Origin of the sequence: Kitasatospora sp. NPDC048407 (genome assembly GCF_043200475.1) — a bacterium.
Taxonomy (GTDB): Bacteria; Actinomycetota; Actinomycetes; order Streptomycetales; family Streptomycetaceae; genus Kitasatospora.
On record NZ_JBICXW010000022.1, the window covers coordinates 54,269 to 104,516 of the forward strand.

48 protein-coding genes, 1 tRNA gene, 1 pseudogene and 1 riboswitch (1 of these 51 only partly in view) are annotated in these 50,248 nt (G+C 73.1%); of the genes and pseudogenes, 13 read left to right on the forward strand and 37 right to left on the reverse strand.

Features of this window, described 5'->3' with window-relative positions:
- The 4 genes from ACGFWJ_RS30205 to ACGFWJ_RS30220 form a co-directional block, all read right to left on the reverse strand.
- Positions 1 to 1,450 carry the 5' portion of a BTAD domain-containing putative transcriptional regulator gene (locus ACGFWJ_RS30205; protein ID WP_392955265.1) on the reverse strand. Its footprint begins 407 nt before the window's first position, so only the first 1,450 of its 1,857 coding nucleotides appear in the window; it begins with the start codon at positions 1,448 to 1,450; its stop codon lies beyond the left edge, outside the window.
- Between the two features lie 57 nt (positions 1,451 to 1,507).
- Positions 1,508 to 1,702 carry a hypothetical protein gene (locus ACGFWJ_RS30210; protein WP_387866926.1) on the reverse strand — a complete coding sequence of 65 codons (195 nt, stop codon included), beginning with the start codon at positions 1,700 to 1,702 and terminating at the stop codon, positions 1,508 to 1,510.
- A gap of 165 nt (positions 1,703 to 1,867) precedes the next feature.
- Complete coding sequence (locus ACGFWJ_RS30215; RefSeq protein WP_387640563.1) at positions 1,868 to 2,104, reverse strand: hypothetical protein; 237 nt, start codon at positions 2,102 to 2,104, stop codon at positions 1,868 to 1,870.
- Positions 2,105 to 2,366: 262 nt separating this feature from the next.
- Positions 2,367 to 4,034 (reverse strand): carbohydrate binding domain-containing protein, encoded by a 1,668-nt coding sequence (locus ACGFWJ_RS30220; RefSeq protein ID WP_392955207.1) that lies wholly within the window; start codon positions 4,032 to 4,034, stop codon positions 2,367 to 2,369.
- A 325-nt stretch (positions 4,035 to 4,359) separates the two neighbouring features.
- On the opposite strand from ACGFWJ_RS30220, the gene ACGFWJ_RS30225 reads away from it, so the two are divergent.
- Positions 4,360 to 5,262, forward strand: coding sequence for a phosphotransferase enzyme family protein (locus ACGFWJ_RS30225; protein ID WP_392955209.1), 903 nt, complete (start codon positions 4,360 to 4,362; stop codon positions 5,260 to 5,262).
- A gap of 7 nt (positions 5,263 to 5,269) precedes the next feature.
- Here the strand turns inward: ACGFWJ_RS30225 and ACGFWJ_RS30230 are convergent, their stop codons facing one another.
- The 7 genes from ACGFWJ_RS30230 to ACGFWJ_RS30260 form a co-directional block, all read right to left on the reverse strand.
- Positions 5,270 to 6,481: an LCP family protein gene (locus ACGFWJ_RS30230; RefSeq protein WP_392955211.1), complete on the reverse strand. Its 1,212-nt coding sequence runs from the start codon at positions 6,479 to 6,481 to the stop codon at positions 5,270 to 5,272.
- A 29-nt stretch (positions 6,482 to 6,510) separates the two neighbouring features.
- Positions 6,511 to 7,050: a SigE family RNA polymerase sigma factor gene (locus tag ACGFWJ_RS30235; RefSeq protein ID WP_387640569.1), complete on the reverse strand. Its 540-nt coding sequence runs from the start codon at positions 7,048 to 7,050 to the stop codon at positions 6,511 to 6,513.
- Positions 7,051 to 7,342: 292 nt separating this feature from the next.
- Entirely contained in the window at positions 7,343 to 8,509 is a 1,167-nt protein-coding gene (locus tag ACGFWJ_RS30240; RefSeq protein ID WP_392955213.1) for a S8 family serine peptidase, read from the reverse strand.
- 112 nt (positions 8,510 to 8,621) lie between these two features.
- The gene (locus tag ACGFWJ_RS30245) at positions 8,622 to 11,021 is read right to left on the reverse strand and encodes a glycoside hydrolase family 65 protein (RefSeq protein ID WP_392955215.1); all 2,400 of its coding nucleotides are present in this window, start codon (positions 11,019 to 11,021) and stop codon (positions 8,622 to 8,624) included.
- Positions 11,018 to 11,764 (reverse strand): HAD family hydrolase, encoded by a 747-nt coding sequence (locus ACGFWJ_RS30250; protein WP_387866914.1) that lies wholly within the window; start codon positions 11,762 to 11,764, stop codon positions 11,018 to 11,020. The genes ACGFWJ_RS30245 and ACGFWJ_RS30250 overlap by 4 nt, the downstream gene beginning before the upstream one ends.
- 63 nt (positions 11,765 to 11,827) lie before the next feature.
- Positions 11,828 to 12,295, reverse strand: a complete 468-nt coding sequence (locus ACGFWJ_RS30255; protein ID WP_387640579.1) for an SRPBCC domain-containing protein — start codon at positions 12,293 to 12,295, stop codon at positions 11,828 to 11,830.
- 202 nt (positions 12,296 to 12,497) lie between these two features.
- The gene (locus ACGFWJ_RS30260) at positions 12,498 to 12,962 is read right to left on the reverse strand and encodes a carboxymuconolactone decarboxylase family protein (protein WP_392955218.1); all 465 of its coding nucleotides are present in this window, start codon (positions 12,960 to 12,962) and stop codon (positions 12,498 to 12,500) included.
- A 50-nt stretch (positions 12,963 to 13,012) separates the two neighbouring features.
- Between ACGFWJ_RS30260 and ACGFWJ_RS30265 the strand changes: the two genes are divergently transcribed.
- On the forward strand, positions 13,013 to 14,437 hold the full coding sequence (locus tag ACGFWJ_RS30265; protein ID WP_387640585.1) for a PLP-dependent aminotransferase family protein: 1,425 nt from the start codon (positions 13,013 to 13,015) through the stop codon (positions 14,435 to 14,437).
- A gap of 9 nt (positions 14,438 to 14,446) precedes the next feature.
- Here the strand turns inward: ACGFWJ_RS30265 and ACGFWJ_RS30270 are convergent, their stop codons facing one another.
- The 14 genes from ACGFWJ_RS30270 to ACGFWJ_RS30335 form a co-directional block, all read right to left on the reverse strand.
- Positions 14,447 to 14,611 carry a DUF6126 family protein gene (locus ACGFWJ_RS30270; RefSeq protein ID WP_157815763.1) on the reverse strand — a complete coding sequence of 55 codons (165 nt, stop codon included), beginning with the start codon at positions 14,609 to 14,611 and terminating at the stop codon, positions 14,447 to 14,449.
- Positions 14,612 to 14,652: 41 nt separating this feature from the next.
- Positions 14,653 to 15,258 carry a helix-turn-helix domain-containing protein gene (locus ACGFWJ_RS30275; protein WP_387866912.1) on the reverse strand — a complete coding sequence of 202 codons (606 nt, stop codon included), beginning with the start codon at positions 15,256 to 15,258 and terminating at the stop codon, positions 14,653 to 14,655.
- A gap of 117 nt (positions 15,259 to 15,375) precedes the next feature.
- On the reverse strand, positions 15,376 to 17,088 hold the full coding sequence (locus ACGFWJ_RS30280) for a pyruvate dehydrogenase (protein WP_392955267.1): 1,713 nt from the start codon (positions 17,086 to 17,088) through the stop codon (positions 15,376 to 15,378).
- A 205-nt stretch (positions 17,089 to 17,293) separates the two neighbouring features.
- Positions 17,294 to 17,563 carry a hypothetical protein gene (locus ACGFWJ_RS30285; RefSeq protein WP_392955221.1) on the reverse strand — a complete coding sequence of 90 codons (270 nt, stop codon included), beginning with the start codon at positions 17,561 to 17,563 and terminating at the stop codon, positions 17,294 to 17,296.
- Positions 17,564 to 17,634: 71 nt separating this feature from the next.
- Positions 17,635 to 18,846: a cytochrome P450 gene (locus ACGFWJ_RS30290; RefSeq protein WP_392955223.1), complete on the reverse strand. Its 1,212-nt coding sequence runs from the start codon at positions 18,844 to 18,846 to the stop codon at positions 17,635 to 17,637.
- A 1,261-nt stretch (positions 18,847 to 20,107) separates the two neighbouring features.
- Positions 20,108 to 20,704, reverse strand: a complete 597-nt coding sequence (locus ACGFWJ_RS30295) for an ATP/GTP-binding protein (protein WP_387640596.1) — start codon at positions 20,702 to 20,704, stop codon at positions 20,108 to 20,110.
- Positions 20,682 to 20,999, reverse strand: a complete 318-nt coding sequence (locus ACGFWJ_RS30300; protein ID WP_392955225.1) for a DUF742 domain-containing protein — start codon at positions 20,997 to 20,999, stop codon at positions 20,682 to 20,684. Before ACGFWJ_RS30300 ends, ACGFWJ_RS30295 begins: the two co-directional genes overlap by 23 nt.
- 23 nt (positions 21,000 to 21,022) lie before the next feature.
- On the reverse strand, positions 21,023 to 21,433 hold the full coding sequence (locus tag ACGFWJ_RS30305) for a roadblock/LC7 domain-containing protein (protein ID WP_387640602.1): 411 nt from the start codon (positions 21,431 to 21,433) through the stop codon (positions 21,023 to 21,025).
- Entirely contained in the window at positions 21,417 to 22,676 is a 1,260-nt protein-coding gene (locus tag ACGFWJ_RS30310; RefSeq protein WP_392955227.1) for a sensor histidine kinase, read from the reverse strand. The genes ACGFWJ_RS30305 and ACGFWJ_RS30310 overlap by 17 nt, the downstream gene beginning before the upstream one ends.
- Before the next feature lie 188 nt (positions 22,677 to 22,864).
- A complete protein-coding gene (locus ACGFWJ_RS30315; RefSeq protein ID WP_387640606.1) occupies positions 22,865 to 23,089 on the reverse strand; it encodes a hypothetical protein in 225 nt (74 codons plus the stop codon).
- A 168-nt stretch (positions 23,090 to 23,257) separates the two neighbouring features.
- A complete protein-coding gene (locus tag ACGFWJ_RS30320; protein ID WP_392955229.1) occupies positions 23,258 to 23,440 on the reverse strand; it encodes a hypothetical protein in 183 nt (60 codons plus the stop codon).
- Between the two features lie 31 nt (positions 23,441 to 23,471).
- A complete protein-coding gene (locus tag ACGFWJ_RS30325) occupies positions 23,472 to 24,050 on the reverse strand; it encodes a TetR-like C-terminal domain-containing protein (RefSeq protein ID WP_392955231.1) in 579 nt (192 codons plus the stop codon).
- On the reverse strand, positions 24,050 to 24,880 hold the full coding sequence (locus tag ACGFWJ_RS30330) for an alpha/beta fold hydrolase (protein WP_387640614.1): 831 nt from the start codon (positions 24,878 to 24,880) through the stop codon (positions 24,050 to 24,052). Before ACGFWJ_RS30330 ends, ACGFWJ_RS30325 begins: the two co-directional genes overlap by 1 nt.
- Positions 24,881 to 25,001: 121 nt before the next feature.
- The gene (locus ACGFWJ_RS30335; protein ID WP_387640617.1) at positions 25,002 to 25,292 is read right to left on the reverse strand and encodes a YiaA/YiaB family inner membrane protein; all 291 of its coding nucleotides are present in this window, start codon (positions 25,290 to 25,292) and stop codon (positions 25,002 to 25,004) included.
- Positions 25,293 to 25,508: 216 nt separating this feature from the next.
- A riboswitch (cyclic di-AMP (ydaO/yuaA leader) is annotated at positions 25,509 to 25,673 on the forward strand.
- 10 nt (positions 25,674 to 25,683) lie between these two features.
- On the opposite strand from ACGFWJ_RS30335, the gene ACGFWJ_RS30340 reads away from it, so the two are divergent.
- On the forward strand, positions 25,684 to 26,451 hold the full coding sequence (locus ACGFWJ_RS30340) for a M23 family metallopeptidase (RefSeq protein ID WP_387640620.1): 768 nt from the start codon (positions 25,684 to 25,686) through the stop codon (positions 26,449 to 26,451).
- 9 nt (positions 26,452 to 26,460) lie between these two features.
- Here the strand turns inward: ACGFWJ_RS30340 and ACGFWJ_RS30345 are convergent, their stop codons facing one another.
- The gene (locus ACGFWJ_RS30345; protein ID WP_392955234.1) at positions 26,461 to 26,967 is read right to left on the reverse strand and encodes a DUF3995 domain-containing protein; all 507 of its coding nucleotides are present in this window, start codon (positions 26,965 to 26,967) and stop codon (positions 26,461 to 26,463) included.
- Between the two features lie 115 nt (positions 26,968 to 27,082).
- Positions 27,083 to 27,895, reverse strand: a complete 813-nt coding sequence (locus tag ACGFWJ_RS30350; protein WP_387640626.1) for a hypothetical protein — start codon at positions 27,893 to 27,895, stop codon at positions 27,083 to 27,085.
- Between the two features lie 50 nt (positions 27,896 to 27,945).
- Between ACGFWJ_RS30350 and ACGFWJ_RS30355 the strand changes: the two genes are divergently transcribed.
- The 3 genes from ACGFWJ_RS30355 to ACGFWJ_RS30365 all read left to right on the forward strand — a co-directional run bounded on the left by ACGFWJ_RS30355 (position 27,946) and on the right by ACGFWJ_RS30365 (position 30,195).
- The gene (locus ACGFWJ_RS30355) at positions 27,946 to 28,524 is read left to right on the forward strand and encodes a GNAT family N-acetyltransferase (RefSeq protein ID WP_387866899.1); all 579 of its coding nucleotides are present in this window, start codon (positions 27,946 to 27,948) and stop codon (positions 28,522 to 28,524) included.
- 118 nt (positions 28,525 to 28,642) lie between these two features.
- On the forward strand, positions 28,643 to 29,335 hold the full coding sequence (locus ACGFWJ_RS30360) for a sensor domain-containing protein (RefSeq protein ID WP_392955236.1): 693 nt from the start codon (positions 28,643 to 28,645) through the stop codon (positions 29,333 to 29,335).
- Between the two features lie 134 nt (positions 29,336 to 29,469).
- Positions 29,470 to 30,195, forward strand: coding sequence for a class I SAM-dependent methyltransferase (locus ACGFWJ_RS30365; RefSeq protein WP_392955238.1), 726 nt, complete (start codon positions 29,470 to 29,472; stop codon positions 30,193 to 30,195).
- Positions 30,196 to 30,202: 7 nt separating this feature from the next.
- Here the strand turns inward: ACGFWJ_RS30365 and ACGFWJ_RS30370 are convergent, their stop codons facing one another.
- Positions 30,203 to 30,589 (reverse strand): MerR family transcriptional regulator, encoded by a 387-nt coding sequence (locus ACGFWJ_RS30370; protein ID WP_392955240.1) that lies wholly within the window; start codon positions 30,587 to 30,589, stop codon positions 30,203 to 30,205.
- Between the two features lie 66 nt (positions 30,590 to 30,655).
- Between ACGFWJ_RS30370 and ACGFWJ_RS30375 the strand changes: the two genes are divergently transcribed.
- Positions 30,656 to 31,855, forward strand: coding sequence for an MFS transporter (locus ACGFWJ_RS30375; RefSeq protein WP_392955242.1), 1,200 nt, complete (start codon positions 30,656 to 30,658; stop codon positions 31,853 to 31,855).
- A 469-nt stretch (positions 31,856 to 32,324) separates the two neighbouring features.
- Here the strand turns inward: ACGFWJ_RS30375 and ACGFWJ_RS30380 are convergent.
- From ACGFWJ_RS30380 to ACGFWJ_RS30410, 7 genes are all read right to left on the reverse strand, one after another.
- Positions 32,325 to 32,398 (reverse strand) — tRNA-Met (locus ACGFWJ_RS30380).
- A gap of 69 nt (positions 32,399 to 32,467) precedes the next feature.
- The gene (locus tag ACGFWJ_RS30385) at positions 32,468 to 33,697 is read right to left on the reverse strand and encodes a PrsW family intramembrane metalloprotease (RefSeq protein ID WP_392955244.1); all 1,230 of its coding nucleotides are present in this window, start codon (positions 33,695 to 33,697) and stop codon (positions 32,468 to 32,470) included.
- A gap of 154 nt (positions 33,698 to 33,851) precedes the next feature.
- Positions 33,852 to 34,112, reverse strand: coding sequence for a Txe/YoeB family addiction module toxin (locus tag ACGFWJ_RS30390; RefSeq protein ID WP_387640645.1), 261 nt, complete (start codon positions 34,110 to 34,112; stop codon positions 33,852 to 33,854).
- Positions 34,109 to 34,366: a type II toxin-antitoxin system Phd/YefM family antitoxin gene (locus ACGFWJ_RS30395; RefSeq protein WP_387640647.1), complete on the reverse strand. Its 258-nt coding sequence runs from the start codon at positions 34,364 to 34,366 to the stop codon at positions 34,109 to 34,111. The genes ACGFWJ_RS30390 and ACGFWJ_RS30395 overlap by 4 nt, the downstream gene beginning before the upstream one ends.
- Before the next feature lie 96 nt (positions 34,367 to 34,462).
- A complete protein-coding gene (trmB, locus tag ACGFWJ_RS30400) occupies positions 34,463 to 35,293 on the reverse strand; it encodes a tRNA (guanosine(46)-N7)-methyltransferase TrmB (protein WP_387640650.1) in 831 nt (276 codons plus the stop codon).
- A gap of 257 nt (positions 35,294 to 35,550) precedes the next feature.
- Positions 35,551 to 36,747, reverse strand: coding sequence for an L-2-hydroxyglutarate oxidase (gene lhgO / locus ACGFWJ_RS30405; RefSeq protein ID WP_392955248.1), 1,197 nt, complete (start codon positions 36,745 to 36,747; stop codon positions 35,551 to 35,553).
- An 11-nt stretch (positions 36,748 to 36,758) separates the two neighbouring features.
- Positions 36,759 to 38,174 (reverse strand): MFS transporter, encoded by a 1,416-nt coding sequence (locus ACGFWJ_RS30410; RefSeq protein ID WP_387640655.1) that lies wholly within the window; start codon positions 38,172 to 38,174, stop codon positions 36,759 to 36,761.
- Between the two features lie 655 nt (positions 38,175 to 38,829).
- Here ACGFWJ_RS30410 and ACGFWJ_RS30415 point away from each other — a divergent pair.
- From ACGFWJ_RS30415 to ACGFWJ_RS30425, 3 genes are all read left to right on the forward strand, one after another.
- The gene (locus tag ACGFWJ_RS30415) at positions 38,830 to 40,911 is read left to right on the forward strand and encodes an asparagine synthase-related protein (protein ID WP_392955250.1); all 2,082 of its coding nucleotides are present in this window, start codon (positions 38,830 to 38,832) and stop codon (positions 40,909 to 40,911) included.
- Between the two features lie 46 nt (positions 40,912 to 40,957).
- Positions 40,958 to 41,446 (forward strand): universal stress protein, encoded by a 489-nt coding sequence (locus tag ACGFWJ_RS30420; RefSeq protein WP_387640661.1) that lies wholly within the window; start codon positions 40,958 to 40,960, stop codon positions 41,444 to 41,446.
- Positions 41,447 to 41,536: 90 nt separating this feature from the next.
- Complete coding sequence (locus ACGFWJ_RS30425) at positions 41,537 to 42,232, forward strand: DsbA family oxidoreductase (RefSeq protein WP_387640664.1); 696 nt, start codon at positions 41,537 to 41,539, stop codon at positions 42,230 to 42,232.
- Between the two features lie 31 nt (positions 42,233 to 42,263).
- Here ACGFWJ_RS30425 and ACGFWJ_RS30430 read toward each other — a convergent pair whose 3' ends face one another.
- Both ACGFWJ_RS30430 and ACGFWJ_RS30435 read right to left on the reverse strand, forming a co-directional pair.
- Complete coding sequence (locus ACGFWJ_RS30430) at positions 42,264 to 44,237, reverse strand: sigma-70 family RNA polymerase sigma factor (RefSeq protein ID WP_392955253.1); 1,974 nt, start codon at positions 44,235 to 44,237, stop codon at positions 42,264 to 42,266.
- Between the two features lie 306 nt (positions 44,238 to 44,543).
- Entirely contained in the window at positions 44,544 to 45,350 is an 807-nt protein-coding gene (locus ACGFWJ_RS30435; RefSeq protein ID WP_392955255.1) for a TetR/AcrR family transcriptional regulator, read from the reverse strand.
- Between the two features lie 1,001 nt (positions 45,351 to 46,351).
- Between ACGFWJ_RS30435 and ACGFWJ_RS30440 the strand changes: the two genes are divergently transcribed.
- From ACGFWJ_RS30440 to ACGFWJ_RS30450, 3 genes and pseudogenes are all read left to right on the forward strand, one after another.
- Entirely contained in the window at positions 46,352 to 46,567 is a 216-nt protein-coding gene (locus tag ACGFWJ_RS30440; RefSeq protein ID WP_392955257.1) for a hypothetical protein, read from the forward strand.
- A 360-nt stretch (positions 46,568 to 46,927) separates the two neighbouring features.
- Positions 46,928 to 48,217, forward strand: a complete 1,290-nt coding sequence (locus ACGFWJ_RS30445; protein ID WP_392955259.1) for an NAD(P)/FAD-dependent oxidoreductase — start codon at positions 46,928 to 46,930, stop codon at positions 48,215 to 48,217.
- Between the two features lie 252 nt (positions 48,218 to 48,469).
- Positions 48,470 to 49,687, forward strand: a pseudogene (locus tag ACGFWJ_RS30450) (PP2C family protein-serine/threonine phosphatase); the annotation flags it as partial.
- Positions 49,688 to 50,248: the final 561 nt, after the last annotated feature.

Consider the following 50,248-nt stretch of genomic DNA (forward strand, 5'->3'; position numbering starts at 1 on the left):
GGCGGGTCGCGGCGATCCGCACCGCCAGCGGCAGGTAGCCGCACAGTGCCGCTGCCTCCGCCGCCCGGACCGGCTCCCGCGCCACTCGGCGCTCCCCGGCGATCCGGGCGATCAGCTCCACCGCGTCACCCGGCGGCAGCACGTCCAGCGGCAGCGCCACCGAGCCGTCCAGCGCGCTCAGTTTGCGCCGGCTGGTCACCAGCACCAGGGTCTCGCCGGCGCCGGGCAGCAGCGGGCGCACCTGGGCGGTCGCCGCCGCGTCGTCCAGCACCAGCAGGCAGCGCCGGCCGGCCAGCCGGGAGCGCCACAGCGCGGAGCGCTCCTCCAGCGAGGCCGGGATCCGCTCGGGCCGCACGCCGTCGGCGCGCAGCAGCGAGGCCAGCGCCTGGGCGGGCGGTACCGGCGGCTTGGACTCGTCGAAGCCGTCCAGCGCGGCGAAGAACTGGCCGTCGGGGAAGTCGCTGGTCACCCGGTGCGCCAGGCGCACCGCGAGGGTGGTCTTGCCGACACCGCCCATGCCGTCGATGGACAGCATCAGCGGAGCTCCGGCCGTCCGCTGGGACACCGCCTCCTGGAGCAGGACGAGTTCGCCGGTCCGGCCGGTGAAGTCGGAGAGGTCGTGCGGCAGGCAGTTCGGCCGCTGGCCGGGCGCCGGGTCGCTGCCGGCCGCCGGCCGCGCCGTGACCGGTTCGCCGACCTGGCCGGGGGTGTCGTGCACGCCGGGCGCGTCCGCGAGGATCTCCGCCTGCAGCGCGCGCAGTTGGGGGCTCGGCTCCAGGCCGAGTTCGTCCGCCAGGAAGCGGCGGCCCTCGTCGTACACGGCGAGCGCGTGCGCCTGCCGGCCGCTGCGGCACAGTGCCGTCATCAGGCTCCGCCGCAGCGAGTCGCGCAGCGGGTACTCGGCCAGCAGCGCCGTCAACTCGCCGACCAGCGAGGAGGTTTCGCCGACCTTCAGGCGCAGCGCCATCAGGTCTTCGAGCGCGGTCAGCCGCTGCTCGTTCAGCTTCACGGCGGCGCTGGTCACCGCGGGGCAGTGGATGCCGGCGAAGGCGTCGCCGCGCCACAGGTCCACCGCGGACTGCAGCAGCCGGATCGCCTCCAGGACCTGCCCGTCGCGTTCGGCGGCCCGGGCCTCGCGGACCTTGCGGGTGAAGCGGTGCGCGTCCACCGCGTCCTCGGGCACGGCCAGCCGGTACCCGACGTCGACCGTCACCAGCCGGTGCTCGCCGGCGGCCAGCACCCGTCTCAGGTCGCGGATCGCGTTGTGCACCTGCGGTCTGGCCGACGGCGGCGGGTCCTCCCACAGCTCGTCCACCAGGAAGTCCATCGGCACCACCCGGCCGGCGTTCAGGAGCAACAGCGCCAGGAGTCTCTGCTGCCGCATGCCCCGGACGTCCACCAGGACGCCGCCCTGACGCGTCTCCAGCGCGCCCAGGACCAGGTATTCCATCGTCTTCACCCCCGTGAGTGTCGGTCGGATGTGTGCTCGTCGGTGTCGTGCGGGGGCTCAGCCGCCCCAGGTGACGTCGCCGTTCGGGGAGGCGCCCGGGCCCGGGGTGGCCGTCGCGGTCTGCGCGACCTGACCGGCGCCGGTGCCGTCGGCGAGATTTCCGGAGTGTTCCACCGTTGTCGCGGAAAAGGCCAGGGCGGCAATTGCGGCGAGCGAGAAAGCGAGGAACTTGGAGACGCGGGCGACCGGCACTGGAATTCTCCTCGTAAGTGGTGGGATTTCTTCGGGATTGTTTTCCCGGGTTTTCTGCCGGCGTCCGCGCTCTGCCGACACCGCTACTGTGCTCCGCCCCCGCCCCGGTGGGAACGGGTCGCGCCTGGACGGAACATGCACTGTCCTAAGCCGTCCACGCGGAGGCTAGTCGAAGTCCCACCAGGGCCCGGGAGCCAGTGCGGTGCCCACCGAGAGGACGGCGAAGCCGACCAGCGCGGACTCCTTCCGCACCGCCCGCCGCACCAGCCCGGCCGCCCGGTCCTCCGCCTCCAGCAGGGTGGATGCCAGGCTGAACACACCCACGGTGACCTCGTCGGATCCGGTCAGATGGACGCTCACGTGCTCCAGCGCGTCCGGGACTTCCGCGTGAGAACGAATCAATTCCGCCAGGTCGGGAGGAGCGCCTCGACCGACCGGCGAGCGTAGTCGCGCGTGGACCAGATACATACTCTTATCTTCGACCCCCTCACTAGGGGCCCGGTCGATTCCGGCCTGGTCGATTTAGGTCATGACATAAACCGACCAGGCCAGGCATCGGGCCATTTCGGGCCGAAGGGCGACAGCGCCCCGGGAGCGGCCGGCGCTCCCGGGGTCGCGTCAAGTCGTTGTCCACAGGTCTGTGGACAAGCTTGCGAGTGGAACGTCAGCGGCCCTGGAGCGCCTTGACGTTGTCGCCGAAGCTCCAGCCCTTCGAGCCGTCCCAGTTGATCGACCAGTCCATCAGACCCTTCAGCTGGCCGTTGAAGGCGCCCCAGGACTGGCTGACCAGGCTCGGCGCCATGTACCCGCCGCCCGCGCCCGGCTGGGCCGGCAGGCCCGGGACCTGCTTGTCGTACGGGACCTTGATGGTGGTGCCCTGGATGGTGATGCCGTTGTTCAGGCAGGTGGTCTGCGCGGTGAAGCCCTGGACGGTCCCGGCCGAGTAGGAGTCGCCGGAGCAGCCGTACATCGAGCCGTTGTAGTACTGCATGTTCAGCCACCACAGCCGGCCGTTGTCCACATACTTCTTGATGACCGGCAGGTAGGCGCCCCAGATCGAGCCGTAGGTGACGCTGCCGCCGGTGACGTACGCGGTCTCGGGGGCCATCGTCAGGCCGAAACCGGCCGGCATCTGGGCCAGCACGCCGTCGATGATGCGAATCAGGTTGGACTGCGAGGGGGACAGCGTGCCGATGCTGCCGCTGCCGGACAGGCCGGTCTCGATGTCGATGTCGATGCCGTCGAAGTTGTACTTCTTCAGGATCGGCACGACGGTCGCCACGAACCGGTCCGCGACGGCGCTGGAGCTCAGGTCGATGCCCGCGGCGGCGCCGCCGATCGACATCAGGATGGTCGCGCCGGCCGCCTTGGCCTGGCACATCTCGGCGGGCGTGGAGACCTTGACGCCGGTGTCCATGCCGTCCTGCCACAGCACGGTGCCGTCCGAGAGGATCACCGGGAACGCGGCGTTGATGACGTTGTACCCGTGCGCGGCCATCCGGCTGTCCGTGATCGGCGTCCACCCCATCCCGGGGTGCACGCCGTTGGACGCGCCGTCCCAGTTCTCCCAGTACCCCTGCAGCACCTTGCCGGCCGGCCGCGGCTTGGTCGGACAGGTCGCGTCACCCGAACTCGGGCTCGACGACGGGCTGCTGGACGCACTGCCGGACGGGCTGCTCGACGGGCTCGACGAGGGGCTGCTCGACGGGCTGGACGAAGGGCTGGAGGAAGGGCTTGACGACGGGCTTCCGCTCGGCGAGGGGCTGCTGCCGCCGGGACCGGAGAGCGTGACGTCGTCCGCGTAGTACGCGGGCTGCCCGTACCAGCCGTGCACGAAGACGGTCACCGACGTGGTGTTCGCGCTGGTGCTGAAGGAGACGCTGAGCTGCCCGTACGAGGCGTTGTTGGCCGTCCAGGTGGACGGGGAGCCGGTCAGCCCGGTGCCGGTGGCGCCGAGGTAGACGTAGCTGCCCTGCACGTACGCGCTCAGCGTGTACTGCGAGTTGGGCTGCACGCTGATGGTCTGACTGCACTGCGCGGTGTCCTGGCCGCCGGGGGTGGCCTGGAGCGCGGAGCTGCCGGAGTGGACGGGGCTGCCGACGGTGCCGGCGCCAGAGCAGGTCCAGCCGGAAAGGCCGTTCTCGAAGCCGGAGTTGACCACCAGGTTGGTGGTGTCGGCGGCGGCCGTGACGGTGCCGGCGACGGCGAGGCCGGTGCCGACCACGGCGGTCGCGCAGATTCCGGCGAGCGAGCGCTTCAGCATGCTCGGTCCGGCGTCCGGCCGGATCACCTGCGCTGCGCGTTCCACGCCCGCCCGTTGCGGGCGTGACATGCGTGAGCTCCGACGGAACATGTGGTGCTCCCTTCCCGCCGAGCGCCTGGTGGGGACCGTGCGCGTGGGGGCGTGACGCCCGGCTCTGGGTGAGGTGGGGGACATGTGGGGCTGTGCCGACCGGATCGTAAAAGTGCTGGAAGAGCCCGTCAATAGGTCTGGACCAAAGGCAAGGGTGGTCTGGACCATCGGCGAGGGGCGCTCGGTCCTGGGAGCGCCGCGGCCCCGAATTCCCTTACCGCATAAGCAGGGTGAACACTGACCCCGTGCGCCCTTCCGGTGCTCCGGAGCGCCGCGTCATGCCGGTCGCGGCCCCGGACGTCGAGTGGAACGAGCCCTGGACGTGGACTGCCGAAACCCCGCCGCCCTGCTGGCCGAGGCCTGCGCCGCCGCCGGTCGCCCGAGCGCCGGCGCGGAACTCATCCGGGCCGGCGAGAACACCCTGTGGCGACTGCCCGGCGGGGTCGTCGTCCGGATCGGCCGGCCCGGCCAAACCGCCGTCGCCGCGCGCGAGTTGACGGTGGCGCGCTGGCTGCACGCCCACCGCGTCCCGGCCGTCCGCCCGCTCGCCGACCCGCCCGAACCGCTCGTGGTCCGCGGCCGCCCCGTCACCTTCTGGCACGAACTGCCCCCGCACCGCCACTCCACCGCCCCCGAACTCGCGGCCGCGCTCCGCCGGCTCCACCAACTGCCGCCCCCCGAAGCCGGGTTGGAGGCCATCGACCCGTTCGTCCGACTCCCCGCCCGGATCGACGGCGCCACCACCCTCGACACCCCGCAGCGCGCCTGGCTGCACGCCCGGCTCGCCGACCTGCGCACCGCCTGGGCCGAACTCGACCACCCCGCCCATCGGTTGACCGTCGTCCACGGCGACGCCTGGAGCGGCAACCTCGCGGTCACCGCCACCGCCGCCCACCTACTGGACTTCGAACGCACCGCCCTCGGCCCACCCGCCTGGGACCTCACCTCCACCGCCGTCGCCCACGACTCCTTCGGCAGCCTCTCCACCCCCGGCTACGCGGCCTTCTGCACCGCGTACGGCGCGGACGTCACCGAGTGGCCCGGCTACCCGGTCCTCCGCGCCATCCGCGAACTGCGCGTCGCCCTCTACGCCTTGCAGCAGGCCGCCACCGACCCCGCCCGTCACCGCGCCCAGGCCCACTACCGACTGGCCTGCCTGCGCGGCGAACACGGGCCCCGGCCATGGCGGTGGACGGCCATCGACTGACCGGCCGTCAGTCAACGCAGGGCACCCCGTCCAGCTTCACCGGCACCTGCCCGGAGTTCCCCGAATACACCTCCCCGGTCTCCCCGGAGATGCTCGGCGAGACCGACGGCACCGGCCCGCTGCCCAGCAGGATCTGCTTGGCCGCCCCGTCCACCGTGCGCACGTGATTCCCCTCGAACGCGATCGGCAGCGTCGTGGCGGTGCCCCGCCCGGCCGCCAGCGCCGGCACCTGGCGGACGAAGTCCACCGGGCTCCACCCCTTGTCGGTCACCAACTGGTCGGAGAACGCGTCGTACAGCGCCGACAGCTTCGCCGGATCCGTCAGTACCCCGCCGGTGCGCAGCTTCGTCAGTACCCCGGCCAGGAACGCCTGGGCCCGGGTGGTCCGCTGCACGTCCGAGCCGTCGCCGATGCCGTGCCGCTGCCGGACGAACGACAACGCCTGTGCCGGGCCCAACTCCTGCTTCCCGGCCGGCAACCGGATCCCGCTCCAGGAGTCCTTCACCGCCTCGTTCAGACAGACCGGCACTCCGCCGAGGGCATGCACCACCCGGTCGAAGCCGTCCATCGAGATCTCGGCGAAGTGGTCCACCGGCATCTCCGCGACCTGCTCCACGGCCGTGATCAACGCGGCCCGCCCGGCCTCCCGGCCACGGCGCCGCAGCTCGTCCGCGGCCAGGCCCTGCCCGCGCAGCCGGTTCATCTCGGCGAGTTCCGCCTTCGGGTACAGGTCGCTGATGACGGCGTTCCCGTCGTGTCCGTCCGGCACCAACAGGTCCCGTGGTACGGACAGTTGCCGGACCTCGCCACCGTCCTTCGGGACGTGCACCAGGATCAACGTGTCGGGGCTGTCCGGGCCGGTGTCCACCGGTCCGCCCAGCGCGCCGAGGCCGGACCCCAGGCCCACCAGCAGGATCGTCACGCCCTGCTCCGGCGGCGCCGCAGGCGGCGGCGTCGCCGAATTGGCCAGCTCGATGGCGTTCGACCGCACCCCCGGCACACCGTGCGGCACCGTCAGCGCCCCCGCCCCGACCACCACGGCCGCTGCCAGCGCACCCCCCAGCAGCACCGCCCGCCGCCGCCGGGCCCGCTTGAGCCGCCGCCCCACCGCCAGCCCACCGTCCACCAGTCTCGCCGTCACCTCCGGACCGGGCCCCCCGCCCGCCTGCCCGAACGCCGCCCCCAAACGCACCTCGAACTCCCCGTTCCCGTCCGTCACTTCACCACTTCCTCGACCGAAATCCCCGCTCACCGCGCCACCAGCTCCGCCAGATCCGCGCCCAACAGCCCCCGCAACTTGACCAGCGCCCTCGAACACCGGGTGCGCACGGCAGCCGAACTGTCCTTCACCATCGCCGCGGTCTCCTCCACACTGCGGTCCTCCCAGTACCGCAGCACCACCACCGCCCGGTCCCGCGGCGGCAGTTGACCGAGCGCATCGACCAGCGCCAGCCGCAACGCCGAGTCCGGCCCGTGCTCCACCAGCTCCGGCAGCACCTGACTCGGCCGCTCACTGCTGCTGCGCCGCCGCTGGTGCGTCAGATACGCCCGCACCAGCACGGTCTGCGCGTACCCGGCCGGATTGTCGATCCGCCCCGCCCAGCTCGGCCGGTACAGCCGGTGCCACTGGGTGTACATCTGACCGAGCGTCTCCTGCACCAGATCCTCGGACAGATGCGCGTCCCCGCCGGTGAGGAAGTACGCCGAGCGGTAGAGCTGCCCGGACCGGGCCGCCGCGAACGCGACGAACTCCTCCTCCAGGGCCGCCCGCCGTCGAGCTGTGGCCACGTTTCCTCTCCCTCCACCGGATCCGCCCTATGACGGCCCGGCATGGCCAGGATGTTTCATCCGGCTCGCGAGAAGATTCCTGTCCGGTGGCGGACGGCTCCCGCGACGCCGACTGTGCGGGAGCGAAACCGGGGGCGCGGGGAACTGCGCGAAGCGGAAGGATCCGACCGCGAGATCGCGACGCAGGACAGTGACTTGCACGTGCTCGCGACCTAACGGACATGCCTTGCGCTTCGCGCAGTTCTCCCCCAGCCCTGGCGGGCCGGGAGGTACCCCCACGCGCCCCTGATTGCTAGCCCTGGAACGCCCCCACCCCGTTCGGCGTCCCCAGCCCCGTCGGCCCGTCATACCCCGGCCCCGCCGTGCACAGGTACGCCGGCCGGCACGAGGCTGTCGAACCGCTGACCACGTCGTTGAGCGCGTCCGGGTGCGCGTACGGGAAGCTCGCCGGCCGGCTCCCGACCGCCGGCGCGCCCGCCAGCGCGTACGTCGCGGCGATGATCGGCGCCGCCGCGGAGGTCCCGCCGTAGGTGTACCAGCCGCTGCCGCCGTAGGTCTGGTAGACGGCGACGCCGGTCTCGGGGTCGGCGACGGCCGCGACGTCGGCGACCGTGCGCCGGGTGCAGCCGGTGTCCGCCTGCCACTTGGGCTTGGTGAGCTTGGTCGAGCACCCGCTGCCGGTCCCTTCGGTTGAGCTCGTGGACCAGACGTCCTCCGCCCAGCCGCGCGGCGAACTGTCGTTGCGGAGCGAGGTGCCCCCGACGGCCGTGACGTGCGGCGAGGAGGCCGGGAAGATCACGCCGTAGCCGCCGTCCCCGGCGGCGACGGCGATGGCCACGCCGGGGTGGTCGAAGTACCGGGTGTCGTAGGAGGCGGCGTTGCCGTTCTCGGGTGCGCCCCAGCTGATCGAGACGACCTTGGCGCCCATCGCGACGGCGGTGTTGACGGCGGCGCCGAGGTCGGCGATGCCGGCGCTGTCGGCCTCCACGAGGAGCAGGTGGGCGCGCGGGGCGATCGCGGAGACCATGGCGAGGTCGAGCGCCGTCTCGCCGGCCCACGCGCCGTCCGCGCGCGGGATCCGGGTGCCGCCGCGCTGGTCGGTCTTGCGGAAGCAGCCGCTGTCGGTGGTGCAGGCGGGCAGCCCGTAGTGGGCGCGGTAGACGCCGAGGTCGGCCTCGGCGTTGGGGTTGTCGTAGGCGTCGATGATCGCCACGGTGGTGCCTTCGCCGCCGTCGGCGGGCAGCCCGTACGCGGCGAGCAGGTCGGCGGGGCCGTAGCCCTCCCGCTCGGTGGCGGCGCTGACGACCCGCAGGGCCTGGCAGGCGGCGGTGTCGGTGTGGGCGGGGCGGGCGCAGTTGTGCACCCAGCGGGTGCCGCGGTGCGTGGTGTCGGCGTGCGTGGGGGTGGCGGCGGTGAGGGTGGTGAGCAGGACGGCGGCGGTGAGGGCGAAGGTGCGCACGGACTTGCCTCCGGTCGGGACTGCGGACCGGTGGCGCGCGTGAAGCTCCCTGCACGACCGGTCACGGTTCGTACAGGGAGTGTTGACGCCGCGTCAACGAATTATGCGTGCATCACTCGGCCGGTAGATGGTCGACGGCGCCGACTTGGACGCCGGCCTGGCTGTGCCGGCGGGCCGGTTCGCGGCCGGGCGGCTGGGTGGGCCGCTCGGCGGGGGTGCCGATCTTCTTGGTGGGGCGGCTGACGGGCTTGCCGGCTTCGACGTGCAGCGGTTCCTCGTCGTGCAGGACGGCCAGCACGCTGCCGCGGCGGAGGGTGTAGGTGGTGGTGGCGTGGGTGATGTCGACCCGCAGCAGGTGTTCGCGGACGCTCATGGAGAAGCACAGCCGTTGCAGTCCGGCGGGCAGCCGGGGGCGGAACGACAGGTGTTCGCTGTGGTCGCGCAGGCCGCCGAAGCCGGCCACCAGGGCGATGCAGGCGCCGGCCAGCGAGGCCATGTGCAGGCCGTCGCGGGTGTTGCCACCGAGGTCGTGCAGGTCCATCAGGGCGGCTTCGGCGGTGTAGTCGTACGCCAGGTCGAGCTGGCCGACCTCGGCGGCGATGACGGCCTGGGTGCAGGCGGACAGCGAGGAGTCGCGGACGGTCAGGCGCTCGTAGTAGGCGAAGTTCCGGGCCTTCTGCTCGGGGGTGAAGAGGTCGCCGCGGGTCTGCATGGCGAGCACCAGGTCAGCCTGTTTGACGACCTGCTTCCGGTACAGGTCGAAGTACGGGTAGTGCAGCAGCAGCGGGTACTTCTCGGGCGGGGTGGCCTCGAAGTCCCACATCTGGTGGTCGGTGAAGCCGTCGGCCTGCGGGTGAACGCCGATCTGCTCGTCGTACGGGATGAACATCTTGTCGGCGGCGTCGCGCCAGGCGGCGGCCTCCTCGGTGTCCACCCCGAACGCCGACGCCTCGTGCAGGTACTTCAGCGCGGCGTCGGCGGCGTTCCACAGGTTCGCCTGCGCCATCACGTTGGTGAAGACGTTGTTGTCGGCGACCGCGCTGTACTCGTCGGGGCCGGTGACGCCCTCGATCCGGAAGTTGCCCTTGGCGTCGTGGTGGCCCAGCGAACGCCACATCCGGGCGGTCTCCACCAGCAGTTCCAGGCCGTGGGTGCGTTCGAACTCGGTGTCGCCGGTGGCCCGGATGTAGCGGACCACGGCGGCCGCGATGTCGGCGCCGATGTGGAACGCGGCGGTGCCGGCCGGCCAGTACCCGGAGCACTCCTCGCCGCGGATCGTCCGCCACGGGAACACCGCACCCGCCAGGCCCAGTTGGGCGGCTCGCTCACGGGCCATCGGCAGCGTGGTGTGCCGCCAGCGCAGCGCCTGCTTGACGGCCTCCGGCAGGCAGTAGGTGAGCACCGGCAGCACGAAGGTCTCGGTGTCCCAGAACGAGTGCCCGTCGTACCCGGGGCCGGTCAACCCCTTTGCGGGGATGGCCCGTTCCTCGCTGCGGGCACCCGCCTGCAATACGTGGAACAGCGCGAACCGGACGGCCTGCTGGAGTTCGACGTCGCCCTCGATCTCGACGTCGTTGTCGCCCCAGAACCGGCCCAGGAACTCCTTCTGCTCGTCCACCAGGCCGTCCCAGCCGGTGTACCGGGCGGCGGTCAGCGCCGCCTCCACCTGGTCGCGGACGGCGGGCAGCGAACGGGTCGCCGACCAGCCGTACGCCACGAACTTCACCAGGCGCAGCTTCTGGCCGGCGTTCAGCACCGTGGTGATGGTGATCCGGGTCTGGTCCTCCGAGGACTCGGCGGCGGTGTCGATCCGCTCCGGCCCGTCGATCACGTGGTCGATCCCGGCGGCGACCCGCAGCCCGGAGAACCGGGTGCGGTGCACCAGCACGCCCTTCGTCCCGTCGGCGTGCCGCAGTTCGGCCGTCAGCGGGGCCTCCAGCACGGCCGCCGCCCGCGGGTCGCCGTCCCCGCCGCCCGGCATCTGCTCGTTGGCGACCAGTTCGGACTGCAGCACGATCCGGACCGGGCGGTCCACGGCCTCCACCGAGTAGTCGATCGCGCACACCGCCCGCTGCGTCAGCGACACCAGCCGGCGGGAGCTGACCCGCACCGTCCGCCCGGCCGGCGAGGTCCACTCGGCCTCCCGGCGCAGGATGCCGTCCCGGAAGTCCAGGCTGCGCCGGTGGCTGCGCAGTTCGCCGTACCGCAGGTCGAACGGCTCGTCGTCGACCAGCAGCCGGATCAGCTTGCCGTTGGTGACGTTGATGACGCTCTGCCCGGACTCCGGGAAGCCGTAGCCGCTCTCCGCGTACGGCAGCGGACGCAGCTCGAACACGCCGTTCAGGTAGGTGCCGGGCAGGCCGTGCGGCTCGCCCTCGTCCAGGTTGCCGCGCAGCCCGATGTGGCCGTTGGACAGCGCGAACACCGACTCCGCGCGGGCCTGCCCGGGCAGGTCCAGACCGTGCTCGCTGATCCCCCACGGATCGACCGTGAACGCCTCGGACGGGCTCATCCACGCTCCCCGAGCAGCTCCGACAGGTCATCCACCACCACGTCCGCGCCGTGCTCGCGCAGCGCCTCCGCCTGCCCGGTGCGGTTCACCCCCACCACCGTGCCGAAACCGCCGGCCCGGCCCGCCGCGACGCCCGCCAGCGCGTCCTCGAACACCGCCGCGTGCTCCGGTTCCACCCCCAGCTGCTTCGCGGCGGCCAGGAAGGTGTCCGGCGCGGGTTTGCCCGCCAGGTGGTCGCGGGCCGCGGTGATCCCGTCCACCACCACGTCGAAAAGGCCGTCGATCCCGGCGGCCTTCAGCACATCCCGGCAGTTCGCACTGGACGAGACCACCGCCCGCGGCAGCCCCGACTCCCGCAGCCGGTGCAGGTACGCCACCGAACCCTGGTACGGCTGCACGCCCTGCTCGCGGATCATCCGCAGAACGGTCTCGTTCTTCGCCGCCGACAACCCGTTGACCGTCCGCGCCCCCGGCGGATCCTCCGGGGTGCCCTCCGGCAGCTCGATCCCGCGCGACGCCAGGAACTGCCGGGTGCCGTCCAACCTGGGCCGGCCGTCCACGTACCGGTCGTACTCGCCGACCGGATCGAACGGGACGAACGGGGCGCCGGTGCGCTCCGCCTCCGACCGCAGAAACCCGTCGAACATGTGCTTCCACGCGGCCGCGTGCACCTTCGCGGTCTGGGTCAGCACCCCGTCCAGGTCGAACAGGAAAGCGTTGATTCGGTCCGGAAGTCCCAACATGCTGCCAGTCTCACCCGCCGCCGCCACTCCATGCAGGTCATCACCCGGAACGGCGCGTCGTGGTCAGTCCGCGGCCGCGTGCACCCCCGGATGCGAGTGGCCGTCCGGCACGAAAAGCGGCTGCGGACGCCCGCTCTGCGCGTAGTCCTTCAACCGGACGATCGCCTCCGCCCACCCGCCCGCCGCCGCCGGGACCGACGCCACCGTGTCCGGCCCCCACCCGAGATGGCGCAGCAGCAACAGCGTGTGCCGCGACCCGTCGGGATGATCGAACAGGTCCCACGTCACCGTCGTGCCCTGCCACGTCGGCGGATACATCCCCACACTGCGCCACCCCACCCGGTCCAGGTCCGCACGCTCACGCCGGAGCCGAAGCGGCTCCGGCGCATCCGGCACCGTGACCAGCAGATCCTCCCCGTCCCGCTCGATCCCGGTGCTCCACCACGACGTCAACCCCACCCGGGTGTCCAACGCCGCCAGCAACCGCTCCCGGGACGCCGCGACGTCGACCTGCAAGGCGATCTCGGCCATCGCACTCACCTCAACCACCACCATCGCGCGAAACGCACTCGCGTGCGAAACCGGGGGCGCGTGGAACTGCGCGACAAGCGCAAACGTGTCCGCAAGGTCGCGAGCACGTGCAAGTCACTGTCCTGCGTCGCGATCTTTCCGCCGGATGCCTTCCGCTTCGCGCAGTTCCCCGCGCCCCTGGTGGTGCTCTCCCTGGTTGCTCTCACCTGGCCGTCGGCGACATCCGGGTCGAGACGCCCACGCGGTTGAGCGCGTTGATGGTGGTGATCATGCCGATCAGGTGGGCGAGTTCGGTCTCGGAGAAGTGCTTCGCGGCCTCGTCGAAGACCTCGTCGGGGACGTGCGTGGTGGCGACCAGGGTGATGGCCTCGGTGAGGGCCAGCGCAGCGCGCTCGCGGGGGGTGAAGAACGGCGTCTCGCGCCATGCGGACAGCGTGTGCAGGCGGTGTTCGGCTTCGCCGTTCTCGCGGGCGTCCTGGGAGTGGATGTCGAGGCAGAACGCGCAGCCGTTGATCTGGGAGGCGCGCAGGTCGACCAGGTTGGCGATGACGGGGTCGCCGAGGCCGGCCCGGGCGAGGCGGTCGAGGGCGATCAGGTTGCGGTGGAACTCGGGGGCGACGCGGGCGAGGGCGAGGCGCTGGGCGGGGGCGGGGGTCTGGTCGGTCATGAACCCCACGCTAGGCGGGGGTTGGCCCGGTGGTGTGGTTCATTGGGGGGATGAGTTCCTGGGCCACTTTCGGCGGCGATCTGCATCTCGACCTGACTGCCGGGCGCACTCGCGGTCTCGGTCTGCGGGCCGCCCTGGAGGACGCGTTGCGCACGGCTGTGCGGGACGGCCGGCTCGCGTCCGGCACCCGGCTGCCGTCCTCCCGGGCGCTCGCGGCCGACCTCGGGATCGCCCGCAACACCGTCGCCGAGGCGTACACCCAACTCGTCGCGGAGGGCTGGCTGATGTCCCGCCAGGGGTCGGGCACGGTGGTCGCGGAGCGCGGCCCGCAGCGCGCGCCGGCCGCACCGCCGCCGGGCCTGCGGCAGCCCGTCGCGCTGCGGTACGACCTGAAGCCGGGCTCGCCCGACTTGAGCCGGTTCCCGCGCGGCGCGTGGCTCGCGGCGGCCCGCCGGGCGCTGGCGACCGCACCGCACGACGCATTCGGGTACGGCGACCCGCGGGGCCGGATCGAGCTGCGCCGGGCGCTGGCCGGCTACCTGGCGAGGGCCCGGGGGGTGCGGACCGATCCGGAGCGGCTGCTGATCTGTTCGGGCGTGCAGCAGGGTCTCGGCCTGGTCTGCGCGGCGCTGCGCGAGCAGGGTCTCGGGGCGGTCGCGGTGGAGGCGTACGGGCTGCCGCCGCAGCACGCGGTGCTCGCCGCACAGGGGCTGCCGATGCGTCCGCTGCGGCTGGACGCGGGCGGCGCGGTGACGGCTGAACTGGCTTGCACCGACGCCGGATTGGCGCTGTTGACGCCCGCGCACCAGTTCCCGATCGGGATGCCGTTGCGGGCGGCCCGGCGGGCGGAGGCGGTGGACTGGGCGCGGCAGGTCGGCGGTTATCTGCTCGAGGACGACTACGACGGCGAGTTCCGCTACGACCGGCACGCGATCGGGGCGATGCAGGCGCTGGACCCGGAGCGGGTGGTGTACGCGGGCACCGCGTCCAAGTCGCTGGCGCCGGGCGTGCGGCTGGCCTGGCTGGCGCTGCCGGCCGCGCTGGTGGAGCCGGTGGGGCGGCACAAGCAGCTGGCGGACGGCCAGAGCGGCGCCCTGGAGCAGCTGACGCTGGCGGAACTGATCGAATCCGGCGGCTACGACCGGCATGTCCGGCGCAGCCGCCAACTGCTGCGTCGCCGCCGCGACCGGCTGGTCGAGGTGCTCGCCGAGCGGGCCCCGCGGGTGCGGGTGACGGGGATAAGCGCGGGCCTGCACGCCGTCCTGGAACTGCCCGGGGATTCCCCGGGCGAGGACGAACTCCAGGCCCGCGCGCTGCGGGCGGGGCTGCGGGTGCACACCCTGGGGTGGAGCCGGGCCGAGGGCGCGGACCGGCCGCCGGAGTGGCCCCCGGCGCTGGTGGTCGGTTACGGCACGCCGCCCGACCACGCCTTCGAGGCCGCCCTGGACGCGCTGTGCACCGTACTGGGCCCCTGACGGGGCCGGTTACTTGCCGTGGCGGCCGACGTAGAACAGCAGGAAGAGGAAGCCCACGAAACCGTGGCCCGAGACGATGTAGATCCAGACCCGGATCCACACCCGGTTCGAGGCGCGGTAGCCCGCGTCGACGGTCTCCTTGTACTGCGGGACGGCGGGCTTGGTGTCGGCCATGGCGGTCTCCTGACGGTGGTGGCGGACGGGGGGTGCGGGGGCTACAGGCGGGGGGCGTCGCCGAGGCACAGGTCGCCGGCGGGGCTCTGCAGCAGGGTGTGGACGAAGATCAGGTCGAGACCGGTGTCGGAGTCGGCCGCGATGCAGTGCGGGGTCAGCGAGTCGAAGTGGGCGGAGTCGCCCTCGCCGAGCAGGTGCACCCGGTCGCCCAGGGTGAGCCGCATCCGGCCCTTGGTGACGTAGAGCCACTCCTCGCCGGGGTGCACCCGCACCACGGCGTCCTGCGAGCTCGGCGGGACGTGCACCCGCAGTGCCTGCATGGCACGGCCCGGCGCACCGGCGCGCCGGTACCCCCAGCCGCCGGCCCGGCCCGGTTCGACCACGCCGCCGCGGATCACCGGATCCGGCTCGGCCACCTGCTCGCCGAGCAGCCCGGACACACTGGTCGCGTACGCCCTGGCGAGGCCGAGCAGCACCGGCAGCGAAGGCTGACGCCGCCCGGTCTCCAGGCGTGACAAGTAAGCTGGCGACAGGCCGACCCGGGCCGCCGCGGCCTCCAGCGTGAGCCGGCTGGTGACCCGCTGCTCCCGGAGCCGCGCGCCGAGGCCCGCGACCTCCTGGTCGTCGCCCAGTGGACTGTCTGTCATGACTCCAGTCCACACCCTTTGTGCCTCACGGGCAACAAACTTGCCCCACAGGCAAACGGGCCGTCCCCTCCCTTGCTTTCCCAGTTTCCTCGCCCTTATTCGGACGGCATTCGCAGGTCAGGGACGGGGCACGTTCCGCAGGTTGGACCGGGCCAGGTCGATCATCCTGCCGACACCGCCGGTCAGCACCGTCCGCCCGGCAGCCAGCGCGAAACCCTTGAGCTGGGCGGCGGTGATGTGCGGCGGGATGGACAGCGCGTTCGGGTCGGTCACCACGTCCACCAGGGCCGGACCGGGCCGCTCCAGGGCGTCGGCCAGCACCTCGCGGACCTTCACCGGATCGGTCACCCGCTTCGCCGGGATCCCGCAGGCCCGGGCGATCGCGGCGTAGTCCACGTCACCGTTGTCGATCTCCCACTCCGGATAGCCGGAGACCAGCATCTCCAGCTTGATCATGCCGAGCGCCCCGTTGTTGAACACCACCGTCTTCACCGGCAACCGGTGCTTGGCCACCGTCAACAGCTCGCCCAGCAGCATCCCGAGCCCGCCGTCGCCCGACATCGACACCACCTGCCGCCCGGGGAACGCCAGTTGGGCCCCGATCGCATGCGGCAGCGCGTTCGCCATCGAGCCGTGCAGGAACGAACCGATCACCCGCCGCCGCCCGTTCGGCGTCAGATAACGGGCCGCCCAGACATTGCACATGCCGGTGTCCACGGTGAACACCGCATCCTCCGCGGCCACCTCGTCCAGCACCGACGCCACGAACTCCGGATGGATCGGCCGGTGCTTCTCGATGCCCTTGGTGTACGCCCCGACCACCGTCTCCAGCGCCCGGCAGTGCCTGGTCAGCAGCCCGTCCAGGAACGACCGGTCCGTCTTCCGCTCCAACAGCGGCAGCACCGCCCGCAACGTCGCCGCCACATCCCCGTGGACCGCCAACTCCAACGCGGTACGCCGGCCCAGGCGCGTCGCGTCGTGATCCACCTGTACGGTACGGGCCTGCGGCAGGAACGAGTCGTACGGGAAGTCGGTGCCCAGCAGCAGCACCAACTCCGCCTCGTGCAACGCCTCGTGGCACGCCCCGTAACCGAGCAGCCCGCTCATCCCGACGTCGTACGGGTTGTCGAACTGCACCCACTCCTTGCCGCGCAACGAATGCCCGATCGGCGCCTGCAGCGTCCCCGCGAGCTTCATCAACTCCTCGTGCGCACCCCGCACCCCCGCGCCCGCGAACACCGCCACCGTCCGCGCCGCGTTCAACGCCTCCGCGAGCGCCTGCACCTGCGACCACGGCGGCGCCGCCACCGCCTGCTCGGTCAGGAACGTACTCCGCCCGGTCGGCGCCGGCGCGGGCAACGCGGCCACATCGCCCGGGAACGCCAGCACCGCGACGCCACGAGCCCCCAACGCGTGCTGAATCCCCACCCGCAACAGCCGCGGCAACTGCGCCGGGCTCGACAACAGCTCGCACCAACCACTGCAATCCGTGAACACCCGCTCCGGATGCGTCTCCTGGAAGAACCCCGTCCCGATCTGCGCCGACGGAATGTGCGAGGCCAGCGCCAACACCGGAACCCCACTGCGATGCGCGTCGTACAACCCCTGGATCAGATGCGTATTGCCCGGCCCGCAACTCCCCGCGCACACCGCCAACCGCCCCGTCAGCTCGGCCTCCGCCGCCGCCGCGAACGCCCCCGCCTCCTCGTTCCTGACGTGCACCCAGGAAATCCCCTCGGCCCGCCGGATCGCATCCACCACCGGATTCAGACTGTCCCCCACCACCCCGTAGACCCGCTCGACCCCCGCCTGCTGGAGCACTTCCACCATCTGCTCGGCCACGCTGCCCACGGGATCACCTCGCGCCACGGGAAATACGGACATTCCGCACCATATCGAGGGTGGGCACCCAGGGGCGCGAGGAACTGCGCGAAGCGGAAGGACCCGACCGCAAGATCGCGACGCAGGGCAATGACTTGCACGTGCTCGCGACCGTACGGACAGGTCTGCGCTTGTCGCGCAGTTCCCCAAGCCCCTACTTGGTGCCGTCGAGCGTCGTGCCCACCGCCTCGCACACCCCCGTCGCTCGTTCCACGACCTCGCCGACCACGGGGTAGTTCGCGAGGTCGCGGTGGCACAGCTCCGTGCTGGACGGCATCTCGCCGTGGTAGCCGGTGTCCACGCCGTGGGCCTGGCTGAGGCTGCCGGTCTGGATGAGGGGGGTGGGGGTGGTGGCGTGGGCCGGTGCGGTGCCGAGGGCGAGCCCGGAGAGGGAGAGGGCGGCGAGCGCGGTGAGCTTCTTCATGGCAGGTGCAACGAGGGCCGCCCCCGCCCGGTCACGTGTCGACCCGGCGGGGGCGGCCCCAAAGGCGTGCGTCAGGAGGTACGCACCAGCAGGCTGCTGACGCTGTTGCTGACGAAGGAGGCGATCGGTCGCGGGTCCGCACCGTCGGCCAGCCGCAGGGCGGGGTAGCGGGCGAACAGCTCGCGCAGCGCCGTCTCGGCCTCCAGGCGGGCCAGCGCGGAGCCGATGCAGAAGTGCGGCCCGTGCCCGAGTGCCAGGTGGCGGTTGTTGGTGCGGGTGAGGTCGAAGCGGTCGGCGTCCTCGTAGTGGTTGCCGTCGCGTCCGGCGGCGGCGTACGAGGAGAGCATGGCCTCGCCGCGGCGGATGAGGACGTTGCCGACGGGGATGTCCTCCAGCGCGTAGCGCATCGGGAACTGGCCGACGGGGCCGTCGTAGCGGAGGGTCTCCTCGACCACCGCGGACCAGTCCACCGTGCCGTCCAGCACGAGCGCGAGCTGCTCGGGGTGGGCGAGCAGGGCGCGGACCGCGTTGCAGATCAGGTTGAGGGTGGTCTCGTGGCCGGCCACCACCAGCTGCATCAGGATGCCGATGAGCTCTTCCTCGCTGAGCCGGTCCTGCTCCTCGCGGGCGGCGATCAGCGCGGTGGTCAGGTCGGCCGCGGGCTCGGCCCGCTTCCCGGCGGCGACCTGGGCGAGCAGTCCGGCCAGGGCGCGGGCGGCGGCCGCGCCGGCACCGGGGACGGAGGAGGAGCTGACCAGGGTGTCGGAGAGTTCGTGCAGCCGGTCCTGCTGGTCCTCGGCGAGGCCGAGCAGCTCGCCGACGACCTGCATGGGCAGGGGGTAGGCGAAGTTGGTGCGCAGGTCGAAGTCGCCGTCCAGGGTGGCGAGGTTGTCGAGCAGGCGGTGGACGCGCTGCTCGATGGCGGGGGCCAGTTCGGCGATCCGGCGCGGGGTGAGGGCCTGGGAGACCAGGCCGCGCAGGCGGCGGTGGTCGGCGCCGTCCGAGGTGGTCATGCCGGGCACGGTGATGAAGGTCATCAGCGGCCAGCCCTCGGGGAGCCGGCCCTCCTGGTACAGGTTCCAGTGCTTGGCGTTCTTGCCGACCCGTGGGTCGGCGAGAAGTTCCTGAAGGGTGTCGTGGTGGGTTATCGCCCAGACCACCACTCCACCAGGTAGCTCCACCAGGGTCGCCGGTCCGTTGGCGCGGAGCCGTTCGTTCTCGGCGTGCTGGTCGGCCCCGACGGGGTCGAGTTTGACGGGCTGGAGCTGGTCTGCGGTGTCCATGCGGTCCTCTCGGGCGAAGCGGGGCGGGGCGGGACGAAGGCGCTGTACAGCACCGGCAGGCTGACCAGGGCACGCGACCACGGCGACGGTCGCCATGTCAGCTCGTGTGCGGGGATGGCGAGTTGCAGGTCGGGGAGGCAGTGCAGGAGGGTTTCGATGGCGGTCTCGACGATCAGCCGGGCCGGGTCCTGCGCGGGGCAGACGTGCCGTCCGGCGCCCCAGGCGAGGTGGGCCCGGTTGCCGGCGATGCCGTCGGGGCCGTGCGCGGACGGGTCGTCGTTGGCGCCGGCCAGGCCGAGCACCAGCATGTCGCCGGCGCTGATGTACTGGCCGCCCAGCACGGTGTCCGAAACCGCCCACCGGCCGGGGAAGTTCTGCACCGGCGGGTCGCGCCACAGCACCTCGTCGAGGGCGTCCGCGACGGTCGCCCGGCCGCCGGTCAGGGTGGTGCGGAAGCGGCGGTCGGTGAGCAGCAGCCGCACCGTGTTGCCGATCCAGTTGATGGACGACTCGTTGCCGGCCACCAGCATGACCATCAGGTTGTGCGCCATCTCCTCGTCGCTGAGCGCGGCGGGGTGGGCGATCAGCCAGGACACCAGGTCGGCGCCGGGCTGCGCGCGACGGCTGACCACCAGGTCCATCAGCAGGCCGAAGAACTCGGCGGCGGAGCGCTGCGAGTCCTTGCTGCTGTCGACCAGGTCGGTGATCAGCCCGACCAGGCGCGGACCGTCCTCGGGGGGCAGGCCGAGCAGCCGGGTGAACACCAGCAGTGGCAGCCGCCGGGTGAACTGGGTGACCAGGTCGGCGGTGCCGTCCGGGCCCCAGCTCTCGATCAGCGCGAGCGCGGCCTCCTCGGTGGTCTGCCGCAGCTGCCGGTGGTCGATCTTCGCCAGCGTGTCGGCGATCGCGGAGGACAGCCGGTGGTGGGCGGCGCCGTCCATGCTCTGCAGGGTGGGCCGCCACATGGTCATCGGGATCAGGTGCGAGTCGGCCCGCAGCCGGCCCTCCTGCTGGACCCGCCAGCGCCGCGAGTCCTTGGAGAACAGCTGCTCGTTGCGGGTCAGTTCGAGCAGTTCCGGGTAGCCGAGGACCAGCCAGGCCTCGACGCCGGGCTCCAGTTCGATGGGTGCGACCGGGCCGTGCTGGGCGCGCAGCCGGGCGTACAGGCTGTGCGGGTTCTCGGCGACCGCCGACCCGTACAGCGCGGAGCCCTGGGCGCGGGTGTACGGGCAGCCGGTGGCCGCCCGGTGGTCGGGGACGGTCACGGCAGCTCCTCGGCGGCGGCCCGCAGGTGGTCCACGAAGTCGATCAGCAGCTTGTGCGCGGCGTCCGGGTCGCGGACGTCGCAGGCCAGGATCGGGACGTCGGGCAGCAGGTCGAGGGCGGCGCGCAGTTCCTCGTCCGGGTAGGCGGGGGTGTCGGGGAAGACGTTGACCGCCACCGCGAACGGGATGCGGTGCTCCTCCAGCAGGCCGAGGACGTCGAAGGACTCCTCGATCCGGCGGGAGTCCACCAGCGCGATCGCGCCCAGCGCGCCGCGCGACAGGTCCTCCCACAGCGGCCAGAACCGCTGCTGGCCGGGCGTACCGAACAGGTACAGCGCCAGGTGCTTGTTCAGGGTGATCCGGCCGAAGTCCAGCGCCACCGTGGTGGTGGTCTTGTGCGGACGCCCGGTCAGGTCGTCCACCCCGGCGCCGGCCGCGGTCATGGTCTCCTCGGTGCGCAGCGGAGCGATCTCGCTCAGCGCGGCGACCAGGGTGGTCTTGCCGACCCCGAACGGGCCGGTGACCAGGATCTTGACCGCCCCCTGGACAGTGGACGGCAGATAGGTCGGCTCAACGGAGCTGACGGAGGCCAACCAGCACCTCCTCGAGCAGTGAGAGCGGGACCTGTTCGGCCTGCCGCACCGGCGGCAGGACCTGCACGGCCCCGAGGTCCAAGAGATCGCCGACCAGCACCTTCAGCACACTGACCGGCAGGCCGAGGTGGGCGGCCACCTCGGCTATCGACAGCAGTTCCCGGCAGAGCCCGAGGATCGCCTGCTGTTCGCGGTTCAAGGCCGTACGGTCGACCGCGGCCCCCGGCAGGGTCCGCACCAGGCTCTCGAACTCCAGCACGTTGCGGCTGGCCCGGCTGCGGCCACCGGTGATCACGTAAGGCCGAACCGGCCCCCGCCTCACCGCAGGTCCCCGGCGGTGGCGTGCTCCTGCCGCGGTGCGGCGGTCAGGTGGCTGCCGATCCGCTCGACCAGCGTCTGCATCTGGTAGGCCACCAGGCCGGCGTCCACCGACTCGGAGGCCAGCACCGCGAGGTGGGTCCCGGCGCCGGCGGCGACCACGAACAGGTAACCACCGCCGAACTCGATGATGATCTGCCGGGTCGGCCCGTCGCCGAAGCCCTGCGCCACGCCCCGGGACAGCGACTGCAGTCCGGAGCAGGCGGCGGCCAGCCGCTCGGCGTCGTCCCGGCCGATCTTCGGGCTGCGGCCCATCTCCAGGCCGTCGTTGGACACCACGACGGCGTGCTGGACCTCTGGGACGGCGACGATGTCGGTCAGCAGCCAGCCGAGATCAGGGGTTGTGGTCATGGGAGTCTCCCGAGCGCTGGGGAAGTTGGGGGGCGGGGAATGCGTCGTGGCGGTCCTGCTCGGGCCGCCGGTCCTGCTGTGCGGCGGAACGGCCGCTGGCGGTCCCGGCCTGGAACATCGACATGAATGTCTGCGCCTCGCGCGCACAGCGCGGCGGCGGCGCGGGCTGCTCCTCGGCCCGGGACCCGGTCTGCTGCTGCGGGGCGCTGCCACGGCGGTTGACCCGCCGCGGCAGGGCGCCGCCCTGCGTGGGAACGGACGGCCGGTCGTGGTCCGCGGCGACGGCCGGGCGACGGGCCGGCAGCGCGGCCGCCGCCGGTTCGGTGCGCGGGATGCTGCTCGCGGGCACCGACAGCGGATCGGTGAGCAGCGCGGACGGCAGCAGCACCACCACCCGCACACCGCCGTACGGCGAGGGCGCGGAGTTGATGGTGACCCGGAAGCCGTACTGCTCGGCGAGCCGGCCGACCGCGGCCAGGCCCAGCTGCGGGACCTCGCCGATCCGCGACACCTCCAGCGAGCCGCCGCCGGACAGTGCCGCGCCCGCCTTGGCCACCGTCACCTCGGTCATGCCGACGCCGCAGTCGTCGATCTCGATCACCGCGCCGTTGTGGACCGGCATCAGCGTGACGTAGACCTGGGAGCTGGGCGGCGAGTAGCGGGTCGCGTTGTCCAGCAGTTCGGCCACCGCGTGGATCAGCGCCTCCGCGGCGGCACCGAGCACGGCGGTGTCGACCCGGCTGTGCACCACCACCCGCTGGAACGGCAGGATGCGCGACTGGGCGCCGCGCACCACGTCCTCCAGCGAGACCGGCTCCGGCCAGTGGCGACCCGCGCGGGAGCCGCACAGTACTGCCAGGGTCTGGGCGAGCCGGGCCTGCTGGGCGGCCGCGTGGTCGGCGCGCAGCAGTCCTTCGAGCAGCACCGGGTCGTCGTGGGTGCGCTCCATCTCGTCCAGTCCGGCCTGCTGGTCGTGTGCCATCACCAGGATGCGGCGGGCCACGCTGAGGAAGGCGCGGCGGGTGGCCGCGTTCATCTCCTGCTCGCGCAGCGCCGTCTCGACACCCGCCTGACGGTCCGCCAGTTCGGCGGCCAGCCGGTCGCGGGTGGCGGCGAGTTCGTCCTCGGTGGCGGCCAGCCGGCCGCGCAGGTTTCGGGTGACGGCGCGGGACCGAGCGGAGGCCGCGAGAGCGAGAAGGGCGAGCAATGCGGCTGCTGCCAAGCACCATTGAGTGGTCGTCACCCGCCGAATTCTAGGGTGGACTTCCTACTGGCGTATGAACTGATCGAAGCATTGCTGTTCAGAGCGCGTCAATGTCGGACAGAACCGACAGCGTCGGACGTCCGTCAGGTGGCGTCCCGGTGGACCGGCGGCAACGCCGGACGGCCGGGCCCTGGCTCACGCTCCGTCACATCCGGCGCGGGCCGCCGCTACTGGCCGTCCACCTCGCCGTACGGCTGCGGGTCCTTCGCCGTCACCGGCCGCAGCGAGCGCAGCGACCGGGCCACCGCGAAGCAGCGGGCGAGCGTCGCGCCCCAGCCCTCCGGCTGCGGCAGCGCGTCGGACCGCGTCCCGGCCGCCGACCCGTCAGAGGTGGCGCGGGGGGCGGGGATCAGTCCCGTGCCGTGCTCGATGCGCTGAGTCACCTGCGGCATGTGTGCTGTCCTCCGTGCTTGTCGGTCACCCGTGAAGGTCTTCACGCGGTATGACTTCCCGACCGAAGGACAGTGTTACGCACCATTGGTGTCGGATCCGTGGGGAACCGGTTGCGAAATGGTGTGGAGGGGCGCGTGCGGGGGCCCACGCGCAGGCGGGAGGCGCCGTCAGGCCGGTGAACCGTCCTCCTGGACCTCCTCGGCGATCGGCCGGTCCGGGGCGGAGAGGGTGTCGGTGTGCGGGGTGGTGCCGGCCGTGTGCTCGGGGCCGGCGTGCGCGCTGGGCGCGGTGAGCGAGGCGACCACGCCGACGGCGAGCGAGGCAAAGGCGAGCAGGCTGCGCTTCTTCATATCGGGTAGAACGCGCCAGGCCCCCGTCAGGTCACGCGCCGCGTCCGCCCGGCCAGTGGCCGAGGCCGTCGACCAGCACGCCGGTCAGCCGCTCCAGCGTCACGTCCGGCCCCTCGGCGAGCTGGAACGCCCCCGCCGTGGTCAACGAGGCGTACCCGTGGGCCATGGCCCGCAGGGTGCGCGCGGCGTGCACCGCCTCGGAGCCCTCCAGGCCGTACCCGCGCAGGACGGCGAACAGCACGTTCACCAGCCGCTCGCCCGCCGCCATGAGCTCCGGGTCGGGCTCGGGCGCCTGCGGCAGCGCGGCGTAGCGACGGGGGAACCGGGTGGCGTACCCGGCGTACGCGGCGAGCAGGGCGGCGACCGCCTCGTCGCGCGAGTGGCCGAGGACGGCGGCGGCCAGGTGGTCGGTCAGGTCGTCGAGGGTGCGGACGGCGACCAGGCGGCGCAGCTCGGCCAGGCCCCCGGGGACGTGCTTGTACAGCGACGGGGTGGCGACCCCCGCCTTGGCGGCGACGGCGGCCAGCGTGAGCGTCTCGGCGCCCTGGGCGTCGATCAGGTCGAGGGCGTGGTCCACCACCGCGGTGGGGGAGAGTCCGGCGCGGGCCATCAGCGGGCGACCTCGTTCAGCTCGTTCAGGAAAGGGAGCAGGGCGTCGGCGACGGCCTGGGGGTAGCCGGCCATCGGGTAGTGGCCGCCGTTCTCGATCATCACCTTACGGCCGCGCAGCGCGGCGGCCTGCCGGTCGGCGATCAGCTCGGGGTTCGGGAAATCGGGGTCCTTGCTGCCCATCAGCACCAGCGCGGGCACGTCGACGGCCTCGCACCAGCCGACCGGCGCGGAGTCCCCCGTGAGGTAGCCGCGCAGCGCGGCCTTCCGGGCGGGCTCGCGCAGCATCTCGGCGAGGCCGGCCCGGTAGGCGTCGAAGTCGGCGGGCCGCGCGGTCGGGTAGTAGAACTTCTGCATCGAGCTCCACAGGCCGGGGAACGCGGTGACCAGCGGGGCGGCCAGGCCGAACAGGGCCTTCTGGAAGGCGTTCAGCGGGAGGTTCTCGATGAAGGCGTCGATCAGCACCACCCCGGCGGTCCGCCCGGGGGCGAGCTCGGCCGCGCGGACCACGGTGGCGCCGGTGTAGGAGTTGCCGGCCAGGACGGCGCCGCGCAGGTCGAGGTGGTCGAGCAGGGCGACCAGGTCGTCGGCGATCGCGGCGGGGGAGTAGTCGGTGAACCCGGTGGAGGACTCGCCGAGGCCGCGCAGGTCCATGGTGATCACCCGGTGCCCGGCGGCGGTCAGCAGCGGTGCGAGGTGCCGGTAGGTGGCGCGCTTGTCGAGCATGCCGGGCAGCAGGACGACCGGGACGCCGGTGCCGGGGGTGTCGTCGTAGGCGATCCGGCCGCCGGGGACGTCGACGTACCGGGTGGTGCCGAGGGTGCTGTTCATCGCGGGCCTCCTGGGCGGGCGTTGCGGTGCGCCGGGCGCTGGAGGCCCGGCCGACTGCCGATAGCCATAAAGCTAAGGCTAATAGCCTTAGCCGTCAAGCCGTGGAGGCCGGCCGGATCGGTCAGATCCCCTCCACCTTGAACGGGTCGTGCTCGGCGAGCAGCTTGTCCAGCCGGGCCTGGTCCACCCGGCTGGTGATCGCGCCCTCGTCCTGGCGGTCCCGGATCACCTTGGCCAGCGTGAACGCGGAAGTGATCTCGTACAGCAGCCCGACGGCGAGGAAGGCGCGCATCCAGGCGCTCACCGGCAGGTAGGCGATCCCGAGCGAGAGCGCGGCGGTGGCCAGTCCGAAGGAGACGGCGGCCTGGGCGAAGTAGGCGGCGGTGGTCCGGTGCGGCACGGTTGCGGTCATGGCATCAGGGTCGCGCCGGCCCGGAGGCGTGGCGTGAGTACGGATACTCAACCACTCGGTCACAATCCGTCAGGTTGGCCCTGGTGAACCGTCACAAATCACCCATAGGGCGTCAGGAAATCTTCGCTGTCTCGTGGTAGCGGCTTGGAATCATGGGGTCCATAGGATTAACGTTTGATAACGCAGCGCGGTCGGCAACGCCGTAACCATGCGGCACCGTGCGCCACGCCTAATCCACTTGGGCACACCCTTCGGGGCGTCCCAGGAGCCGGGGAACCACGTTTCCACCGGGGTGAATCGGGACGGCCCTGGGCTCGACCGTAGGAGACCTTCCACCTCCGAACCCGTCAGCTAACCCGGTCGGCGGCAGGGAAGGAAGGAGCACGCCCCCGTGGCGTCGACCTACACCGAGAGCACCGGCACCCAGTTGCTCGACCACCCGGTCGAGCCGGAAGCCGCCCGGCACCGGCTGCCCCGTCAGTCCCGCGCCGGCGCGCCCCTGCTGGGCGTCACCGCGATGACCGCCGCGCTCGGCGCCACCGCACTCGGCGCCGCCCCCGCGCAGGCCGCCGCCCCGGTGCCCGTCACCGCCGCGGACGAAGCCTCCGACGGCCTCCTCGCCGGCGACCCCGGGCTCGCCCTCGCCGCCCGCATCCAGCAGCAGGCCGACGGCCAGCGCACCGCCGCCGACGAATCCGCCCGGCTGGCCGCCGCGCAGGAGGCCGAGGCCAAGCGGGCCGCCCAGCAGGCCGAGGCCGAGCAGGCCGCGCACACCCTGCCGGTGGCCGGCTACCAGCTGACCGCGCACTTCGCCCAGTCCGGCGCGCACTGGGCGCACCTGCACACCGGCCTGGACTTCGCCGCCCGCACCGGCACCCCCGTCGCCGCCGTCGCCGGAGGCACCGTCACCTCGGCGGGCTGGTCCGGCCCCTACGGCTACCGGGTCATCCAGACCCTGCCCGACGGCACCGAACTCTGGTACTGCCACCTCTCCCGGATCGCCACCGCCTCCGGCCAGGTCGCCCCCGGCACCGTGCTCGGCGCGGTCGGCGCCACCGGCAACGTCACCGGCCCGCACCTGCACCTGGAGGTCCGCCCCGGCGGCGGCGCCCCGATCGACCCGCTGCCCTGGCTCCAGCAGCGCGGCCTGCAGCCGTAGTTCTTCCGCTCATCGACGGCCGCCGCGCTCGGGCAGGAGCCGCCGGCCGAACACCGCGCAGCCGAACAGCAGCCCGCCGGCCAGGAAGAACGGCTCGTACAGCACGGTCGCGAAGCGGGCCATCGCGTCCAGCTCCGCCACCGAGCGGTGACCCGCCGCCAGCGCCAGCCAGTCCGGCACGGAGGGCGCGGCGTGCACGATCAGCAGCACCGCCGTGCCCCGGGCCGCCCACAGCAGCCCGCGGGCCGGCAGCCGCTCGCCCCACGGCCGTATCAGCGCCAGGGCCAGCGCCGCGGCCACCGCGCACAGCGGTATCGCGATGATGTCGATCACCAGCAGCGGCGTGTTGTCCAGCACCGACAGCCCGCCCGGCAGACCGGCCCGGCCGCCCAGCAGCCAGTACAGGTGCACCAGGGCGAAGACGGCCGACCAGAGCGCGGCGGCCTGCGCGGCGATCCGACGGAACGGCGGGCGCAGGCCGACGGAGGTGGCGCCGGCCGGAGTCACGATGTCCATGGCTCCACCCTGGCCCGGCGGCCCCGCCCCGCGGATCGTCCGGACGGCCAGGACCGATGGATCATCAGGACGATTCCGGGGTCCTCCGATCGGCGGACCCGGCGGGCCGAAACCCTCAGTACACCTCGGGGGCCAGCTCCGGGTACTCCTCCAGCAGCAGCCGGGCCAGCCCGGGCACCGTCCACTCGCCGCACAGGTCGATCGCGGCCTGCGCCACCGCCTCCTCGAAGTCCTCGAACTCCCCGGAGAGCTCGTCCGGCATCGGCAGGCCCCGGGCGTTCAGCTCGGCCAGGTTGCGGTAGCTGCGCCGCATCAGGCCGTGCTCCAGCAGCCGTCGCGCCCCGTCCGTGGACACCCCGACCAGCAGCGCCCGCTCCGGGCCCCAGCCACCGTCCGGATCCACCCCCGGCACCCGCTCGTACGCGGCGAAGCGCTCCTCGACGTCCAGCGCCCGGAAGTCCTCCAGCCATCCCCGCACCTGGTCGAGGTCGTCCACCGGCACGCCGTCCGCGCGCAGCAGCAGCGTGTACAGGCGCGGCCAGGTCAGCAGGTCGGACCGGCGCAGCAGCGAGTCCACCAGCACCTGGCCCTGCCAGTCGGCCTCCTCGCGCAGCTTCTCCAGCCGCTTGGCGTTCAGCCGCCGCGCCGCCCGCTGACGTTCGATCAGCAGCCGCACCGCCGCCGGGTACGCCCAGGCGTCGCCGTCCGGCTGGACGTACAGGTGCAGCTGCTCGTACAGCAGGTGCTCCAGCACCGGCGAGGACAGCTCCGGGAAACCGTCGTGCAGCCGGGCGCCGCCCAGCTCCAGCAGGGTCAGTACGGTCCGCACCGCCGGTTCGGGTACCGCCTCCAAACCCTCCTCGGCCGCCCAGTCCAGCAGGTCGGCGGCACGGGTACGGGGGAGCAGGTGCAGGTCTTCGTCGTCCACCCCGGTACGTTAACCGGTCCGCGCGGGGCCGACCGGTAGGGTCGAGTCCCATGCAGACCGTCCGGTTGACCGGCCCCCGGCTCACGCTGCGGGAGTACCACCACACCCCGGAGGAAGTCGCCGCGCTGCACGCCCTCCACGGCGACCCCCGGGTGATCCGGCATCTCCCGTTCGACGCGGCCGACTTCGAGGAATGCGCCGACCAGATCGAGCTCTACCTCGACGAGGCCGAGGCCGAGCCGCGGCAGCACTACCGGCTGGCCGTCGACGACCCGGCGGGCGAACCGATCGGCCAGGGCGCCCTCACCCGCGACGGCGAACACGCCGCCCAGCTCGGCTGCGTACTGCGGCACGACACCTGGGGCCGCGGCTACGCGGGGGAGGTCACCGCGCTGCTGTGCGCGCTCGGCTTCGACACCCTCGGCCTGCACCGGCTGTTCGCCCGCACCGACCCCGACAACCCGGCCGCCGCCCGGGTGCTGACCAGGGCCGGCTTCCGGTACGAGGGCCGGATCCGCGCCGAGTCGCACTGGGACGGCAGCTGGCACGACGCACTCCAGTACTCGCTGCTCGCCCCCGAGTGGCGGGCCGTCCAACTCGCCGCCCCCGCCCTGCGACCCGGGGGTTAACCCCACCATCGATCGGGAAGCAGACCTCATTCCGGAACCCCGGCCCGGTACGGCACCTTGGAGTAGTGCCCGACGCCGCCGACCGGCGGCACCGCCCCGACCACCCGAAGGACCGCGGATGTCCACCGCTGCGTACCGTGCCTCCACCGGCGACCACTCCACCCGGCCCGGGTTCTGGCGCGCCCCGTTCTCCCGGGCCGCCTTCCGGGAGCTCGGCTTCGCGCTCAGCGGCCTCCCGATCGCCGTGCTCGGCTTCTCCCTCGTCATCGCGCTGTTCAGCTCCGGTATCGGGCTCGCCGTCACCGCGCTCGGCCTGCCCGTGCTCGCCCTGGTGACCATCACCGGCCGCGGCTTCGGCGCCCTCGAACGCCACCGGATACGCACTCTGCTCGGCCTCGACCTGCCCGCCCCGGCCCCGGTGAAGGTCCAGCGGGAGGGCATCTGGGGCCTGATTACCGCCCGGCTCGGCGACGGGGCGGGCTGGCGGGGCGCGCTGTACCAGTTCGTCATGTTCCCCTGGGTGGTCTTCAGCTTCACGGTCTCGCTGGTCTTCTTCGTCGTCGGCTGGGCGCTGCTGCTGTTCCCCGCCTACCAGTGGGTGTGGCCCCACTACACCGACTGGAACGGCTACCGGGTCGCCAACTGGACGGATTCGAACGGCGCCCAGCACGTCTACGAGCTCGTCTCGCCGTACCAGATCGGCGCCGTCAGCCTGCTCGGCCTGCTGTTCGTCCTGCTCACCCCGCAGCTGATCCGCGCCCTCAACGGCGCCAACCGGCTCGCCGCCCGCGGCCTGCTGGCCGACCGCTGACCGTGCGCCGCTGAACATGCACCACCCCCCGGGCCCGTGGTCGGATGACTGCGGGCCCGGGCCGCACCCCGGGCCCGTCGAACGTCCGGAGGGACGGAGGACCGCCGATGTGCCCGGTCAGCAGCGCCCGTTCCGTGAACCGCCCCGTAGACCGCCCCGGGCACCGCCGGGCGCCGGCCGCCGGGCCCGTGCTGATCACCTCCCGGCCGCTCGACGAGTACTGCGCCTACCTCGGCCTCACCCGCGCCGACCTGAGCCGCCTGCCCGGCCCGCTGCTGGACTGCCCAGGCGGCGCCGCCGCGTTCGCCGCCGAGGCCCGGACGCTGGGCTGCGAGGTGGTCGCCGTTGACCCCGGCTACGCGCTCGGCCCCCGCCGGCTCGCCGAACTGGCCGCCGTCGGCCACGACACCATGGCCGGCGCCATCCGCCGCGACCCGGCCCACCACCTTCCCCGCGGCCGGCACGGCCGGCGCCGCCCCGACAAGTACCTGCGCAGCTGGGAGCGGGCCCGCCGCCTGTTCGCCGCCGACGCCGCCGCCCACCCCGGGCACTACGTGGCCGCGGCGCTGCCCCGGCTCCCGTTCGCCGACGGCAGCTTCGCCCTCACCCTCAGCTCCTACCTGCTGTTCGCCTACCCGGCGCTGTTCACCCCCGCCGACCAGTTCCGCGCCCTGCGCGAACTCGCCCGGGTCACCGCCCCCGACGGCGAAGTCCGGATCTTCCCGCTCTACGACCACACCGGCAGCCTCAGCCCGCACCTCACCGAGCTCCGCGCTGCCCTCCGCCACCACCGGATCGCCAGCCGCGTCCTGACCACCACCCCGCCCCACCGCATCCTGGCCCTGACCCCGGCCCGGTGACCGCCCCTCAGCAGGAGTCGGCCGGGGCGGGCGCGTCCCGCAGCGAGCGCACCGCCCGCAGGTAGGCGCCCACCGCGTCCCGGCTGCGGGACAGGCACTCCACCCGCTCGGTGAGCTGCCGGTGCTCGTGCTCCAGCGCCGCCAGCGTCTCCGGGGTGGCGCCCCGGACGTGGTACTGGCCGCTGGTCAGGCAGGGCAGCACGTCCCGGATGGTGCGGGTGGACAGCCCCGAGTCCAGCAGCGAACGGATCTGCCGGACGCGTTCCACCAGCGCCTCGTCGTACTCCCGGTAGCCGTTCGCCGAACGCCCCGGCTTCAACAGGCCCTGCTCCTCGTAGTAGCGCAGCAGCCGGGGCGAGGCCCCCGCGCGGCCCGCCAGTTCGCCGATCCGCATCCGCGTCTCCCGTCCACCGGAAAGGACTTGACCTTCACATCGATGTGAGGGTTCGAGGATAGCGGCATGACCGCGACCCACACCGAACTTCCCATCGGCATAGCCCCTTTGACCCCGCACCAAGGCCTGCGCTGGTCGCCGCTGCTGGCCCTCGCCACCGCCGCCTTCCTGGGCATCGTCACCGAGGCGCTGCCCGCTGGCGTCCTCCCCGAAATGGCCCACGACCTGCGGGTCGGCGAATCCGCGATGGGCCAGTCGCTCACCGGCTACGCCCTCGCCACCGGACTCTCCGCGATCCCGCTCGCCCGGGCCACCGCCCGCTGGTCCCGCAAACGCCTGGTACTCGCCGCCGTCGCCGTCCTGCTGGTCGCCAACGCCGTCACCGCGCTCTCCCCGTCCTACCCCCTCACCATGGCCGCCCGGATCGCCGCCGGCGTCGCCGTCGCCGCGATCTGGTCCGAACTCGTCGGCTACGCCCGCCGCCTGAGCCCACCGCACCTGCACGGACGGGCGATCGCCGTCACCGGCATCGGCGTCCCGCTCGCACTCTCCCTCGGCATCCCGCTCGGCACCTGGTCCGGCCGACTGATCGGCTGGCGCCCCACCTTCGGACTCGTCGCCGTACTGGCCGCCGCCCTGCTGCTCTGGCTCGCCGCCGCCGTCCCCGACGCCCCCGGCCGGCGCACCGGACGGGCCGAACCCCTCCTCGCGGCGCTGCGCCTGCCCGGCGTCCGGCCCGTGCTGTTCGTGGTCGCCGCGTTCGTCCTCGCCCACAACGTGCTCTACACCTACATCGCCGCACTCCTCGACCACTACGGCATGGCCGACCGCCGCGACCTGGTCCTGCTGGTCCTCGGCATCACCTCGGTCGCCGGACTCGCCATCACCGGCGCCCTCGTCGACCGCCGGCTGCGCCACCTCACCCTCGCCGCCACCGCCGCCGTCCTCGCCGCCCTCGGACTCCTGCTGCTGCCCACACCCGCCGCCCCCCTCGTCCTGCTCGCCGCTGCCCTCTGGGGCCTCGGCTGGGGCGCCGTCCCCCCGCTCTTCCAGACCGCCGCCGCCGACGCGGGCGGCGACCGCGCCCAGACCCTCCTGGTCGCCACCTGGAACACCGCCATGGGCCTCGGCGGCGCCGTCGGCGGCCTCCTCCTCACCCTCTCCGGCCCCAACGCCTTCCCCTGGTTCGCCCTCGCCCTCCTCCTCCCCGTCCTCGCCGTCACCACCCTGGCCCGCCGCCACGGCTTCCCGGCGAAGCGCCCATGAGAGACCTGAACGGCCGGGGAACGCAGGCGGGTCGTCGCCACGGTGACCGGCTGTGCCGTGGACGGTGAACCGTGGGCCATGTCGGCCTTGTACTCACCGTGGTTGCCACAGCGGCCGGCCCGGAGAACGCAGACGGCCCGTGGGCTGCTCCTCGGGCCGGGCCCCGCTGGGCGGGGGCGGCGGTCGAGGCACCGGGGATGTACCGGTGAGCCCACGGGCCGGGTGACTGCTGGGAATTAGCCTGAGCCGGAGGCCAGTAGGGCCTCACCGCTGCGCAGGCAGGGGCGGCTCTAGCGAGCAGCCACCTCACGCATCCTGAAGGAACTCAACTCAGGATCACCTCCTTTCAGTGTGCCGCCAGCGTAGGCACCACTGTCGGGGCGGGCAACGGATTTATTTGCCGGGCAATTCACGGCGGGCACGACGAAGGCCCGGAGGCGATGCCTCCGGGCCTTCGTTTGCTACTGAGTAGCGGGGACAGGATTTGAACCTGCGACCTCTGGGTTATGAGCCCAGCGAGCTACCGAGCTGCTCCACCCCGCGTCGGTGAACACGACTCTACGTGACTCCTGCGAGAAAAGGAAATCCGTTCTCCGCGGGCACCCGCGCAGGTCACCGCGCTGGTCGGCCGGGACCGGCCGGCTGGCGGGTGCGGCGGGTCTGCGCCCACACCGCGAAGCAGACCAGCGCCGCGAAGCACGGCACCATCACCAGGCCGTACACCAGCAGGAAGCCGTCGGTGCCCAGTCCGGCCGCCGCGTTCCACACCCCGTGCAGGCCCATCGCCAGCAGCAGGCCCGCAGGGGCGCCGAGCCGGGCCGCCCAGCGGCGGCCGGTGGTCAGCGTCACCGCGAGGCCTATGCCGGCCAGCGCGGTGAACAGCGGATGCGCGAACGGTGACAGCAGGGCCCGCAGGACGAAGGTGTGCACCGTCCCGTCGAAGTCCCGCAGGCTCGGTGGGCGGCCCAGGCCGATCGCGTCCAGCCGGGCCTGCCGGTCCGCGGTGAACGCCCGCCCCAGGTAGAGCGCGTTCTCGGTGAACGCGAAGCCGGACGCCGTGACCCCGCCCAGGACCGCCCCCGCCGCCAGGGTGCGCGGGTGCGAGCGGGCCCGCAGTCGCCAGGCCGGTGCGGGCCGGAACAGTGCCACCGCCCGCTCGGGGTCGTCGTGCCGGTGCCGCAGCAGGCGTCGCAGCCGGCCGCACGGGCGGCCCGGTTCGCAGTGGTGCCGCCGCCGCAACGGCAGCAGCAGCATCAGCAGCGCCGAGCTCTTCGCCACCTCTTCGATCAGCGGCGTCGCGAACTCCGCGCCCCAGGTCTCCCCGCGCGCGCCCCGGTGGGCGATCAGGAAGTCGCTCGCCCAGCCGTTCGCCATGATCGCCACCGTGGTCGCCGCGCAGGCCCCCCAGGCCAGGCAGAACAGGGTGTGCCGGATCGGCACCCGCGCGGTCTGGTTCAGCCACGCCAGCGCCCCCAGTACGAACGGCAACGGCAGCAGCGCCAGTCCGAGACCCACCAGCAACCCGGCCGTCCCCGTCTGACGCTGCACCAGATGCAGGATCAGCACCCCGGACCCGGCCAGCGCCAGCGCCGCCACCGCCGAGGACGCGGCCGGCCGCCGCATCGGCCACAACCGGCGCACCACCGACGGCGCGACCCGGATCACCCGGCCACCACGCTGCCCCGGGATCCGCCCCACCGCCGACAGGTACACCCGCACCCGGTGCGCCCCCGACTCCGGGAACGCCCGAGCGCCGTCCCGGGAAGGCGGCAGATCGGCGGCCATGGCGGCGACCCCTACAGGCAGGCTGGGGGAGGCCTTGCCGCCGGGCGGACTGCTCACCTGCAGAAGCGTAGGCGAATCCTCCACTCCGGCGGGAGTGGGGAGCACAATCCGTACGGCCGGGGTGACAGGCCGTCAGCAAGGCGAAGCGGCGGACGCCGCTTCGGTGTTGTTCCTACCCGTGATGTCGCGGGGGAGAACGCGCCCGCCGTCGTCAGCTCTCGTAGTGGTAGCGGCACTGCGCGATCAGAATCGAATCGTCGGTGGCCTTGTAGATCAGGCGGTGCTCGTCGTTGATCCGCCGCGACCAGTACCCCTGGAAACCGTGCTTCAGGGGCTCCGGCTTGCCGATTCCCTCATTGCCGTGGCGGGCGACATCAGCAATGAGGGCGTTGATCCGCTTGAGAATCCTGCGGTCCTGGACCTGCCACCACAGGTAGTCCTCCCAGGCGCGGGAGGCGAAGATGATCTTCACTCGGGATCCGCCAGCTCCCGTACGCTCCCGCCGCCGTTCTCCAGCTCCTCGATGGAGGCCAGCAGGCGCCGTGCGTTCGCGGGGCTGCGCAGCAGGTAGGCCGTCTCCTTCAAGGACTCGTAGTCCTCGAGCGAAACGATGACGACCGGCTCGTGCCCGGCGCGGGTGATCACTATCTCCTCGCGGTCGTCGACGACGGCATTGAGCACCTCGGCATACCGGGCGCGGGACTCCGAGTACGACATGGTCTTCACGGTCCACCTCCTGCGTACAGAAAATTGTACGCAGGATGCCCAGGGCCCTCAAGCTTCATTCCCCCGCAGGGGCGATCCGGCGGGCCGCGCAGCGGGCTAGCGGCGGCGGAACAGCAGGTCGTGCACCGCGTGGCCCTTGGCCAGGCCGGCCCGTTCGAACTTGGTCACCGGACGCCAGTCGGGGCGCGGAGCGTAGCCCGGGACGCTGCCCGCGGGGTGCTCGTCCGGCTCCAGCCACGGCGAACCGTCGCCCTCCGGGTGCAGGTTCTCCAGCTCCGGCGAGGCCTCCAGTACGGCCAGCATCTGCTCGGCGTACGGCTCCCAGTCGGTCGCGCAGTGCACCAGCGCGCCCGGGGCGAGGCGGGGCAGCACCAGCTCCAGGAACGACTCCTGGATCAGCCGGCGCTTGTGGTGCTTCGGCTTCGGCCACGGGTCCGGGAAGTACACCCGCAGGCCCGCCAGCGACGCGTCCGGCAGCATGTCGCGCAGCAGGATGACCGCGTCGCCCGCCGCGAGGCGGACGTTCTCCGAACCGTCGCGCTCCAGGAACTGCAGCAGGTTGCCGTGGCCCGGGGTGTGGACGTCCGCCGCGAGGATCCCGGACGTGGGGTCGGCCGCCGCCATCGCGGCCGTGGTGTCGCCCATCCCGAAGCCGATCTCCAGCGTCACCGGACGGCCGTCGAACATCGCCGGCAGGTCCATCGGGGTGCCGTCGATGGCGTGGCCGAAACGCTCCCAGCCGCGGTCCAGCGCACCCGCCTGCGCCTTGGTCATCCGACCACGACGCGGCTGGAAACTGCGGATCCGCTGCTCACGGTGCTGGGCCTCGGTGGCCTTGTGCGGGTACATCGGCGCGGGGTACGCCGCCGGGGCGGCGGACAGCCGGGCCGACGCGGGCAACTGGGGGCTGGGGGCAGAGGAAGTCACAATCACACGAGTCTACGGGAGCTCGAAAATCGGGTGATCAGGCACGTGCGGGTGCGAACCCGGGGGCGCTGGGGGTACCCCCAGGCGAAGCCGAGGGGGCGGAACTGCGCGCAGCGGAAGGCGCCCAACCTCAAGATCGCGACGCAGGACCATCACTTGCACGTGTTCGCGACCTTACGGACGGGTTTGCGCTTGTCGCGCATTCCCAGCGCCCCTGGTTTCGCGCCCGCCAGCTCGCGTTCACCCGCCTGCTTCTCTCACCCCAGTGCGGCCATGGCCCGGCGGGCCACCTCCCGCCCGATCGCCAGTGACGCCGTCGCCGCCGGCGAGGGTGCGTTGAGGACGTGGACGAGGCGGCCGGTGCCGGCGAAGGCGAAGTCGTCGAGGAGGGTGCCGTCGCGGGCGACGGCCTGGGCGCGGACGCCGGCGGGGGCGGGGCGGAGGTCGGATTCGGTGATGGTGGGGAGGAGGCGGCGGACGGCGGTGGTGAAGGCGCGTTTGGAGAGGGAGCGGTGGAGTTCGCCGAGTTCGTAGCGCCAGTGCCGGCGGGCGATCGTCCAGGCGCCGGGGAAGCGGACCGTCCCGGCCAGGTCGCGGAGGCTGATGGTGTGCCAGTCGTAGCCTTCCCGGGCCAGCGCGGGGACGGCGTTCGGGCCGACGTGGACGTCGCCGTGGATGCCACGGGTGAGGTGGACGCCGAGGAACGGGAACGCCGGGTCGGGGACGGGGTAGACCAGGCCGCGGACCAATGACCGGTGGGAGGGCGTGAGTTCGTAGTACTCACCGCGGAACGGGACGATCCGCAGGCCGGGGTCGTCGCCGGCCAGCCGGGCGATCCGGTCGCTGTGCAGTCCGGCGCAGTTGACCAGCACCGCGCAGCGGATTTCGCCGGTGGGCGTGGTGACGGTGACCCCGTCGGCGCGCCGGGCGATGTCCAGGACGGGGGTGGCGAGCCGCAGTTCGGCGCCGCGTTCGCCGGCGAGGGCGGCGTACCGGCGGGCCACGGCGGTGAAGTCGCAGATGCCGGTGGTGGCGAGGTGCAGACCGGCGATGCCGGTGACCTCGGGTTCGTGGTCGCGGATGCCGGCCGGGTCGAGTTCTCGCAGCGGGATGCCGTTGGCCCGGCCGCGTTCGGCGAGGGCGGCGAGGCGGGGGAGTTCGGACGGGTCGGTGGCGACGACGAGTTTGCCGGTGACTTCGTGGGCGATGCCCTGCTCGCGGCAGAACTCGACCATCTCGCGGGCGCCTTCGGTGGCGTAGCGGGCCTTCAGCGAGCCGGGCCGGTAGTAGACGCCGCTGTGGATGACGCCGCTGTTGCGTCCGGTCTGGTGGGTGGCGAGGGCGCTCTCCTTCTCCAGCACCATGGCGGAGGTACCGGCCCGGGTGAGCGCGTACGCGGTGGACAGGCCGACGATGCCGCCGCCGACCACCAGGACCTGGACGTCGTGCTTCAAACCCGTGCCCTTCAGCCGCTGGTGAGGACCAGACGGGCGCGTTCGGTGAGCTCCTTGACCCGCTGCTCGTTCTGGTAGGGCTCCAGGCGCCGCAGCAGCTCGACGACGTACTCGCGGCTGCGGTGCGAGGAGATCCGCCCGGCGACCTCGACGGCGCGTTCGCCGGCGGCGACGGCGGCGTCCAGGTCGCCGGCCTCGGCCTCGGCCATCGCGGAGACGATCAGCCGCAGGCCGTGCGAGCGGACGAAGCCCTCGGTCGGGCGGGCCAGCGCCTCGCGGGTGAAGTGCCGGACCTTGGACGGCACTCCGAGGTCGCGGAAGCACTCGGCGGCGTCGGCGGCGAGGCGGTCGTAGGCGTAGAAGTCGATCCAGGTCGGGTCGTGGTCGCCGGGGCGGGCCCGGTCCAGGGCGGCTTCGGCGGCGGACAGCGCGGTGCTGCAGGCGGGGGCGTTGCCGGCTTTGGCGTGGGCGCGGGCCTCGACCAGGTGGAAGAAGCTCATGGTGCGCGCCGTGGCCAGGCCCCGGTTGCGTTCCAGGGCGGCCTGGGCGAGGTCGACGGCCTCGTCCGGGAAGGAACGGTAGGACGCCTGCAGGCTCATCGAGGCCAGCACGTACCCGCCGAGCGGCACGTCGCCGGCGGCCCGGGCCAGGCGCAGCGCCTGGATGTAGTAGCGCTGGGCGGCCTCGTGCTGGCCGGTGTCGAAGGCCATCCACCCGGCCAGCCTGGTCAGTTCGGCGGTGGCGCCGAACAGCGCCCGGCCCACCGCGTCGCTGTACGAGGCGAGCAGCAGTGGGGCGGCCTCCACCCGCAGGCACTCCGGGACCATCGAGGAACGCCAGTCGCCGCCGCCGTACTTGGAGTCCCAGCGGCGGGCCTCCTGGGCGGCCTCGCGGAGTTTGGTGGCGTCCGCGTGCCCGGCCCGGTAGCCGGACAGGTCGGGGGCGGACTCCCGGGCCACCGAACCGTCGGCGGGCGTGATCAGCCAGCGGGAGACGGGGGTGGCGTACGCGGCGACCGAGAAGGTGCCGGCCAGGCTGTCGCTCCACCGGCCGCCGCCGGGGCCGCGCCGCAGGTCCAGGTCGACGCGCCAGAGCTCGGTGGCGGAGCGGACCGCCTCGGGGACTTCGCGCGGGAATTCCAGGCCGAGTTCGGGCGTGGGGTGCGAGTCGGCGAGGCCGATCTCCTCCAGCGGCACCGGGCGGCCGAGCTTGTTGCCGAGCGCGGTGGCGATCAGGTGCGGCACCGGGCGCTGCGGCACCATTCCCTTGGTCACCCAGCGGGCCACCGAGGTCTTGTCGTAGCGCAGGGTCAGGCCGCGCTGCGCGCCGAGGTCGTTGACCCGGCGGGCGAGCCCGGCGTTGCTGATCTGGGCGAGCGCGAGGAGGGCGCCGAGCCGGTCGTTCGGCCCTCGTGAGCTGACGGTCATGGTGGCGGTGGCACCCCCTGGCGACGTCGTGCGCGGATGGCGGCGAGTCGCGACGGCAGCAGCACGCCACCGGACTGCTTGCACCTAGCGTAGTCGCCCGCGTTCCCACGGTTAAGAGGTCGCATTCCGGTTGGCGGGAACGCGCTGATGCCACGCTCGCCGACCTGACGCCCCCGGAGCGAGGGGCCGGCACCTGCCGCACAACCGTGCTCCCGTCCCGTGCCCGTGTGCGCCATCCGTGCTCCCTGGCCGCATCGGCAGGTGGGCGATTCGCTGGTGCCTGTGGATCGGCCCGCCGTCGAGGACCCGGCGGGCCGGGGGAAACGCTGCCTCAATCCCCGCGGGCAGCGGCGCGTCCGGGAGGGCATGCGGATGCCCTCCCGGCTCGTGCGATGCCTTTCGGCCAAACTCGGCCGCTTTCGCAGCGTCCACGGACCACTTTCGCGCCGTGCTGTCCGGCCACCGGCCGTTCCCCGGGCGGGAGTTCGAGGACCCGCACGGCCCGGGCCCCGGAGGGGGTGGCCCGGTCCGTGCGCCCCGCCGCGCAAGCCTGGCCCGATTTCGTCGCGCCAGTGGCACGATTACTCCCGACGGTGCGCCAATTCCCCACACATCATCGGATGTTCGCCGCGCGCCGAGGCACCACGGAGGCGCGATGCGGTGGCTCACCGGCTGGAGCGGCCCGACCGCCGACCCGGCGCTCGCCGCGGTCCGGCCGATCGCCGGCACCCTGCTCTGGAGCGGCCCCGACCCGCTCTGGGCCGTCGGCGACTGGCGCCCCGACGAACTGCGCCTCGCCGTGCTCCGCCCCGGCGCCCCCGCAACCGTCCGCGGCGGACTCGACCCGCGCGACCCCACCGACCGCGCCGACCAGGACACCCCCGCCACCCTGCGCCTCGCCGTCGCCGGCCGCTGCGGCGCCACCGACCGCGAACTCGCCGACGGCCTGGCCGCCGCCCGCGGCGGCGCGCTGCGCCACCTCACCCACTGGCCCGGCAGCTACACCGTCGTGCTGCGGGCCGGCACCCGCTCCACCGTGCTGCTCACCGACCTGGCCGGCGTCCAGCCGGTCTTCCACACCCCGTTCGCCGGCGGCACCGCCTACGCCACCGCCGCACTGCCGCTGGCCGACCTGGTCGGCGCACCCCTGGACGCCGGCCACCTCGCCGCCCGCCTCGCCACCCCCGAGACACCCGAGGCGCTCGGCGACCGCACCCCCTTCCGGGGCGTCCGCCGGGTGCCGCCCGGCCACGCCCTCGGCATCCGCGGCGGCCGCGCCCACCACACCGCGCACCCCGACGAGCCCGCCGAGGCCCGGGCCGAGGCGCCCGCCGTCCGCGAACTCACCCGCGCCCTGCTGGAAGCCGTCCGCTGCCGGGTCCGCGCCACCGCCCCCGGCGACCGGCCCCGGCTCGGCGTCGACCTGTCCTACGGCACCGCGTCCGCCACCGTCGCGCTGCTCGCCGCCGCCGTCCCGCTGACCACCTGCCCGCACCCCGGCGCCGCGCTCGAACGGCCCGCCGCCCGCACCGGCGCCGTCCGGGGCTCCTGGGCCCGCGGCGGCGCCGGCGAACGGCCCGAACCCGAGACGCTCCCGGCCGTCACCCTCGGCGACGCCGACGGCCTCACGCTCGCCGTGCACGCACCCCGACTGCGCCACCTCGTCGTCCCGCCCGTCCTCCCGTACGCCGGACTGGACGGGCCCGGCGGCCCGCTCACCGACGAACCCGGCCCCGCACTGCTGGTCGCCGCCCGGCACACCGCCGCGCACCGGGCCGGCGGCGCCGACCACCTCACCGGCCACGGAGCCCGGCAGGTCCTCGACGGCCACCCCGCCCGACTCGCCGACCTGATCCGGGCCGGCCGCCCGCTCCACCTGCTCCCCCCGATCGCCGCCCTGGCCGGCGCCGACCGCGCCACCGCCGGCACCCTCACCGCCACCCTGCACACCCCCGTCACCGTGCTGCGCGCCGCCCGCCGCCTCGCCCGCACCCGCTACGCCGACGCCCTCGACGACCTCGCACTGCGCCTGCGACTCCGACACGAACCGGGCGAGGCAGGCACCATGGGCCGCGCGATGGCCGCCGAACTGACCTGGCACCGGACCGGCCCGGCCGCCCACCTGCTGGCCGACGAACCCCTCGCCGCGCTCGCCCAGCACCTGCGCACCGCCGCCCGCGACGGCGCCCCCACCGAACCGCCCGGCGCCCGCCGCGCCCGGCTCGCCCTGCACCGGCAAGCCGCCCACTACCGCACCCTGGTGCACGCCACCGAACAGCACGGCCAGCGCCTGCACGCGCCGTTCCTCGACAACCAGGTGGTCCGCGCCGCCCGCCTGCTCCCCGACGAGATCCGGCTGCAACCCGGCGCCCGGCCCGCCCTGCTGGCCGCCGTGCTGGCCGGCGCCGGCCGCACCGACCTGCCCGCCGACTGGGGCCGCACCACCGGACCCGACCCGCACACCGCCGCCCGGAACGGCATCCGGGCCGCCGCCCCCGCGCTCGCCGAACTGCTCGACCGCCCGCTGCTCGGCGAGGCCGGACTGATCGACACCCCCGCCGTCCGCAAGACCCTCGCCACCGCCACCGACCCCGCGCAGGACGCCCCGCCCGCCACCCTCGCCGCGCTCGGCGAGCTGATCGCCGTCGAACTCTGGCTGCGCCGCCTCGCCGCCCGCCGCCCCGGCTCCGCCTGGACCGGCCTGCCCGCCCCGCGCCGCACCGCCCTGGAGCGCTGAGCGTGCCTGCCCGGCCCGGGCCGGTCCGCCGGATAGCTTCGGGGCCATGACCCTCCCCGTCAGCACCGAGGCCCCGCCGCCCGGCGCCGCGATCCTCACCGCCTGCGACGGCTCCGACGCCTCGCTCTGGGCGCTCGACCGGGCGATGACCGAGGCCGAGGCACACCACCTGCCGCTGCACGTGCTCGCCGTGGTCAACCCCTCGCCCACCGGCTGGGCGCCGGGCATGGCCGACCTGGTCCAGGAGAGCGTCCAGCGCCTCACCGCGAGCATGTCGGACGGCCTGCGCCGCGCCGTCGACACCGTCCAGGCCGCCCGCCCCCGCCCGTACGCCGGGCCGCTCACCCTGCACGTGCTGCTCGGCAACGTGGTGGACGTACTGCTCCGGGCCGCGGACGGGCGGCACACCCTGGTGCTCGGCACCCGCGGCAACGGCGGCTTCTCCCGGCTGCTGCTCGGTTCGGTCAGCACCGCCGCCGTGCACCACGCCGGCTGCCCCGTGCTGGTGGTCCCGGCGCCCGCCGAGGACGCCTGACCAGGAATGACCGCCGGTGGTTGAGCGTTCATCTTCCTGTTGGAGGTCACCCGGCCGCCGCGAACCACCCCGACAGGAGCCAGCCCCGCCATGAAGGTCGAAATCTACTCGGACATCGCCTGCCCCTGGTGCTACGTCGGCAAGCGGCGCTTCGAGCAGGCACTCGAGCGCTTCGAGGGCAAGGACGGCGTCGAGGTGGTCTACCGCCCCTACCAGCTCGTCCCCGACGCCCCCGAGCAGGCCCGCCCGCACCGCGAATGGCTCGCCGAGCGCTACGGGCCGCAGTCCCTCGCCATGGACGCCCGGATCACCGAGGTCGGCAAGACCCTCGGCATCGACTACGACTTCGACGCCGCGCTCGAGGTCAACACCCTCCGCGCCCACCGCCTGCTGCACCTCGCCGAGACCGAGTACGGCCCCGCCGTGCAGGCCGCCCTCAAGGAGCGCCTGCTGAAGGCGCACTTCTCCGAGGGCGTGAACGTCGGCGATGTCGAGGCGCTGGCCGGCCTCGCCGCCGAGACCGGCATCGACCGCGAGCGCGCCGCCGCCTACCTGGCCGGCGACGAGGGCGAGGCCGAGACGCTCGCGCAGCTCGCCGAGGCCCGCGCCATCGGCGTCACCGCCGTCCCCACCTTCGTCTTCGAGGGCCAGTGGGCCGTCCAGGGCGGCCAGGAGGCCGACACCTTCCTCCAGGTGCTGCGCCAGGTCGAGGCCGAGACCTCCCGGCAGCTCACCCCGATCGTCCCGGACGGGGAGACCTGCGCGGACGGCAGCTGCCAGATCTGAGGCCCGGCCGGGGCTGGCCTGCTGCCGGCCGTCAGCAGCTGAGACTGGCCTGCGCCCAGTCCGCCAGGTCGATCACCGGGACGGAACCGCGGGCCGTGGTCACCACCAGCCGGATCGAGGACTGGCCGGCCAGTTCGGCGTGCACCGCGACCGGATCGTCGTTCGCGGACAACTCGCCGGAACTCCACAGCACTTCACCGTTGTCGCCCTGCACCGCGAAGATCACCCGCCCGTAGGTCACCCCGAAGTCGTCCAGCCCGGCGACGGCGTCGAACGACCGGCAGCTGCGGTTCAGGTCGATGGTCACCCGGGACGGCACCTGGACCGCCAGCACGTGCCGGTAGAAGTCGCCCTGCATCCACGCCCCGGACCGCTGCATGGCGGACCCGGCGCCGCGGATGGTCGGGGTGCCCGGGGTGCGGTGCCCGCGGTTCAGCGGCAGCTCGTCCAGCCAGAACCGGCTGACCGCGCTGGTGCTCGGACTCGGCGAGGGGCTCGGGGGCGGGCTCGACGGCGCCTGGACCGGCGGCTCCGGGCTCGGCGCCTGGGACTGCGGGGCGGACGGCTCCGGTCTCGGCGACTGCGAAGGCGTCGAACCGGTCTTCGGCGTCGGACTCGGGGTCTGCGACGGCGACTGGGACGACGACGGCGATGACGGCGACGACGTCGGTGCGGCGGGCGTCGGCTTCGGCGCGGCCGCCTGCGGCACCGGCGTCGGGGCGTCCGGCACCGCGCTGATCGGCGGCGGCGCGGCCACCGGCGGTGTCGGCTCCGGCGAACCGGTGAGCGCGTACGCGGCGACGGCCACCGCCACCATGGCGATGCCCGCGGCGATCCCGGCCTTCGCGGCCGTGCCGAGCCCCTGCCCGGCCGCCGCGGTCGCCCCGCCACCACCGGACGACCCGCCCGCCGCCGTACCGCCGCCCGCCGCGGCCGCACCGCCGGCGACCGCGCCCGTGACGGCGGCCCCGGCACCGGCCGCGGCCACCGCGGCCGTGAACCAGCCGGCGCCGACCCAGAGCAGCGCGCCCCCGGGCAGCACCGCCCGCAGACTGTGGTTGATGTCGGCCAGCTCCAGGTACGCGGCCGTGCAGCGGGTGCAGTCCTGGACGTGCTTGCCGACCTCCGCCGACGCCCGCTTGCGCAGCGAGCCGCGGGCGTACGCGCCCAGCCGGTTCGCGTACCCGGCGCAGCCCGACTCCTGACTGCCCGACACGTGCGCCTGCAGGAACGCGGCGGCCAGCCGGTCCCGGGCCCGGTGGGCCTGCACGGCCGTCGCGTTGGCGGTCTTGCCGAGCATCACCGCCACCGTCTTCGGGGACTCCCGCTCGACCTCGGTGTGCCAGAGCACCACCCGGTCGTCCTCCGGGAGTTCGGCGTACGCCCGCATCACCATGCGCTGATCGGCCAGCGCCAGCGCCCAGGCGTCCGCGCCCGGGTCGGCCAGGTCGAACTCGATGGTGGCGGCGGACGCCTCGGCGAACGTCGAGAAGTCGTCCACCAGTTGCTCGCGCCGGTCCGAACGCGTCCAGGCCGCCGCGACGTTGCGCACCGCCGTCAGCAGGTAGGCGCGGACCGCGAACTCCGGCCCCTTGCCCGCCTTCAACGCCTGCAGGGTGCGGGCGAACACCTCGCCCGCGAGGTCCTCGGCGGTGAAACTGTCCCGGCAGCACGTCCGGGCGTAGCGGCGCACCGCGTCCGCGTGCCGGCGGTAGATCTCCTCGTACGCGGCGTCGTCGCCGGCCCGCACCCGGGCGGTCAACTCGGCGTCCGAGGCCGGGCGTTCACCGTCCACCGGATCGGCCGGCGGGGGCACCGCGGCGCGCACCGCGAACTCCTCGGTGATGAACGCCTCCGGGCTGACGCCGCCCTGCCCGGCGGGGGCCTGGCCCGGCACCCGGCCGGTCAACGACTCCCGGGCGGGGCTGCCCGCCTGGTCCGGGACCTGCGCGGCACCCAGCCCGAAACCGAACTCCCCGCCCTCGCCCTGCTCCTCGGGATTCACCTGGCACCGCCCGCCCGCACGGCGCGCGACCCGGGCCGCCCCTCGAACTCGACGGCGGGCACGGTACGCAACGGGACAATGGCTCCAACCACGGGCAAAGCATGGCATGGTGCAGCGACCACCGGTAGCCGCCCGGTGCCGCACCCACTCTTCCGTGCCGCCGCTCGCCGAAGTGTTCGGAGATCGACGGCGCAAGCACCGCGCGTACCCCGACAGTTCCGCGCGCCGCCCGCGCCGGGCGGCGCCCCGTCACTCGAACGATGCGTCACCGGCCCGGCCGCCGATTCCACGGCCCCCGGTGCCGGTTCAGGCCGCGCGCAGACCCTGCAACAGGAGCTGGAGCAGCCGGCCCCCGGCACCACCCTCACCGCCGTCCCCGGCCTCGAACGCCGCCGACGCGTGCACCGGCACCGCCGCCGTCAGCACCAGCACCACATCGGACACCGTCACCCCCGGCCGCAACTCGCCCGCCGCACCCGCCCGGGCCACCAGCGCCGCCAGCAACTGCAGCAGCAGCCGCGGATCCGCACTCGACTCACCCTCGGCCACTCCGCCGAACGCCCGCAGCTCGGCACCGCGCTGCTCCGGCACCCGGCCGATCTCCTCGGCATAGCGGAACGCCTCCGGCGGCAGCAGCCGGCCCGCACCCGAGGACGCAGCCCGCTGCAGGAACCCGGCCAGCGCATCCCACGGACCGTTCAACCCGCCGTGCAGCGACTCCCGGGCCTGCGCCGTCAGCCACGACACCTCCTCGGCGGCGATCCGCTGGACCAGCACCTCCTTGCTGGGGAAACGCCGGTACACCGTGCCGACACCAACCCCGGCCCGGCGCGCGACCTCCTCCATCGGCGCCCCGTACCCGAGCTCGCCGAACACCTCACGGGCAGCCCGCAGCACACTCTCCAGGTTCCGCCGGGCATCCACCCGCAAGCGCGAACCCGCACCCCGCGGCTCGCCCGGGCGCTCACCCGGACGCTCGCCCAGGCGCTCATTCGGCGGGAACGCGTACTGCTCCCGCGCACCCGGCCCGCGCTGCTCCGGCACCACATCCACCGCGGTCCTCCCGAACGCGCCACTTGGCGACCGCTCGGCCAACTGTTCCTGCTCCGACATGCCAACCTCCCCCGAGGCACCCCGTCCCGGGCACCCGAACGGTCACTGCGCCCCCTGGTGTGCGCTGCCGACACCGGTCGGTCCGACGTCCGCGCACTACCTTCCCCGGATGGCTCCCGGGCAGTCGCACCGACGCCACCGGGCTCGCAGGTACATGGACCGGCACCATCGGCGGTCCGAACCACAATCCGACCATAGTTCAAGGAAGTTCGCCGCAGAAGTGGACCACCCGCCACCCCGAACGGCCCGATCTCGCCCCCACTCCGGACAAATCCCCCCAGCGTCGCCCATCGGCCCACGTGAGGCCCATCACATCCGGTCGGCGACACCCCTCTGCCCCGGCTTGCCCTCCTTTGCCAGGTCTTGACGAGGCATCAGAACCCCCGAACCGCCCCCGCCCCGGCTCCGAGCCGGTCGAACGTACACGTTCCCGCCCGCCGAACGACCGTTCCTCGCTAGCGTGCTCAACGCACTCGCACAACAACCACACAAATTTGCCGACCACATGGGGGGTCATGATGCGGCAAGCAGAACCCGGGGGAAGCGGGGGAAACGGATTCACCGTTTCCCCCGACGAGTTGGAACAGTCCGGCCGGACGGCCCAACAGACCGCCAGTGAACTCAACTCCTGCACCGACGAATGGAAGCGGCTGCTCGACAACCTCTCCCGGGAGATGGACTTCAGGGCGACAAGCTGATCCGCACCGCCGCCAACTACCGCAAGGGCGAACAGGACGCCACCAGGAGCGTGGGCGCCGTCGAAGCCCAGGCCCCCTCCGCGCGGCGTCCCGACCGTGCCCGCAGGCACCGGCACCGGGGCCCGGCCCGGGCGCACTCATCTTTGGAGCGGCCGCGGGCTGGGGAATCGGGCACACCGTCGATCCACACCACCTGTGGTTTGGCCAGGACCCTGTGAGCGAGGGATTCGGAGCCAATCGTTTCGTTGTCGCCGACGGGCCCATGGTCAGCTTCGACTCGCACTCCGACTGGCAGGAACAGCGGTGAAGACGCGACTCCTGGGTACAGCGCTCGTCGCGGCCTTGCTGTTCGGACCAATTGTCACCGGCTGTTCGGCCTTCCGTGATGACAAGCCGGTGGTCGCGCTCGACGCGGCCCGGTCGACCATCGACACCCTGTTGGACGGGGCGACGAAGGCCATCACCCCGGCGGTGGGCTATGACGACGACTTCTACACCGCGAAGGTGCATTCCGACTGAAGGTGAAGGACCCCGGCAGCGGCCACCCGTTCCTGAGTGAGGAGACCTCCCGCCCGTCCCCTGCCGCGACACCCGCCGGCCGGCAGGACGACCCGTACTGGTCGCACTGACCGTCGCCCAACCCCCGTGCCGCCCCCGCCAGTTGCTCGGTCGGGGCGGTACGGCGCGTTTCGGGGCCGCTTTCCGGACTGGATTCGGGCCGATCCGGCCCGGAGTGTGGACAAGAACCCTCCGGTGGGTGCGTCATAGGGGGAACGTGAAACGGGTCACAGCCCGAGGGCCGGCCGGAGGTGCCCCATTCGGATCCTGATCATCGGCGGCGGCTGCGCCGGACTGAGCACCGCGCTGCGCCTCCAGCAGTTGCTGCGACCGCAGTTGAGGGACCGCCGGATCGACATCACGATCGTCGAACCGCAGCCGTACCTCACCTTCCAGCCGCTGCTGGCCGAGGTCGCCGCCGGCTCCATCGACCCCCGCCACGTGGTCGTCCCGCTGCGCACCGCGCTGCCCGACTGCCGGGTGCTCACGGCCCGCGTCACCAGGATCGACCACGCCGTCCGCACAGCCTGGGTGGATGCGGCGCCGCGCGGCGAGCTCCGGCTGCCCACGGAAGTTCCGTACGACGTCCTGGTGATGGCCCCGGGCGCGGTCTCCCGCACCGCCCCCGTGCCCGGCCTCGCCGACCACGGCATGGGCTTCGCCACTGTCGGCGAGGCGGTCGCGCTGCGCAACCACGTCCTGGAGCAGCTCGACCTGGCCTCCTCCACCCGCGACCCGGCGCTCCGGCAGGCCGCCCTCACTTTTGTCTTTGTCGGCGCGGGCTACGCGGGCGTCGGGGCCCTGGCCGAATTGGAGGACATGGCCCGCACCGCCACCAAGGGCTTCCACAACCTCACCCCGGAGGACCTGCGCTGGGTACTGGTCGAGGCCAGGGACCGCATCCTCAGTGAGGAGATCCCGGAACTCGCCGCCCACACCCTCGCCGAACTCCGCGAACGCAATATCGACATCCGGCTCTCCACCACCCTGGAATCCGCCGTCGATCAGGTCATGGTGCTCTCCGACGGCGGGCGCTTCGCCGCCCGCACCCTGGTGTGGACGGCCGGCATTCGTCCCGCCCCGGTGCTCGCCCTCACCGACCTCCCGCTCGACCACGCGGGCCGGATCACCTGCCTGCCCACCCTCCGGATCGCCAACCCCGACGGCACCGCCCTGACCGGCGCCTGGGCGGCCGGTGACTGCGCCGCCGTCCCCGACCAGGCCGGCCAGACCTGCGCCCCCAACGCCCAGCACGCCCTCGCCCAGGCCAAACTCCTCGCCGAGAACCTCGCCGCCGAGCTCGCCGGTCAGCCCCTCACCGACTACCGCCCGGGCGACCCCGCCTGCTCCACCTCACTCGGCCTGCGCCGGGCCGTCGCCCACACCCGACGCGGTGCCCGCCTCACCGGCCGCCGCGCCTGGTGGCTGCACCGCGCCCGCCAGCTGCGCCGCCTGCCCAGTCGGGAGCGCCGGATCAGGGTCCTGATGGACTGGCTGTTCGGCGGCCTGTTCCCACGCGAGGTGGTCGCGCTCGGCGCCATCGAGCATCCCCGTGCCGAGTTCGAGTCCGGTTTCACCACCGGCCCCGGTACGTCCGGCCCCGGCAGCTGACAGATCCCTTCACCCGCGCTACGGCCCGCACGGAGGCACACCCCGGCGCACGCCCGCCGGAACGCGCCGCATCGGGGGCTCGACTTCCGGAATCACCCCGGAGCCTGACAGGATCGACCCCGCCCACCCATCACGCCTTGTGCTGGTGCACGCACACAAGGTGATGATCACACCGCAATCGACCCACAGAGCAGGCACACCCCACATCAGTTCCCCCCAAGTCCCCCAGTTCCCCCGAGGAAGCGGCCGACGTTGAACCTCATGCGCTGGAGCGCCCGGCTCACCGGAGCCGCCAGGCGGACGCCCCCCACCACCGCGGACGAACCCGTCACCGTCCCCGGCCAGCGCGACCGCGCCGCCTCCGGCCCCGACCTCCGCGACCCCGAACAGCTCTACGACCTCCGCGACGTCCTGCATCGCCTGCCCGCCCCCGTCGCCCTCACCCACGGCCCGCAGCACTCGCTCGGCTACGCCAACCGCGCCTACCGCGACCTGTTCGGCCCCCGCACCCCCGGCCGCCCCGCCGCCGAAGCCCTCCCCGAACTCACCGCGCTCGGCGTGCTCCCCCTGCTCGACCAGGTCCTGCGCAGCGGCCGCCCCCGCAGCGTCAAGGCACGGTGCATCCTCGGCCTCGGCGGCAACCGCTACTACAACATCGCCTGCGTCCCGCTCGGCCCCGACGAACACAGCACGCCCGCCGGCGTCCTGATCTTCGCCACCGAAGTCACCGACCAGGTTCAGGCCGCCGGCCGCCTCCGCGACGCCGAACGCCGCCAACGCGAAGCCGCCGTCACCCTCCAGCACAGCCTGCTCCCGCAGAAACTCGAACAGCCCGCCGACCTCCACGTTGCTGCCACTTACCAACCTGGCGGAGCCGAAGCAGCCGTCGGCGGCGACTGGTACGACGTCATCGGCCTCGGCGGCGGACGCACCGCCCTCGTCATCGGCGACGTCATGGGCCGCGGTCTGCGCGCCGCCGCCGTCATGGGCCAGCTCCGTACCGCCGTCCGCGCCTACGCCCGCCTCGACCTCCCGCCGCACGAAGTAATGACCCTGCTCGACGGCCTCGCCATGGAGATCGACGCCAACCAGATCGCCACCTGCACCTACGCCGTCTGGGATCCAGCCACCACCACACTCGTCTACGCCTCCGCCGGCCACCTCCCCCTCCTCCTCCGCGCCCCCGACGGCACAGTCCTGCGCGGCGAGGAACAGAACGGCCCACCCCTCGGCACCGGCGGCGCCGGCCACCTCTCCCACACCCTCCGCCTGCTCCCCGGCACCACCGGCGTCCTCTACACCGACGGCCTGGTCGAACGCCGCGACCAGGACATCGACCAGGGCATCGACCACCTCGCCCACACCCTCACCGGTTCCGTCGCCACCCCCGACATCGTCTGCTCCCGCCTCCTGCGCGCCCTCGGTGTCTCGGCGGAACACGACGACGACGTCGCCGTCCTGGTCTTCCAGGTGGCACTTCCCGGCACCACTTGATGCCGGGTCCGAAGGTGTGTAGAGTTCTCCGAGTTGCCTGACAGGGAGCACCGAGCACGCGTCTGCGTGGACGGTCCCGGGGCGGCCAATCCCTGAGAACCACCCAGTTGATCCGTGACGGGTCGCGTCCTTTTCGCGTCTCCGTTCGTATTTGCTGTGCGCGATTTCGGAGATTGCGGCGGATTCGCTTTTCGGAGCGGTGATCGGCTAGAGTTTGAAACGTCGGAACGGCCGCGAGGCAGGGAAGGCAAACAGCAAGTCGGATCGAAACTCCGGAAAACGGAGCGGAAAACATCTGATAAGCTGAGAACACGAAAGAACGAAGCGCCCGGAGGGCCTGCTGGAAGGCAGACCGAAGGAAGTGTCCGTTCCTTGAGAACTCAACAGCGTGCCAAAAGTCAACGCCAGATATGTTGACATCCCCGGCCAGCCGGTATCGGTTGGTTGGAGATTCCTTTATGAAGTAACACTAGCGAGGACGCAGTGCGCAGGACCGCCCTATTCCGGTGGTTGCTGTGCCGCTCTTTCGTGAAAGCA

Bases quoted from the DNA above. Each gene is read 5' to 3' on its own strand.
- ACGFWJ_RS30220 (WP_392955207.1), bottom strand. From the start codon at position 4,034: ATGTCACGCCCGCAACGGGCGGGCGTGGAACGCGCAGCGCAGGTGATC.
- ACGFWJ_RS30245 (WP_392955215.1), bottom strand. From the start codon at position 11,021: ATGAGCCCGTCCGAGGCGTTCACGGTCGATCCGTGGGGGATCAGCGAG.
- ACGFWJ_RS30250 (WP_387866914.1), bottom strand. From the start codon at position 11,764: ATGTTGGGACTTCCGGACCGAATCAACGCTTTCCTGTTCGACCTGGAC.
- ACGFWJ_RS30255 (WP_387640579.1), bottom strand. From the start codon at position 12,295: ATGGCCGAGATCGCCTTGCAGGTCGACGTCGCGGCGTCCCGGGAGCGG.
- ACGFWJ_RS30260 (WP_392955218.1), bottom strand. From the start codon at position 12,962: ATGACCGACCAGACCCCCGCCCCCGCCCAGCGCCTCGCCCTCGCCCGC.
- ACGFWJ_RS30265 (WP_387640585.1), top strand. From the start codon at position 13,013: ATGAGTTCCTGGGCCACTTTCGGCGGCGATCTGCATCTCGACCTGACT.
- ACGFWJ_RS30270 (WP_157815763.1), bottom strand. From the start codon at position 14,611: ATGGCCGACACCAAGCCCGCCGTCCCGCAGTACAAGGAGACCGTCGAC.
- ACGFWJ_RS30275 (WP_387866912.1), bottom strand. From the start codon at position 15,258: ATGACAGACAGTCCACTGGGCGACGACCAGGAGGTCGCGGGCCTCGGC.
- ACGFWJ_RS30280 (WP_392955267.1), bottom strand. From the start codon at position 17,088: ATGGTGGAAGTGCTCCAGCAGGCGGGGGTCGAGCGGGTCTACGGGGTG.
- ACGFWJ_RS30285 (WP_392955221.1), bottom strand. From the start codon at position 17,563: ATGAAGAAGCTCACCGCGCTCGCCGCCCTCTCCCTCTCCGGGCTCGCC.
- ACGFWJ_RS30290 (WP_392955223.1), bottom strand. From the start codon at position 18,846: ATGGACACCGCAGACCAGCTCCAGCCCGTCAAACTCGACCCCGTCGGG.
- ACGFWJ_RS30305 (WP_387640602.1), bottom strand. From the start codon at position 21,433: ATGACCACAACCCCTGATCTCGGCTGGCTGCTGACCGACATCGTCGCC.
- ACGFWJ_RS30315 (WP_387640606.1), bottom strand. From the start codon at position 23,089: ATGCCGCAGGTGACTCAGCGCATCGAGCACGGCACGGGACTGATCCCC.
- ACGFWJ_RS30320 (WP_392955229.1), bottom strand. From the start codon at position 23,440: ATGAAGAAGCGCAGCCTGCTCGCCTTTGCCTCGCTCGCCGTCGGCGTG.
- ACGFWJ_RS30325 (WP_392955231.1), bottom strand. From the start codon at position 24,050: ATGGCCCGCGCCGGACTCTCCCCCACCGCGGTGGTGGACCACGCCCTC.
- ACGFWJ_RS30330 (WP_387640614.1), bottom strand. From the start codon at position 24,880: ATGAACAGCACCCTCGGCACCACCCGGTACGTCGACGTCCCCGGCGGC.
- ACGFWJ_RS30335 (WP_387640617.1), bottom strand. From the start codon at position 25,292: ATGACCGCAACCGTGCCGCACCGGACCACCGCCGCCTACTTCGCCCAG.
- ACGFWJ_RS30345 (WP_392955234.1), bottom strand. From the start codon at position 26,967: ATGGACATCGTGACTCCGGCCGGCGCCACCTCCGTCGGCCTGCGCCCG.
- ACGFWJ_RS30355 (WP_387866899.1), top strand. From the start codon at position 27,946: ATGCAGACCGTCCGGTTGACCGGCCCCCGGCTCACGCTGCGGGAGTAC.
- ACGFWJ_RS30360 (WP_392955236.1), top strand. From the start codon at position 28,643: ATGTCCACCGCTGCGTACCGTGCCTCCACCGGCGACCACTCCACCCGG.
- ACGFWJ_RS30370 (WP_392955240.1), bottom strand. From the start codon at position 30,589: ATGCGGATCGGCGAACTGGCGGGCCGCGCGGGGGCCTCGCCCCGGCTG.
- ACGFWJ_RS30375 (WP_392955242.1), top strand. From the start codon at position 30,656: ATGACCGCGACCCACACCGAACTTCCCATCGGCATAGCCCCTTTGACC.
- ACGFWJ_RS30410 (WP_387640655.1), bottom strand. From the start codon at position 38,174: ATGACCGTCAGCTCACGAGGGCCGAACGACCGGCTCGGCGCCCTCCTC.
- ACGFWJ_RS30415 (WP_392955250.1), top strand. From the start codon at position 38,830: ATGCGGTGGCTCACCGGCTGGAGCGGCCCGACCGCCGACCCGGCGCTC.
- ACGFWJ_RS30420 (WP_387640661.1), top strand. From the start codon at position 40,958: ATGACCCTCCCCGTCAGCACCGAGGCCCCGCCGCCCGGCGCCGCGATC.
- ACGFWJ_RS30425 (WP_387640664.1), top strand. From the start codon at position 41,537: ATGAAGGTCGAAATCTACTCGGACATCGCCTGCCCCTGGTGCTACGTC.
- ACGFWJ_RS30435 (WP_392955255.1), bottom strand. From the start codon at position 45,350: ATGTCGGAGCAGGAACAGTTGGCCGAGCGGTCGCCAAGTGGCGCGTTC.